Here is a 57,671-nt window from a genome sequence, read left to right as displayed (position 1 = left end):
CATAACATCCACCAAAATATCATCAAGTTTGAATCTGCAAATTACCCCTAAATCAGCCGATTGTTTGAATCCTTTAGCAACCAATTTCTCTCTGATTTCCTCTAAATGTGTTATTGATACAATTTTAATACTGATATCAATATCTTTTGTAGGTCTAACATCATCAGCGGCAGGGTCATTGATATACAAGCTTACTGTTGCTCCCCCCACATAAATCACCTCATTGTTTAGATCTCCCAATGCTTTGGCAACTCGCTGGATGATTATTCTATTTATAATTGTATTTTTCAATTGAAATGTTTTTCAAGTTCTACTTTCGCTATTTTTTGCTCTCTTACATTTCCTAAACGTATTGCATCAACTAAAGCCAATAATTCATGCAAAATAGGATCTTTTAATGCCGCTTTTGGAACATTTGGGTGTAAAGGCTCAATAGAAAACCCTCTCTGGTTTCCTTCAGCATATGGCCAAACATATAATTCATCACTTTGTATGATTTCAGAAAGTGGTGGCGCGCTATGTGCGGTTGCAATACCCCTTACTAGTCCACTTGGCTTTTGTGGATATACATATTTTAGCCCTGAAGTTATAAACTCCACCAAAGCCTGGTTCATAACTCGCTTTTTATCACTAGCAATAAGACCTGCAAGGACACTACGATTTAAAGATTCACTTACTTCACTATTACTAATAAATAATTCGTTTGCAATATCTTTCATCAACCAATCTTGATCACCCTTTGCTACTATTTTTAATAAAATAACAATATCGTGAGGTCGCATTCCATTATGCTTTTTCATATGCTTAGTTTTTGTTTCGCGATTCGCAAAACACGAAATTAGAATTTTTTAAATTAATATTCAAAAATAACAGACTATAATTATAATGGTAAAATGAAATTATCTAGGAAATTTAATAGCCTAGTCTATAATCGGCCTAAAACTGCATTAATTTTTTATTATAATCATCTAATACTTCACTAGGTAATGATTTAAGATAAATTTGAGTGGTTGTTAAGCGGTTATGTCCTAGCATGGCAGAAATGGCCAGTAAAGGAACATCTTGAAGCATTGCTTGAGTTGCAAAACTATGGCGAGACACATAAGATGTTACGCGTTGTTCAATATTACATTTTTCTGCAATTTGCTTTAGCCCCTTGTTATAAACTTTACGAGCCCATAATACATCTTTGTATTGAAGTTCGTAGGTGTCTCTTTTTATAATTGGAAAGATAAAATCGGATTTTTCTTTGTCTTTTGTGTAAAAATCAAGTATCTCTTTTAATGGAGCGGTGATTTTAATATCATACGGTTTAGATGTTTTGCTTCTAAAAAATTTTATACGATTATCTATAATGTTTTCAAGTTTTAAAAATGCCATATCAATAAAAGAAACCCCATAAAGCATGTAGGATGCTAAAAAGTAATTTCGAAAATGAAAAAGATGGTCCGATTCATCTAATTGCAATAGCATGATTGCTTTTATACTTTTAATATCAAGAGCTCTTTTTTCGGTAGGCGTTGTTTTTATCTTATAATTTACAAACGGATAAGCTTCTTTTGCAACAATTCCAGCTTTGATGGCTTTATTAAATATAGCTCTTATGGTCTTCATGTAAACAGCTAATCCGTTCGTGGAATTTCCTCTAGAATAATGAAATTGCTCAAACCTTTTAAGAAACTCGTAATTAACTTCGTTAAATTTTAAATCATTATCATTATTGAATTTTTTTAAAATTTTAGTAATTGCGTAGTAGGAATTGGCATTTCCATACCGCTCAACCTTATTAAGGTCTTCTATGATGCTGTTACTATATTCAAAAAATGAATTGACGGTAACCTTTTTTGTGATTTTGTTTTTTATTTGAGAAATGGATAAATAATTGAGTTCTTCCTTTTCATTTAAATGGTCAATAATATTAATTGCACGCACTTTTGCTTTTAATAGGTTATTGTTTAATTTTTTTACGGTTACAGAATTACCATAAGATTTTTTTATTTTTTCGCTTCTTTCATCCCAAAAAATTAATGGCACAGATGCTCCTAACCGTATTGACGTGGTTTTTCGAAAATGACTAAGCCTTAAAATTATTGGAAAAGAGTTGTCATTTTTCTTTCTGCGGGTGTCTAAAGAAAGTTTTATATTAGTATTCATGATACCCAAAGATAAAAAAAATTTGCACGCAATTTGCACGCAGATAGATGATATCAAATGATATCATTTGATATCAAAATTAATTAAACAACTGAAAACCAGTATTATATGTTTGTGTTTGGTGGTGTTTGATGTGCTTATTCCAACTCTGGCAGTCAAGAGGTCGTGGGTTCGAATCCCATCTTCTCCACTAGTATTGATAAGGGTTTACAGAGATGTAAGCCTTTTTTTAATTGTTGTTTTCAGAAAATTTATAAATTAAATTTAGTCTATCTTATTCATAACATCCCGATTGTGATTTTAAGACTAGAGCCTAATATGTTTTTGTCGTTTTCCTCTTCATTTACAATTCTATTTATCTTAATAAGAATGGTTGTTTCAATTTTGTATCGTGAATTGGTGAAATGAAAAATGAAGGGATAATGATATTTTTAATATACCACTGCCTGTTCAATAATTGACTTTTGGAAATACGGAGCGTATGTTGATGTTATAGATAGAGGAACTCGTAGAATCATTTACTTTTTATTAGGTTCCTGAAGTTCTTGCTGTTCTAAAGGTAATGATGCTAGAAAATCTTTAGAGGACATGAGGTAGCTCGTGGATAATAATGGATTTATTAATGATTCCCCCTTCGATATTGAGTCCGATAACAACACGTCCTTCCGCATCTGTGCTAATTTTTCCTCTAAAATTTGTTTCTCCGTCATAGAATGAAAGTTTACTTTTATATGCTAATTTAGTATGTTTTTTTAAATTATGCGTCCAACAAAAACTTTGTTTTATATTAAAATAGTGTTATTAACATGACGGTTTTATTTTTAGTTGGTAAGTGGGCAGGGGCTTTTATTAAGATGTTGTGGGGTGTTTCAAAAAGGCACGAACTTTTTGAGCAACCTCATCTAAGTGTTGTGGAAGGTCTTCTTCTCTCCAAGGATGATATGCTCCAAACACATGGTTGGCGGCATCAATAATGTGTAATTCACTTTTCGGATTCCATGCGTGAAGTTGTTCAGCTTCAGCTATAAAAACGCTGGTATCATTATTCCCGTGAATTATAAGGTGCGGGATGTTTATGCTGGAAACAGCACGTTTAATGGTTAGACGCTCTTCATTAGTTATAAAATCTTCATAAAACTGATAAAAATGCGGCATTTGCTGTTTTGTTCTACCATTTAAAACATATTTTACACCATCCGTTTTCCACGATTCTAAATCGCCAATGGTTGCGGTTCTGCTTGCGAAATCGCATACTCCGGCCAAACTGATAAGGTTTTTTATTCTACGGTCTTCTTCTGCTTTAATAGCCACGATGCCTCCGCCTCGGCTATGGCCAATTAAAGTAATCTGGTCGGTATTTGCAATTTTTTGTATGTCTGGGTTATTGAAAACCCAATCGATAACAGTTTCTAAATCGTCTAACTCTTTTGTGTAGTTGTTATTTCCAAAGGCCTCTAAATCTGGGAAATCTATAGGTTGTTCAACAGTGCCGCCGTTATGTGAAAAGTTGAATTTTACAAAGCAAAATCTCGTGTTAGCAAATTGTTTCGCCATGATGTTCCAAGCGCCCCAATCTTTAAAGCCCTTGTAACCGTGACAGAATATAATAACAGGTAGATTGGTTTTGTTTTCTGCAAAAGTCACATCCATTACGATGGGCCTTTGGTGTTTTCCGTTTATAACAATATGTTGTTGTGCTAGCATTTAAACTTCTTTTTCAGTGAATGGGATGTTAGGGTTGCAAATTTCTAAAATAAGCTGTTTTAATTCAGACTTAAAACTGTCAATAGTATCGTTTGTAATCAAAAAATCTTTTTTTGCTCCATTACCAGATTTATCTTTTTTAGCAAATTTTAAAAAACCGGCACTTAAATTTTTAAAGGAAATGATACCTGCTTCCACGGGGAGATTAATCGTGCCCATTTGTTGCATCATATAAGCATATGCAAGTATTTGAAAAGACTTGCTATATTTTTTATAGTCGGTTGTAAGCTCGTCCCAATTAATAACTTCAACTTGGTTTTGCTCTACCCGACCCGTTTTATAATCGATAATTCTGGTGATGCCATTATATTCATCAACTCTGTCTACTTTTCCAACTAATTTCACAGGGAAATCCAGTTCAGGAATATCGACTATAACCTGGTTATCTGCTTCAATCGCTATTATTTTAATTTGATTTCCAGCTTTTAAATCTTGAATTTCTAAATCTAAAAAATTGGATACATAGCGTTTTGCTATTTCAAAAACAATTAAGTTTTTTCCCTTGGTAATATCACCTTCCTTATACTCGTTTTTAAAGTGATAAGTAACTTGTTCTTCAATTTTAGATTTTAAACTTTTAATAATATCTACTGTTATAAAAGTGCCAGTTAAAGGTTTGTAAAAATCTTCAAGGGTATTGTGTACAACAGTTCCTAGCGTGTTGGCAGCCACGGTTTCTTCAACATCATCATGCTCTTTTATTTTTAATAATTTCTGATGATAAAAATCGATGGGATTTCGAATATAAGAGGTTAAAGAAGAAGGTGAAAAACCTTTTGCTGATAAATTTATAATATCATTTACAAGACTTTCATTTTTATCAATAGTTTGTAATGAAGCTTCAATTACAGGAACCTGAGGTGCAACAATTTGATGGTTAATATTGTGTATGCCCTCTAATTCTAGTTGGGTGATAAAACGGCTTCTTTCGCCACCAGTTAACACATCGGCTTCAGTGTTGTAAAGTATATAAATATTTTTGGCACGTTGTAAAAGTCTGTAAAAGTGATAGGTGTAAACGGCATCCTTTTCTTTGTAAGTAGGCAGTTTATTTTCAAGTTTTACATCGAAAGGAATAAAGGAATTATTGCTTTTTCCGGAAGGAAGCACGCCTTCATTTACAGATGAAATTATAACGGTGTCAAAATCTAAAACACGCGATTCTAACATTCCCATAATTTGCAGTCCTTGTAAAGGTTCTCCCTGGAAATCTAAAGTTTCAGAACTTAATAATTCTTTATAGATGCTAAATAGCGTTGAAACATCTTTTATGTGTTGGTATTTGGCATTTAAACGTGAAAGCTCATTAAACAATTCATTAAACCTAAATAAATACTCCAATGAGAGTAAATTAGCGGCCTTGTTAGCGTCTAAATATGTTTTTATACTCAGTATAAGCTGAAAGCAATTTTGAAGCGCTAAATCGATCGTTTTGCCCCAGTTTGAGAATAGAAGATCGATAACAGTTCCCGAATGAGGTGCGATGGCTTTTAGTCGGTCTGCCGTTAAGTAAATAATATTGTTAGCATCTATGGTCTCAATTATTTTTGAAGCATAGTCTACTTGGTCTACATTAAAAAGAGGTCTAATAAATTGATGCGACATCACATTAATAACATCTTTATGGTAAAAACTATTAGATGGTGTTTTGTGAATGTAAAACAAGGTTTCAAATAACCAAGCCAATGGAATGGACTTTAACGGAAAACCCATTGTTATATTTAAGGCGTCGATATTTTCAGGCAACGCATTAAGCACAGGAATTAGTAAATTCTCATCGCCTAAAACAACAGCTGTGTTTTGCAAACTTGAGTTTTCATGTTGCAGGCTTTTTAATAAGGAGCCAATATGTTTTGCTTGTCCTATGTTTTTGGGGATTCCGAACGTTGAAATGTTTTTTTTGTTGGAATAATTAGTCGTAATCCAGTTAAAAGGCTCGGTTTTAAAATGAGGCCACTTTTGGTGATGTTGTCTTGTAAATAAAGCAGCATCGTGGTTTGGACTGTTAAAAAAAACGGTATCAATATCCCAATAAATTTTTGCTAAATGATTTTGAAGCAATTTTTGAATAATTGTTTCTTCACAGGTATTAAGCGCGTTGAAGCCTAAAAAAACATGTTGTTTGTTTGGGTGGTCTTGAATGTACGCTTCCAAATTTGCGACAGCTTCTCTGTAAATTAAGCCTTGGTACCCAATTTTTTTATTGAGAAGTTGCTTGCTGAAATGCGTGTAATAACTGTGTAATTTATTCCAAAAGGATAAGTAGTTTTTTATAAACTCCGTTTGGTTTTCTTCTAAAGACCAATGGTGGTTTTCAATTTCTTTTATAGCTGTTAGATAATTGAAAATCTTTTCTTGAGGAATAAGATAACGGTCAATCTCGTTAAAATCTTGAAGTAAAATTTGTGCCCATTTTGAGAATATTTCAAAGCTATCCGTTTCCTCCTTTTTCGTTACTTGGGTATACGCGGTATAAAACTCGAAAAGTAATTCGGTATTTGAGATGGTTTGAAGTTGTGATAAATCTTCAACAAATTCTTCAATACTAATAATGGTGGGTGAAAAAATAGTTTGATTGCTAACCTTATAAAGTTGGTGTTTTAAAAAGAGACCAGCTCTTTTACTAGGTAGAATAAACGTAAGCTCGGAAAGATTTGAGTTGTTGTTTTGTAAATCTTTTAGAACATCAAAAATGAAAGTTGTCATTGTATAAAAATAAAAAACGCTTCGGATATCCGAAGCGTTTTAAACTTATTTATTTTTACTTTAAAAGTAATTATTTAGCTAAGTTAATTTCAACACGTCTGTTGTTAGCTCTACCTTTAGAAGTAGTGTTTTTGTCGATTGGTTTAGCTTCTCCGTAACCTTTAGAAGAAAGTCTAAATTCATCAATACCATTTTTAGTTAAGTATTCTTTAACTGATAATGCTCTAGCTTCAGATAAAACTTGGTTTAGTTTATCACTTCCAATAGAATCAGTATGACCCTCAACTGTAAATTTAGAGTTCGGGTATTCTTTAAGAATTTTGATGATGTCAGCTAATACAGCCGCAGATTGCTCTTTAATTGAAGACTTTCCAGTATCAAATAAAATAGTTTTAGCGTATGCATTTAAAGTTTTTTGAACTTCTTCTGAAACTTCAGGACAACCATTGTTTGCAACAGTTCCTTTTACAGAAGGACATTTATCATCTTTGTCTAATACACCGTCACCGTCAGTATCAGGCCAAGGACATCCTTGGTTTGCAGCAGGACCAGCAACAGAAGGACATTTATCGTCAGCATCAGTTACACCGTCACCGTCAGCATCAGGACAACCAGCTAAAGCTTTTAATCCAGCAACAGAAGGACATTTGTCATCTTTGTCAGCAACACCGTCACCGTCAGCATCAGGACATCCGTTAAGTTCAGCAGGACCAGCTTCGTTAGGACAAGAATCTTTGCTATCTTCAATTCCGTCACCATCAGTGTCAGGACATCCGTTAAATGCAGCAATACCTGCAACATCTGGACAAGCGTCATCTTTGTCATATATTCCATCACCATCAGTATCAGTTCCACCAAATTTGATAGAGATACCAGCAGTATGTTGGAAGTGAGTGCTTAAGTAATCTTCAAACGCATGTTTGTAAGAAGTTTGTACAGTTAAACCAACGTTATCGTTAAACCAAATGTTTAAACCTAAAGTTCCGTTTAAAGTACCAGCACCAACTTCGTCAACCCAAGTGTAACCACCACCAAGACCTAAGTAAGGATCGATAGTTGTACCGTCTAAAAAGTTGTATTTAATTGTACCGTCAACACCATAGTAAGATAAATCAGATTGATTTACACCATCCCAGTGCTCTATTTTATTTAAAGATCCAGCTCCTCCAAAAGAAAAACCATCTCCTAAATATTTAGATACTGAAATAGATGATAAAGAAGGTAAGATATTCCAGTTATCTCCTACATTGAAGAAGTCTGAAAATGTACCACCTACATCTTCTGTTGGGTAATTATCAACGGCATTTGCGCCAATTGTAATTTGCCATGGATTGTTTTTGTCTTGCGCATTAGCGTTGCTAAATACAAGTACAAGCAACATAGCGAACAATAATCTGCTAAGATTTTTCATATTCAAAAGTTTAATTTTTAAGTGTTAATTGTAAACAAAAGTAAGTTGTTAAATTTTATTAACAAAGACAAATATATAAAAAAAACGAAGTTTTAGGTTATTGAACGATTGTTCAGAATAGTTTTAAATTATATTTAAGGTTTTTCCAACAAGCGTGAAGGCGTGTATCGCTTTGTCTAGCTGCTCTTTGGTGTGCGCTGCGGATAGTTGCACACGTATTCGTGCTTTTTCTTTTGGTACTACCGGGAAGAAGAAACCAATTACATAAATGCCTTCCTTTAATAACATATTGGCCATGGTTTGTGCCAATTTAGCATCGTATAACATGACGGGAACTATCGCAGAATCTCCGTCTACAATATCCAATCCAGCCTTTTTTATGCCTTTTTTGAAATAATTCGTGTTCCATTCTAGAGTGTCCCGCAATTTGGTGTCGTTTGCCAGCATATCAAAAACCTTAATGGAGGCGCCAACAATAGCAGGAGCTAGTGAGTTTGAGAACAAATAGGGTCTAGAGCGTTGGCGTAGCATTTCTATAATTTCCTTTTTACCAGTAGTATAGCCGCCCATTGCGCCACCCAAGGCTTTACCCAAGGTTCCTGTTATGATATCTATTCTGTCTAAAACACCCTTTTCCTCTAGGGTGCCACGGCCTGTTTTTCCAATAAATCCAGCGGCATGACATTCATCAATCATCACTAAGGCGTCATACTTATCTGCTAAATCACAAATTTTATCAAGCGGGGCTACTAAGCCATCCATAGAGAAAACACCGTCTGTTACTATTATTTTAAAACGTGCGCCATTTTTATTGGCTGCAATAAGTTGATTTTCTAAATCTTCCATATTGCTGTTTTCGTAGCGGTAGCGGGCTGCTTTACATAAACGAACACCATCTATAATAGAAGCGTGGTTTAAGGAGTCTGAAATAATGGCGTCATCAGCACCCAATAAAGGTTCAAAAACACCACCATTGGCATCAAAAGCTGCAGCGTATAAAATGGTGTCTTCGGTTTGATAGAAATCGGAAATTTTCTGTTCTAATTCTTTGTGAATATCTTGTGTTCCGCATATAAACCGAACGGAACTCATTCCAAATCCATGAGTATCCATAGCATCTTTAGCAGCTTGGATTACATCGGGATGGGATGATAATCCTAAATAGTTATTAGCACAAAAATTTAAAACTTTTTGGCCTGTATTTAAAGTTATTTCGGCACCTTGTGCAGAGGTAATAATACGTTCTTCTTTAAAAAGTCCGTTATCTTTTATGTCTTGAAGCTCTAATTGTAAATGATTCTTTAGTTTTCCGTACATAATTTAATGTTTTATAGCTTTGAAGTGTTTTTAGTTTTAAACCGGCTGTAATTATTGTATTGTTAAATAATCGGCTTTAAATTTAATTTAATTCAAAATTACACTTCTTTTACTAAAATATCATCATTTATATATATAAGAATCTTCTTTTTTACAATTATTTTCATGTCTTGCAACACATCTTGATAGGATTGTAATTGTTGTATGTGTTTTTTGTCTTCAGCTCCTGTTTTATAATCGATAATAACGGCTTCATGTTCTGTAGTTAAAACCACTCTGTCTGGTCTTAAAATAACACCTTCTTGGGTAATAATATCACGTTCATTATAAATTGTATTACTTGCACTATAGTAGGTTTCCAGTTTTGGATGGCTTACAATTTTAGTAACTAAATTTTTTAATTTATCGGCCTGTACTGTATTAATGGTGGCACTGTTAATGTAATTGGTTAGTACAGCATCAATATCTTCCTTCGTTTTTATATGGGACATGATGTTGTGAACAAGGTTTCCTTTTTCGATGGCTTCTTCTTGATTGGTGTCCCAGAGCATTCCCGATTTTGTAACTACGCGAATATGGTGAGTTTCTTTTGAGGTTGAAATGAATTCCGTTTGAAAGGTCGTATTTAACGAAGACACTTTGGGTTTAGAGGTTTTTTCACTGCTTCCAAAAGTGTACGTGGTGTCCAAATCGTTCCAAACACCTAATTGTTGGAGGTAATTAATGAATAACCCTGAATATTTTTTACTATTGATTTCTCCTTTTGCTGAAATATCTTTGGTTGAAATGATATAGAGTTGCTCCACAGCACGGGTAAGGGCTACATATAAAAGGTTGATGTTATCCAGCTCTTGTTCCGATTTATGGTTGTTGAAAATTTCCAAGCCTACATCACCAAAATTTTCAAAGTCTTTATTGAAATTCAATAAGGTATTCGAGAAACCGCTGTAAACGTCTTTGTTTATAGGGAACCATTCTTTTGGTTCTAATTCTCGGTAAATATCTAAATCGGCATACGGGAAAATAACCACAGGAAACTCCAGACCTTTCGATTTATGAATAGTCATAATTTGTACAGCATCTTGTCCTTTGGGCGATACGATACTTAAATTTTCTTTTTTCTTGTCGAAATAGTTTAAAAATGCAGCAATATCCGAACCTTTTTTCTGAGAAAAATCTAAAACAACATCTAAATAAAATTGAATATAAGCATTTGAAATTTTAACTAAACCGAAGCTTCTAACAATGGTTTCAGCTAAATCGTAAAGCGGAAGTTGTAATAAATCTTGGTTGTTTACAAATACATGGTGCGCTTCAAAGCTCTTGAAAAGTTGTGATGGTGTGAGTGCTAAATGCGAACTAAAAAAGTCGTGTTTGTTTTCAATATTAAATAAAGTGGCTAAAAAATCTAAAACAGCAATTTTTAGTTCGTTGTTTTTGGGCTGATTTAAAAGCCCCATCAGGTTGTTTATAAAAGCAACTTCAGGTGCATTGTTTATGAGAAGGGTTTCAGAAGATACTATAGGAATGTGGTGCTGACTTAAGTAATTGGCAATAGCGACACCTTCTTTTTTCTTTCTAACTAAAACACAAATATCTTCAAGTTTAAAACCGTTTTTTTGACTGTCTTCAATGATTTTTAAAACACGCTCTGTAAAAATTTCATCTCTGTCGTCTTCCTTTTCTAGGCCTAAAAAAGATAGTTCTACATAGCCATCGTTGGTTTTGCTAATATTTTGATGGGCATTTTCATAAAGGTTTTTATAAGCCTCATTACTAAAAATTTGGGATGCTATAAAGTTGAAAAAACCATTGTTAAAGGTAACAACCTCTTTAAAACTCCTGAAATTGGTTGGTAAGTTTTTTAATTCTTTTTCTATTTGGAATGGGTTGTCGTTATGAAATAGCCCAATAAATTGTTCTGCTTTCCCGCCACGCCAACGGTAAATAGCTTGTTTGGCATCGCCTACTAACATGGTGCTTCCATTATCTGTAGCCAGTGAGTTGTCTAGTAACGGAATTAAATTTTGCCATTGCATGGTTGATGTGTCTTGAAACTCATCAATAAAATAATGCTTAAATTTTTCGCCAATACGTTCGTAAATAAAGGGAGTGGGTTGGTTACTTATTTCTTTACTAATTATGGTATTAAATTCTGAAATAAGCATTTTGTTTTGGTCGGCCTTTAAAAGCTTTAGCTCATTATTAATGGCATTTAAAACGGATAAAGGTGTTATGTTTCTATAAAAAGCGTTTAAAAATTTAATGTGAAAAACAGCCTGTTTGGTTAGGTTAAAAACAGAAGCAATTTCAGGTTGTAATTGTTCAATTATGGAGGCAACTTCTGGTGTTACACGTTTTGGGTACAGCGTGTTGTTTTCTATGCCTTCTTGCCATTTTGTGCCGAAAGAAACCTCAAAATTTTTATCAGCTAATTTTTGAAAGTGTTTGGGTAAATAACTGGATGAAAAATCATTAAATTCTAAACCTGCTTCTTCTATTAATGTTAAAATACTTTGCGCTGCTTCAATAATGCCGATTTCTGTTGTGCTTACTTCTTTCTTTAGTTGTTTTTTTAAGGCTATAAAATCGTCTAAACTTTTGTTTTTTAAAGTGTCAATAAACGGAATGTCGTTTTCATTAACCAGCAGTTTTGCTATTTTATTAAAGTCGAAAGAAACATCCCAACTTTTGTCACCATCAGCTTTTTCAATTGCAAAATCTACCAACACGTTTGTAAGTAGCTTGTCTGTACCTGCTTTGGCAATTAGGCTATCAACAGCTTCATTTAGCAAGGCTTCTTGGTCTAATTCTACTTCAAAATTCAGCGGCAGCTTTAAATCAAAAGCAAAGGTTCGTATTAATCTATGCGTAAAACCATCAATAGTTGAAATATCAAAAGCCGCGTAATTATGAATGATGGTGTTTAATAATTTTTTGGATTTCAAATGAAGTTCATTGGGGTCCATTTGCAATTCGTCACAAATAACCTCAAACATGCCTTCTGGGTTTTCTATAATTTCAATGTTTGAGAATGATTTGAGTACTTCAATAATACGTTCCTTCATTTCAGCCACAGCCTTATTAGTAAACGTAATGGCTAAAATGCGTTTGTATTGATCTGGATTACTTGATTGAAATAAAATTTTTAAATACTCTTTAACCAAAGTAAAGGTTTTGCCACTACCTGCAGAGGCGTTGTAAATTGTAAACGGGTGATTTTGTGGCATGAATTTTAAAATTTGCATACAAGATAAAGACTATCGATGATTTGATAACAATTAATTATTTTTAATTGAAGCGTTTTATGCGTAAATTTGGAAAGAAAATAAATACTAATTATAAAAACAAAAAATTATGGCTTTCGAATTACCAGAATTAGGATACGCTTATGATGCTTTAGAGCCTCATATTGATGCTCGTACTATGGAGATACACCACTCAAAACATCACCAAGGATATACAACGAACTTAAATAACGCTATTTCAGGAACAGATTTAGAAGGAAAATCTATTGAAGATATTCTTGAAAACCTCGATATGAACAATGGTGCAGTAAGAAATAATGGTGGCGGTTTCTTTAATCACTCTTTATTTTGGAGTGTTATGAATCCAGAAGGAAAAGGTTATTTATCTGGTGAATTAAAAGATGCTATTGAAGCAGCTTATGGTTCTGTAGATGCATTTAAAGATGCTTTTGCAAAAGCAGCAGCAACTCGTTTTGGTTCAGGATGGGCTTGGTTATGTGTTCAAAAAGGTGGTAAGGTAGAAGTTTGTTCTTCTCCAAACCAAGATAACCCATTAATGCCAGGAGTTGGATGTGGTGGCACACCAATTTTAGGAATTGATGTTTGGGAACACGCTTATTACTTAAACTACCAAAACCGTCGTCCAGATTATATTAATGCATTTTTTAGCGTTATTAACTGGAACGAAGTTGAAAAACGTTACGCAGAAGCGAAATAAAACATAGTTACATAGTATAAATTAAAGCAAACTCTTCATTGGGTTTGCTTTTTTTTATGGCGTTACCCAAGGGTCGGGCTTTTCGCTAAATCTTTTTAAAACGTTATTTCTCAAGGAGTGTGATAAAGCAATCTACCAGTTTTAAGTTCTATTGAAGGGTATTGTTAGTTACTAGTTTTAAAAAGGATACCGCTTCAATCCCTAACGCAAAATAAGAAGACTAAAAGAATTAGAAATTATAATAAGACAGTATTAAAAAGGGTGGCTATTTTTTACGAAAGTTTATAAAATGAAAAAGGTGAACGAGTGTTCACCTTTTTGCCCCAAATCTACCATAAACTTAACCTACTTATGTTATGGTGATACAAATGTATAGCTGCTTGAGCGTTGAGAAAAATATTTTGGTCAAACTACTTATATATTGGCTTAAGCGGTTTGTGGTGATTTTTAATAATATTTGAAAAAGGAAAGTTTATTCCATAAAAAAAGGCGAACAGATGTTCACCTTTTTTTGCCCCAAATCTACCATGAACTTAACCTACTTATGTTATGGTGATACTAATTTATGTGTATTTTCGAAATTTCAGTCATTTATTAGGTAAACGACATATTTTTCGGATTAACTGTATTTTAAAAGTTTTAACCTAGTAAAATTGAATGCATTACATTAGTATGCACGTTCATTGTTCCCTTCATAAAAATTGATAAAGGCACGATTTACAACACGGTTACCACCAACTGTTGGGTAGTCTCCTGTAAAATACCAATCGCCTAAATGCTCAGGGCAGGCTTTATGTAAATTTTCAACCGATTGGAATATAATCTTAACTTCGGCTTTTATCGTGTCATCACTTAATAATTCTGCTATTTTATCAGATAATTGCTCGTCTGTGAAAGGATCGTAAATTTCTTTTACAAAATTTTGTACATGCTTATCATCTAAATCCGTTTGTTCAATACATTTCAAGTAAACGTCTTTAACAATATGGAATTTGTCTGTTTCTTTTAACAGTGCTAAAGCAGCTCTAAAAGCGACTAAGCTTTCAAGATTTGCCATATCAATACCGTAACAGTCTGGATAACGAATTTGCGGTGCTGAAGACACAACAACAATTTTCTTAGGGTTTAAACGGTCAAGCATTTTTAAAATACTCATCTTTAAGGTAGTCCCTCTTACTATACTGTCATCAATAATTACTAAGTTATCTGTTGGTTTAATTACACCGTAGGTAACGTCGTAAACGTGTGCCACTAAATCATCTCTACTACTGTCTTCAGTAATAAAGGTTCTTAGTTTTACATCTTTAATAGCTATTTTTTCTATACGAATGCGTTCAGAAAGCACATCGGTAACTTTTTCTGCAGATAGTGAACGTTGTCCATTTAATATGGCAGCCGTTTTCTTTTTGTTTAATGCCGCTTCAGCTGTTTCTACCATTCCAAAAAAGGAGGTTTCAGCGGTATTCGGAATAAAAGAGAATACGGTATTTTTAGTGTCGTTATCAATAGCTTCTAATACCTTTGGCATTAATAATTTACCAAGCATTTTACGTTCTTGATATATTTCAGCATCACTTCCTCTAGAAAAGTAAACACGTTCAAATGAACAGGCTTTACGCTCTAATGGTTCTAATATTTTCTTAATAACTACTTTACCAGATTTTTTAGTAATAATTGCATGGCCAGGTTCTAATTCTTTTACGTCTTCAAATTTCACGTTGAATACGGTTTGAATTACTGGACGCTCTGATGCTATTACAACAATTTCATCATCTTTATAATAATATGTTGGTCTAATTCCTGCTGGATCTCTTAACACGAACGCATCACCATGACCAATTAATCCTGCCATAGCATAGCCACCATCCCAATCTTTAGCTGCTTTTTTTAATATTTTAGCAACATTTAAACGTTCGGCAATTAATGGAGAAGCATCCATTTTGCTATAGCCTTCTTTTTTAACGTCTTTATAAATTTTGCTTACAGCATCATCTAAAAAGTGACCAATTTTTTCCATGATGGTAATGGTATCGGTGTACTCTTTAGGGTGTTGCCCAAGTCTGATAAGGTTTGCAAATAACTCTTTAACATTGGTCATGTTAAAGTTTCCAGCCATAATTAAATTACGGTGCATCCAGTTATTTTGTCTTAAAAAAGGGTGTACACTTTCAACACTGTTTTTACCAAAAGTACCATAACGTACGTGGCCTAAAAACACTTCACCAATATAAGGAATGTGCTTTTTTTGTAAAGCAACATCGTCTGTATATTCTGGGTGCGCCTCAAACTCTTTGTTTACGCGGTCGTTTATTTGAGCAAAGATGTCTTGAATAGGCTGTTGTGCAATAGATCGCACACGGCTAATGTAGCGTTCACCTGGTTTAGTATCTAGCTTAATACTTGCAAACCCAGCACCGTCTTGACCACGGTTGTGTTGCTTTTCCATCATAAGGTACATTTTGTTTACCCCGTAAAAGGCTGTACCATATTTTTCTTTATAAAATTCTAAGGGCTTTAAAAGTCTTAAAACGGCTATACCACATTCGTGTTTTATTGAATCACTCATCTTTAAAGATTTTCGCTTTACTCTATTAGTTTTATTTCAAATCGTTGAATTCGTGAATCATTAGATTTCGCCGAAATGAAAATTATTATTTAAATTAAAAACGCGCTCTATTAAAGAGCGCGCTTGTTTATGATAAATTTATATCAAATTGTGTCAATTGTTTAAATTGTAACAATCGATTATGTACGTCTTCACTTTTTAAACTTTCCATACGTTCGGTACCAAATTTTTCAACAGAAAACGAAGCCAATGTCGAACCGTAAATCACAGCTTTTTTCATGTTTTCAAAAGATGTATCACCTGTTTTGGCAATATAACCAGCAAAACCACCAGCAAAAGTATCACCTGCTCCAGTTGGATCAAATACTTCTTCTAAAGGCAATGCAGGTGCATAAAACATAGCGTCATTGTGAAATAATAAAGCGCCATGCTCTCCTTTCTTAATAACAACATATTTAGGACCCATAGTCTGAATTTTTCTAGCAGCCACAACTAAAGAGTATTCTCCGGTAAGTTGTCTCGCTTCTTCATCGTTTATGGTAATAACATCTACGCGTTTCATAACGTTATGTAAATCATTTAATGCAATATCCATCCAAAAGTTCATCGTATCTAAGATAACCAATTTTGGTTTAGTAACCATTTGGTCTAATACACTAGATTGGACGATAGGATGTAGATTTCCTAACATAACTATTTCAGCATCACGATAATTTTCTGGAACAACGGGATTGAAATTTTCAAGCGTATTTAGTTCGGTAACTAAGGTGTCTCTAGAATTCATGTCGTTGTGGTAGCGTCCACTCCAAAAGAAAGTTTTGCCATCTTTAACGATTTCAATACCTGAAATATCAATATTTCTATTAGATAAAAGATCTAAGTATTTTTGAGGAAAATCACCACCTACAACAGAAACGGCAGCAGCATCAATATTAAAATGTGAAGCAGCCAAACCAATGTACGTTGCAGCGCCACCAAGAATTTTATCGGTTTTACCGAAAGGCGTTTCAATAGCATCAAAAGCCACCGTGCCAACAATTACTAATTTACTCATAAAAGCGTGTGATAATTTTGTGCAAATATAAGGCTTTTAAATACTAAGGCAAGAATATTTTTGTGAATAGTATCGTTTTAAAGCGGAACGTAAAGGGGTGTTATTTTCTTCCAAAATCGGCAGGAATTTCTCCCCAAGCCTTGGTTTCCCATTTTACAATAACGGTATTGTATGTGGTTGTTTTTAGCCAATTTACAGCTCTATCAACCAATTCAAAAAGAGCTTTGTTCTTTTCGTTGCGTTCTAATTTGGTGTTGCAACCTTTCTTTCTAACCCAACTCATGGCTGTTCTACTATCCGTATATAGGATTCGGTCGCTGTTATTCTTTTTAAGAATTGCCAACCCATGAACTAAGGCTAAAAATTCACCAATGTTATTGGTGCCTTCGGGGAAAGGCCCTTGAATAAATAATTGCTTTTTGGTTTTTGTATCGACACCACGGTATTCCATAATACCAGGGTTTCCGCTTGAAGCGGCATCAACAGAAATGGAATTGTAATTTGGAAGCCCAATTTTTTTTAGTTGAATGGAAGATAGCTCACTTTTAAAGCTCGTTTTTTTACCTATGTAATTAAAGTAATTACCGGTAAGCGCTTCTTTCGCGGCATCTAAAGTTTCAAACGATTTGTATTGAGCGCCTTCAAAATTGGATATTTGTGCTTTACAAGCTTTCCATGTTTCAAAAACACCGGTTTTGTGTCCTTTCCAAACCGTATAGTATTTTTTTTTCTTTTTGCTCATATTGTCATTCCCTAGCAGGAGAGAATCTTATGAATTTAGTGTTTTTTTTATGAATAGCGGCTTCGATTGCGTTTAACGCAACGAACTATTTTAATAATTTAGCCACCACTTTTGGAAAATGTTCCATTTCCAACTCGTGAATTTTTGCCGCCACATCTTGAGCAGAATCTGAGGGTGTTACTTCACATGTCGCTTGAAAAATAATAGCGCCTTCATCATAATGTTCATTAACATAGTGGATGGTGATTCCTGTTTCAGTTTCTTTATTAGCAACAACAGCCTCATGTACATGCATGCCATACATGCCTTTACCACCGTAATTTGGTAATAAGGCAGGGTGTACATTAATTACTTTATTGGGGAATTCATTCAGGATAAATTCTGGAAATTTCCACAAAAAGCCAGCTAAAATAATTAAGTCTGGTTTGGATGCTTTTAATATGTTTAGAACATCATTGCTTTTTGAAAGTGCTATTTTATTGAAAGACAGCGCGCTAACTTCAAGAGTTTTGCAGCGGTCTAAAACTTTGGCATGAGGGTTGTTAGTTAGTACTTGAACAACAGACGCATTATCGCTGTTTTTAAAAAACTTGATTAAATTTTCAGCATTACTTCCACTTCCGGACGCAAAAATCACAATACGTTTCATCTATTACTATATGTTTTTTAATTTTTTTAGGTGCAATAAGCAGATTAAAATAAGAATGTTAAGTAATTTTTACAAATTTACGTTAAATTTCAAATGATAATATTAACTTGTTCGAGCAAAAAAAAGAATAAATATTAACAAATTGAGGCTTAAAATAAAATACTTGAAACTTATTTAGTAAATTACAATCACATTTTTTTATTAAAGATGTGATTTAAAAATAAAGTTTTTTATTTTTGCCACTTAATTAAAACTTAAAATTAAAAGATTATGTCAGACATTGCATCAAGAGTAAAAGCGATTATCGTAGACAAGTTAGGAGTTGATGAGAACGAAGTTGTAACTGAAGCAAGCTTCACGAACGATTTAGGAGCAGACTCTTTAGACACTGTGGAATTAATTATGGAATTCGAAAAAGAATTCGATATCCAAATTCCAGATGATCAAGCTGAAAATATAGCAACAGTTGGTCAAGCTATCTCTTATATAGAAGCTGCAAAATAAGCAAAAAACATTTATGGAATTAAAGCGAGTTGTAGTCACGGGTTTAGGGGCTTTAACACCTATAGGCAATACCAAAGACGAATATTGGGAAGGCTTAATAAGTGGTAAAAGTGGTGCTGCGCCTATAACATATTACGATACAGAAAAGTTTAAAACGAAGTTCGCTTGCGAATTGAAAAACTTTACTGCTACCGATTTTATTGACAGAAAGCTGGCCAGTAGAATGGATAAATTTACACAATATGCTATGGTAGCTGCCGATGAGGCCATTGCCGATGCTAAGTTAGATTTAGATGCCGTTAATAAATTGCGCGTAGGTGTTATTTGGGGTGCAGGTATTGGAGGTTTAGAAACCTTTCAGGAAGAAGTTTTAAACTTTGCTAAAGGCGACGGAACACCAAGATTTAATCCGTTCTTTATTCCTAAAATGATTGCAGACATTGCACCAGGAAACATATCCATTAAATATGGGTTTATGGGACCAAATTACACAACAGTTTCTGCTTGCGCGTCTTCTGCAAACGCGATGTTTGATGCTCTAAACTCAATACGTTTAGGACATTGCGACATTGTAGTTACAGGAGGAAGTGAAGCTGCAGTTACTATTGCAGGAATGGGTGGTTTTAATGCCATGCATGCGCTTTCTACTAGAAACGAAAGTCCAGAAACAGCGTCAAGACCTTTTGATGCTACCAGAGATGGTTTTGTGCTTGGTGAAGGTGCAGGTGCACTTGTTTTAGAAGAATATGAGTACGCAAAGGCAAGAGGAGCAAAAATTTATGCTGAATTTGTTGGTGGAGGTTTATCGTCTGATGCCTACCACATGACAGCACCACATCCGGAAGGAAGAGGCGTTGTTGCCGTTATGAAAAATTGTTTAGAAAATGCAGGCCTAAAACCAGAAGATGTAGACCATATCAATACACATGGAACTTCTACACCATTAGGAGATGTTGCAGAATTGAAAGCAATTTCAGAAATATTTGGCGACCATGCGAAGCATATCAATATTAATTCAACAAAATCAATGACTGGCCACTTATTGGGTGCGGCAGGTGCTATTGAAGCTATATCGGCTATTTTGGCAATGGAACATGGTATTATACCACCAACCATTAACCACACAACAGCTGATGAAAACATTGATCCAGAATTAAATTTGACTTTGAACAAAGCCCAAAAGCGTGATGTTAAAGTAGTAATGAGTAATACATTTGGATTTGGCGGACATAACGCTTGTGTATTATTTAAAAAATTAGACTGAATCCCGAATGAAGAACATTCGTAACATATTAAATTCCCGTTTTAGACGCAACGGGAATTTTTTTATGGAATTAATTAAGATTCTCGGTTTTAAGCCTAAAAACATCAAATTCTATAAGAAAGCATTTACACATCGATCTATGAATATAAAAGATAGCAAAGGAAATGCTATCAATTATGAACGGTTGGAGTTTTTAGGTGATGCTATGCTTAGCGCTGTAATTGCATCTCATTTGTATCTTGAAGTGCCAGCGGGTGATGAAGGTTATTTAACTAAAATGCGTTCTAAGGTAGTTAGTAGAGAGCATTTAAATGAACTAGGTCGCGAGTTAAACCTTATTAGTCTAGTAGAAAGTAAAATACCTGCAGGCCAGTTTGGTGACAATATACACGGTAATTTATTTGAAGCTTTAGTAGGCGCTATCTTTCTGGATAAAGGCTATAAATATTGCGAAAAGTTTATTTATAAGCGTGTTATTACACCTTATGTAGACATTGAAACCTTAGAAGGTAAAGTAATAAGCTATAAAAGTTTATTAATAGAATGGTGTCAAAAAGAAAAAAGAACATTTGGTTATAATGTGTATGAAGATACTGGTAATGATGATGTTAGGCATTTTTCAGTAAAACTATCCATAGACAGTAAAGTTGTTGCTAAAGCAAGAGCTACTTCTAAGAAGAAGGCAGAAGAAAAAGCTTCTAAGCGCGCCTTTTTTGTATTCCAAAATAAGATGTCTAAAATGCTTTAAGACGTTTTATTTACAACATTTAACTATAACGTTTTAGTTGTTTTACTTGTTAAGATTCGCATAACTTTCACTGTTGAATGTTTTTAAATACTATATTTACATTGTTTAACATAGGTTATGGCAGTACACAAACTTATTCTTGATGATGTTTTTGAAGAGGTAGATTGCACATTAATTGCAATTCATTGTACCATTGAAGATTATCGTTTAGCATATCTTCTAAATAAAAACTTGAGTACCAATCTCAATCGAAAATCATCAAATTTAGATTTCTGTGTTGATAATGCCACCTATTCAGTTTTTGAATGGGAAGACTCTAAGTATTTAACAACATGGTGTTTAGTGTCTAATATTTATAAGACCGAAGTTTATAAACAAGATAATTTTAATTCTTTGTTTAACACCGAAGAAAAAGTAATAGAAACAATTTATTTAGTACCAGAATATAAGGCTGTTAACTATTTTTTGAAAATAGATAACGAATTCAATTTAAGTGAAGAAAAACGTATTCTAGATAAAATTTTAGATATACCACAAGTAGCAACAGCCTTTAGTATTGATATTAATCAATTAAAATCAAAAGACAATTTAATTTTTAGCTAATGCCATTAAGAAAAAAAACCAAGATAGTAGCGACCTTAGGTCCAGCTACAAGCACTAAAGAAGTATTAAAAGGAATGCTTGATGAGGGTGCTAACGTATTTAGAATTAACTTTTCACACGCTGACTATAAAGATGTAGCAGAACGTATACAAATGATACGTGAACTGAATGAAGAATTTGGTTATAACGCTGCTATTTTAGCCGATTTACAAGGGCCTAAACTTCGTGTTGGGGTTATGAAAGAGGAAGTGGTTGTAAACCCAGGTGATGAAATTATTTTCGCAACTGGAAAACGATTTGAAGGGACAAAAGAACGTGTTTACATGACTTACGACAGGTTTCCACAAGATGCTAAACCAGGAGAGCGTATTCTTTTAGATGATGGTAAACTAATGTTTGAAGTCGTTTCTACAGACGGGAAATCTGAAGTGAAAGCGAGAGTAATTCAAGGCGGACCTTTGAAATCTAAAAAAGGAGTAAACTTACCGAACACGAATATATCGCAACCTGCTTTAACTGAAAAAGACATCGAAGATGCTATTTTCGCAATAAGTCAAGATGTAGATTGGATGGCTTTATCATTTGTGCGTCATGCAGAAGATTTGATTCAATTACGTGATTTAATAGAGAAACACAGTGATCACAAAATTCCTATTATAGCAAAAATCGAAAAACCAGAAGCTGTAGCAAATATTGATGCGATTATCGCGCATTGTGATGGCTTGATGGTAGCTCGTGGTGATCTAGGTGTGGAAGTTCCTGCTGAAGAAGTACCGCTTATTCAAAAGCAATTAGTTTTAAGAGCTAAGAAAGCTAGAATCCCAGTAATTATAGCAACCCAAATGATGGAAACTATGATTACTAGTTTAACGCCAACACGTGCAGAGGTAAATGATGTAGCTAACTCGGTTATGGATGGTGCCGATGCTGTAATGCTTTCAGGTGAAACATCTGTAGGTAGCTACCCAGTTCAGGTGATTAGACAAATGGCCAATATTTTAAAGAATGTTGAAGATTCACCATTAATTAAAGTACCACAATTGCCTCCTCATATCCGTACTAACCGTTATATTACAAAATCAATTTGTTATCATGCGGCTATTATGGCAAATGAAATTGATGCAAAAGCTATTTCTACTTTAACAAATAGTGGTTATACAGCATTTCAAATTTCGGCTTGGAGACCTTCATGTCATATTTTAGTGTTTACATCTAATAAACGTATTTTAACACAATTGAGTTTACTTTGGGGTGTTAAAGCATTCTTTTACGATAAATTTGTATCGACTGATGAAACTGTTGGAGATATTAACAGAATGGCTAAAGCACAAAATTACGTGCAAAAAGGCGATATGGTAATTAGTTTAGCATCGATGCCTATAGCAGAAAAAGGTATGGTAAACACATTGAGAGTAAGAGAGATTTCTCAATAAAACATCATTTTATAGAATTATAAAAGGGCAGATTTCTTTATTAAGAAATCTGCCCTTTTTCATTTTGTAGAGGGGTGTTGCATATAAAATGGGGTGCCACTAAAACCCAAATTTTAACTGGACGCTTACACTTTTTTGTTCCGGTGTTTTTTTTGTTTCGGTGTTAAGGTTAGACATGGAAATGCCAAGTAACCGCACCGAGTTATTTAATTTTTCTTGATATAATAGGTCTTTGGCGGTATCTAGAATTAAAGCCTTGTCGCTAATAAAATAGTGCAAAGTTTTACTTCTAGTTTGCAATGTGAAATCGCTATATTTAATTTTTAAAGTCACGGTTTTGCCAGAAACTTTACTTTTCACTAACCTTCGGGAGACTTCGGCTGCGATGTGCTCTAATTTTTCAAGCATAAATACTTCACTCGATAAATTTTCACTAAACGTACGTTCAGCAGCTAAACTTTTTCTAATTCGGTTGGGTTTAACGTCACTGGTATGGATTCCTCTTACCACATCGTAGTAATACTTTCCAGATTTTCCAAAATGTTCATCTAAAAACTCAATAGATTTTCGTTTTAAATCTTCTCCCGTAAAAATGCCCAATTGATACATTTTTTCAGCAGTGACCTTGCCTACGCCATAAAATTTCCGAATATCAAGAACTTCTAAAAATGGCACAACTTCTTCGGGGTTTACAGTTTTTTGACCGTTAGGTTTATTATAATCACTGGCAATTTTGGCAACAAACTTGTTTATAGAGATGCCTGCAGAGGCTGTTAAGCCCACTTCATTAAAAATACGCGCTCTTATCTCTTCAGCGATTAATGAAGCGCTAGGGTTTCCTTTTTTATTATCGGTAACATCTAAATAGGCTTCATCTAAAGAAAGAGGTTCAACCAAATCGGTGTAATCGAGAAATATTTTTCTAATTTTTTTTGAAATTTCGGTATAACGTTCAAAATTAGGTTTCACGAAAATAAGTTCTGGACACAATTTAATAGCTAAATTTCCTGCCATAGCACTTTTTACGCCAAATTTTCTGGCCTCATAACTCGCAGCACTTATTACGCCTCGTTTTCCGTTTCCTCCAACAGCGACCGGTTTCCCTATAAGATCTGGGTTATCCAATTGTTCAACAGAGGCATAAAATGCATCCATATCTACATGAATTATTTTTCGTATTGGTAAATCGGTCAACATACTGTAAATTTATGAATTCCTGAGACGGCAGGAATCTCAATTTATTAGATTTGTATAAAATTAATGAGATATCCACCTTAGTGGGCATTATTATGATAGAAATAGAACGTAAATTTTTAGTAAATTCAAATAGATATAAAACGGAAGCTTTTAAAAGCACTAGAATTATCCAAGGGTTCTTAAATACGCATAAAGAGCGAACGGTACGCGTTCGGTTGAAAGGAGATATGGGGTTTATTACTGTAAAAGGTGCGTCGACTCATGATGGTTTGTCGCGATTTGAATGGGAAAAATCGTTGTTGAAAGAAGAAGTAGAAGCGCTTTTAAAACTTTGTGAGCCAGGTATTATAGATAAAACGCGTTATGAAGTTAATGTTGGTAATCATATTTTTGAAGTGGATGAGTTTTATGGTGAAAATGACGGATTAGTTGTTGCAGAAGTAGAATTAAACTCGGAAAATGAAACTTTTTTAAAGCCCGATTGGTTGGGTGAAGAGGTTACAGGAGCTATAAAATATTATAATTCACAACTTAGTAAAAAACCATTTAAAACTTGGTAACGTAAATTATTAAAAGAAAACCCATGAAAAAATATATAGGAGTATGTGTTGCGGTATTAGTGCTTGTGTCGTGTAAAAAAATAGAAAAGGAAAACCCAGTGGTTAGCGAACCTGTTCAAGACACCATAATTACAGAGATTATAGAAGAACCTATAATAAAAACGGTTAAAGAAATTAAAGAAGAACTGACTTCTAAAGGGTTTAAAACCTACGAGTATGTTGATGAAAAGACGAAAGACACCATTTTAATGCAGCAGTATTTTATGGCTTTTTTAAAGAATGGACCCATTCGTTCGCAAAACGAAGAAGAAGCAGAGATTTTACAGCAAGAACATTTAGCGCATTTAGCTAAAATGTATGAGTTAGGTTATGCTGATATTTCTGGTCCTTTTGGAGATACAGGTAGTATACGAGGTGTTACTATCTACAACGTGCCAACTCAAAAAATGGCGGATAGTTTAGCGAATGCCGACCCTATGGTGAAAGCAGGCCGTTTGGTTATAGAAATGCACCCTTGGTGGGCAGGAAAAGGCTCTCCGCTTAGGTAATGATAAAATTTTTCAGGATTCTTTATTGGCTGCTAAATGTTGTATTAATTACGGCACTTTTGGTAGTACATTTTGTATTGAAGGAGCGTAGTTACACGAGTTCATTATATTATTATGTATTTACGTTACCAGCAATTATAACTGTCATATTAATGTTATCGGTATTTCTTAAGAAAAGAAAGTATCATGTTATTGTAGCTAGTGTTTTATTAGTAATTTGGCTGGGACGAAGCTTTAAAATTCACATTCCAGAATCTGTAAAAGATTCAGATCTAGAGGTGGTATTTTGGAATGCGTCACGCGATAATGGTTTTGAGGAAGCTTTTAATGAAAGTAGCAGCATTCCAGATGTATTGGTTTTAGTGGAATCTGAAAAGGTTCGTGTAAAGTTGCTTCAGCTAAAATATCCAAACTATTATTTTTATAAATTGAGAAATGGAATCACTATTTTTTCAAAAACAGCCATTCAAATTGAAAACGAAATAACTTCCAATTATAAGTCTACAGTTATAAATTTTAAAACCCAGGGCATAAATTTTTATGCGGTGGATGTTACAGGAAGTCCTGATGTGCCACGAACATGGGAACTCGATTTTGTAAATAAAATAATTAAGAAACAAGAAAAAACCATCCTTTTAGGAGATTTTAATGTGCCTTTTGAATCTAAAACTTTAAAAGAAATTAAAGCTAATTTTAATCATGCTTTTAATGAAAAAGGAAATGGTTTTAGAGAAACTTGGTTTTGGAATATACCCTTACTGTCTCTCGACCATATTTGGGTTTCTAAAGATTTGAACATTCTTAAAACCCAAAAAATAAGTACATTTAAAAGTGACCACAGTATGTTAAAAACATATATTAAACAGTAGTTTCTGGGGCATTGAAATTGTAGGCACGTTCAACTTTACAAATTTTCACATCATACCAATCGTACCAAGTACTCTTTCCTTTTTTCTGAGCTATAAAATGGTCGCTTTGTTGCTTCCAATTCGTAATGTCATCCAAACGTTCCCAATAACTTACAGTAATGCCAATATGGTCTCGGGCGCTAGTGATGCCTAAGAAACCCTTTTGTTGTTTTGCTAAAGTTTCCATTTGTTGCGTCATCTCGTTATAGCCATCTGTTACATTAGAATGTTTAGATGTGAAAATAACCGCATAATAAGGGGGTGTTTTTGTCATTTTCCAGAATTATTTTTTATTTAAAATAGACTTTAAATATAATTTATTTTAGTGAGTATCTTCAAAAAGTATTGAGTTTTTATTAGTATATTTACCTGTAAATAATATAATTCGTAAATATTCAATATATATGAGTGCAATTTCTGCAAATTTCGGAATAAAGGAAGCCTTAGAGCAATTAGGTGTTAAAGCAATAAATGAAGGAACTTCTACAGGTTCAGTGAATTTTTCTAATGGAGACGTTTTGGAATCTTACTCGCCCGTAGACGGACAATTAATAGGGAAGGTCGCTACCACTTCAAAAGAAGATTTTGATAAAGTCATGGAGGCTGCTACCCAAGCTTTTAAAACTTGGAAGATGATGCCTGCACCGCAACGAGGAGATATTGTTAGGCAATTTGGAGATAAATTACGAGAAAAAAAAGAGGCTTTAGGGAAACTAGTGTCTTATGAAATGGGTAAATCATACCAAGAAGGTTTGGGTGAAGTACAAGAAATGATTGATATCTGCGATTTTGCAGTGGGTTTATCGCGCCAGCTTCATGGGTTAACTATGCATTCGGAACGTCCTGGACACCGTATGTATGAGCAATACCATTCACTAGGCGTTGTTGGTATTATTTCTGCATTTAACTTTCCTGTAGCTGTTTGGGCTTGGAATACCGCGCTTGCTTGGATTTGTGGTGATGTATGTGTGTGGAAACCGAGTGAAAAAACACCGCTTTGTGGTATTGCATGTCAAAATATGGCGGCCGAAGTTTTTAAAGCAAATAATTTACCCGAAGGTATTTCCTGTTTAATTAACGGCGATTATCAAGTAGGTGAATTTATGACCAAGGATACGCGTATTCCGTTAATTTCGGCAACAGGTTCTACCAGAATGGGTAAAATTGTAGCCAAAGAAGTGGCGGGTCGTTTAGGGAAATCTTTATTAGAATTGGGTGGAAATAACGCTATTATTGTAACGCCAGATGCTGATATAAAAATGACAGTTATTGGAGCTGTTTTTGGTGCCGTGGGTACTTGCGGACAGCGTTGTACTTCAACACGTCGATTAATTATTCATGAGTCTGTTTACGATACGGTAAAAACCGCGGTTACCGATGCTTATAAACAACTTCGTGTTGGGAATCCGTTAGATGAAAATAACCATGTAGGACCGTTAATAGATACAGATGCTGTTAAAATGTATCAAAATGCTCTAACCAAAGTTGTTGAAGAAGGTGGAAACATTGTTGTTGAAGGTGGCGTTTTTAAAGGTGAAGGTTATGAAAGTGGTTGTTATGTAAAACCAGCAATCGCTGAAGGGAAACCTGAATATAAAATTGTACAACACGAAACTTTTGCTCCTGTTTTATATTTACTTAAATACTCAGGCAGTATAGAAAATGCTATTGATATTCAAAATAATGTGGCACAAGGCTTATCTTCTGCAATTATGACTAACAATTTACGAGAAGCTGAACATTTCTTATCTGTTGCTGGGTCTGATTGTGGTATTGCTAACGTGAATATTGGAACTTCTGGTGCCGAGATTGGTGGTGCTTTTGGTGGTGAAAAAGACACAGGTGGTGGTCGTGAATCGGGTAGTGATGCTTGGAAAGTATATATGCGACGCCAAACCAATACCATTAATTATACAACCGAGTTACCACTAGCGCAAGGCATTAAGTTTGATTTATAATTAAGCGCTATATTTATGCTTTAAGCTGCCTCCATTAAACTATTTTAAATAATTAGGGTCTAAGAGGTTATATAACTTATTTGTTTACAGATGAAAGCAAAGCATATTCAGCATTTATATTGGCGAGCCGGCTTTGGTATTTTACCAAATCAGGTAGAAGTTTTATCGAAATTAAAGAAGGAAGATGTTATTCGGAATCTTTTTGAGAGTTCGAAGAATGTCACGGCTTTAAAAGTAGATACTGCTGAAATTGATGCTGTTTTAAACGGTGAAACCAAAAGGTCTTCAGAAGATTTAAAAAAACTTCAAAAGTTAAGTCGAGAAAAAACCATAGAATTAAATGTGGCTTGGGTAGATCGATTGGTAAATTCATCGGAACTTTTAAGAGAGAAAATGACACTCTTTTGGGCTAATGTGTTTGTTTGTGAAGATAATAATGTAGTGTATATTCAGCAGTTTAATAATATGCTGCGCCAACATGCACTAGGAAATTTTAAAGATTTTGTGAATGCAGTTGCTAAAGAAGCTGCCATGACCAAGTATTTAAATACTAAACAAAATAAGAAACAAAAACCCAACGAGAATTTCGCGCGTGAACTCATGGAATTGTTCACCTTAGGCGAAGGACATTATACCGAAAATGATATAAAAGAAAGTGCTAAAGCTTTTACAGGCTATGGCCATAATTTAAATGGCGAATTTGTTTTTAGACGTTTTGCTCATGATACTACCGATAAAACGTTCTTCGGAAAAACAGGAAGTTTTAAAGGGGAAGATATCATCGATATTATTTTAGAGCAAAAGCAATGTGCAAAATTTATATGTGAAAAAATATACCGCTATTTTGTAAATGGTGTTTTAGATGAGGCGCATATAAACCAAATGGCCGATGTGTTTTATAAAGACTACCATATTGAAAGCCTTATGCGCTTTGTATTTAGTCAAGAGTGGTTTTATAATGAAGAAAATATCGGTACAAAAATAAAATCGCCCATCGAACTTTTGGTTGGTATGAATGTACTAGTACCCATAAAATTTAACAACCCAAAGCAATTACTTTATATTCAAAAACAACTGGGGCAAACCTTGTTAGACCCGCCAAACGTGGCAGGTTGGAAAGGTGGTAAAAACTGGATAGACAGTAATACCATTGTGTTGCGATTAAAGCTTCCTTCTATTTTATTAAACGATGCCTACATTTCTAAAATGGAACTAGGTGAATCGGATGGTATGATGGCTACTAAAAAGTCAGCATTTAAAAACACTTACGGGAAGAAATTTAAAATAGAGCATAATTGGGAGGCCTTCAATAAAAATTTTAAAGACGTAGATGTAAAAGACTTGCAAGATTATATTTTGTTAAGCGATTTAAATCTAGAAGCGCGGCATTATTTAAAGTCATTAAATAAAGTGTCGAAGCATGAATATTGCATTCAACTTATGTCATTACCAGAATACCAAATGTGTTAGTTATGGATAGAAGAAAATTTTTAAAACAGTCCTCTTTAGCAAGCAGTTTATTTTTTGTACCAAGTTTTGTGAAAGCTTTTGAGCAGGTTGCGAGTAGTGAATTGGGATATAAACGTTTGGTTATTATTCAATTATCTGGCGGAAACGATGGTTTAAATACGGTGATTCCTTTTAGAAATGATTTGTATTATAAGGAACGTCCCACTTTAAGCATTCCGAAAAATGAAGTTATAAAACTTAATGATGAGCTGGGGTTACATAGTAGCCTAACACCATTAAAAAGATTATACGATAATGGGTATTTGTCTATTATTAATAATGTAGGGTATCCCAATCCGGTTCGTTCGCATTTTAGGTCGATGGATATTTGGCAAACAGCAACCGATTCGAATAAGTTTTCGCAAACAGGTTGGCTAGGGCGCTATTTAGATGCCTACGGGGAACAACCGTATTCGGCAATAGAGGTTGATGATAATTTGTCGCTGGCTTTAAAAGGCTCGAACATGAATGGTATTGCAACTCAAGATCCAAAAACCTTGTTTAATTTATCGAGAGACCCTTATTTTAAAAACTTAGGCAAACATCAAAATGATGCACATTTAAGTGAGCATAATTTAGGGTATTTGTATAAGACTATGATTGATGCGCAATCATCAGCCAAGTATATTTATGAAACCAGCAAAACGGTATCTTCTGTAAAAGAATATCCAAACAATAAGTTTGGGAAACAGCTTAAAACAACGGCGCAGTTTATTAATTCTGGGTTACAAACCAAAGTGTTTTATACGTCTTTAGGCGGGTTTGATACTCATGTAAACCAACAAAATACTCAAAAGAAATTATTAAAAACCTATGCGGAAGGTATTGAAACTTTTGTTGAAGATTTAAAAGCCAATAATACTTTTAAAGACACTTTAATACTTACTTTTTCTGAATTTGGACGTCGTGTTAAACAAAACGCCAGTGTAGGTACAGATCATGGAACGGCAAATAACGTGTTCATTATTGGTGACCAGTTGAAAAAACAAGGTGTTTACAATAACATGGCGAGTTTAAGTGATTTGGATGATAATGGCGATTTAAAGTTCGAAATAGATTTTAGAACTATTTATGCTACGGTACTAAATAAATGGTTGGAAGTTGATGATCATAAAATTCTAAACAAGTCTTTTAACCAGTTGGATTTTATATAAAAAAAAACCTTGCTACAATGCCGAAGTTTTTCTCGGGAGCAGCAAGGTTATATCTTGATAAAGATTAATAGCAAGGCAAATATATGTATTATTTCGTCAGAAAAAAAGCACCCATGTTAATTTTAAGTAAAATTTAGTAAAAAAGAATATCAACTGTATTTTACCTTTCTTAAAACACGCATAGATTCTTTAAATAGCAGGTATAATTCCTCGCTATGTGCTCTTAAATAGGGCTTCGCTTCATGTAGTTTATCAATAGCTTCATGAAATAAATTAAGGTAACAAATTAAATAAGTAACAGGTAAATTTTTCAAATCGGCTTCTTCATTTTTTGTGAAAGGCAGTCCGTTTTTAAGTTTTTCAAAAAGAGCGTTTGTAGTATTGTAAATGTGGTGAAGTACTTTTTTATCATATTGCGGTGGTTCAAATAAAAGTTTAGTTTCGATGGTGTAATTAGCATTGTTTTCAAAACTAATACGTGTTTCTTCCAACTGGTAGTATTTATTTGAATTTTGAAACCCTAGATTTACATATTCAATAATTTTGAATGAATCGTCACTTATATCGATAGTGACGTCATCTAAAGCGGAGAAAAACAAGCGGACTTGTTCATTTATCAATTCAATGTCAACTCTAGAATAAAAAATTTCATCTTTAACGACCTTCTTTTGTCCTGCCCAACATACCACAAAATACTCTTTAAACACTTTGTATTGGGCGTTGTAATCTTTTCGTTTCTTAAGAAAATCGAAAACGCCGTTTAGAGTGTGCTCTATATTATTTTGCGAATTGTTTTCAATAGCCTCTACAATTTTAGAGTTATTATCTTTTATTTCAATATCAAACACTTTAGGCATACTCATGCTGCCATCTCTAAAAAACACCGAGCCGCCGTAATATTTCCAGATATTTTTGCGTAGGGATGTTATTTTTCCCGTGGGGCGAATGGTTACTAAGCCAACTACTTTGTGGTCGGGTAAATGTGGAAACGGTATATTTTCATACTGAACAATAGGTGGGTGGGATAAATAGGCATTGATAAGGTTTTGAATTTTGCTGTCATCAAAAAAATCGACACCAACAATATCGTTGTCATCATCTTCAACACCAATCACAATAAAGGAGTTGTTTTTAGGGTTGCTGTTCGATAGGGCGCAAACGTGCTTCAGAAATTTAGCTTTTCCTTCCTTGAAACTAATATCAATTTTACGCTTTTTATCGTAAAAACTATTTTCATCGTTATGCGATAACAGATGTTTTATAAGTAGGCGTTTGTTGATCATCTTTGATATTATCTATTGTTTATTTTTATTATTTATTCGAGACTAATCAAATTTAGACCCCTTGCGTTCAGAGTTTTTTAGATAATTAATGAATTTTGATAATTGATTTATTAAATTTTAAGCATTAGCATTCAATTTATTAAAAGTGATTTCATCGATGTGGTTTCGTTTATAGCATCACAAAACACAGTTGCTTCTTTATAAATGTCCAGACTTTCAAATGAATTGTGGTGCGCCATATTACTTGAATAAATAATGTTCAACTCTGGTCAGGAAATCTGTAAAGATTTATTTACAATAGTTGAACTCGCCTGCGCCGTACAAAACAATAATACATCAGCAATATTCACATGGGCGGGACGTGACACCACAAAATAAATAGTTTCTGCAACATCTTCCGCTTGCAACGCTTTGAAACCTTTGTAAACGGAATCGGCTATTTTATCACCCTTAAAACGGACTTGCGAAAACTCGGTTTCAACCAAACCGGGGTTTATAGCGCCTACTTTTATGCCAAACGGATTCAAATCGATACGCATGCCTTCAGTTATGGCTAAAACGGCATGTTTACTTCCGCAGTACACATTTCCTTTAGGGTACACTTCTTTACCTGCGGATGAACCAATATTTATGATGTGTCCAGATTTGCGCTCGGTCATTTGTGGAATAATTGCTTTACTTACATATAAAAGTCCTTTTACATTTATGTCCATCATAGCATCCCAATCGTCCATATTCCCTTCGTGTATGGGATCTAAACCATGCGCATTGCCGGCATTGTTTATTAAAATATCTATCTGTTTAAAGTTTTCGGGTAGCGACTCAATGGCTTTAAATGTTGCGGTTTTATCACGGACATCAAAATTTAAAATATGAACTTGGGTTAGGCTACTTAAATAGTTCTGTATGGTTTGTAAACGCTCTAAACGTCTTCCACATAAAATTAAACGAATACCATGTTTTGCGAATTCGCGGGCAGTTGCCTGTCCAATACCACTTGTTGCACCCGTTATTAAGGCTGTTTTTGTCATATGTTTTTAATTAAACAGTTTAATTGATTTATAAAAATACTTAAAACTTAGTTTACTATTTTGCTTTTACTTTTTAAATGTGTTTAATAATTTATTTTTAGTGTATTGAGGTTTATTGCACTTGGTTGTAACCTTTTTAAATAAGGGAGGAAAACTTCAGAAAAATGGTTGGAAGCGTCCAAAACCGTAAAAGGCTGCGTATATAAAACTTTAGTTTAAGTTTAAAAACAGCATATTTATGAAAAGTTTAAAATATTTATTTTATTTAATGGTCTTAGCATTTGTGTCTTCTTGTACAGATTCAGACTCAAATAGTTTAGATAAATCGACTCCAACCATATCGGTAAGACTTGTGGATGCTCCGGGTGATTATAAAGCCGTTAACATCGAAATTGTAGATGTGATGGTTAAGATGAATGATGATTCAACCGATGATAATGGGTGGGTGTCTTTAAACGCAGAAAGCGGAACCGTTAATTTATTAGATTTCACAGGTGGCTTTAGTAAGGTTTTAGTAGATCGTTTTCTAATTCCAGCAGGTACATTAAGCCAAATGCGTTTGGTGTTAGGTGATGGAAATACTATTGTTATTGAAGGAGAAACAAGCGATAATGAATATGAACTTAAAACACCTAGTGCACAACAATCTGGTTTGAAAGTGAAAATTAACGCTGTTTTAGAAGAAGGATTTACGTATGATTTTGTTTTAGATTTTGATGTTGAAAAATCCATCGTAATGGCTGGGAATTCAGGAAATATTATATTAAAACCAGTACTTTATGCAAGTGCAGAAGTGAGTTCTGGTATTATTCAAGGAACAGTAAACCCAACAGATGTCCCTTCTGTAGCGTCTGTTTTAGTAGATGATAAAGGAACTCCAGAAATTGAAGATGATTTTATTATTTCAGCAAATACAGATTCAAACGGTGCTTTTGCATTGTGGGGTGTGCCTGCAGGAACTTATGAAGTCGTGGTGACGCCTTTAGATGAAACCTCTAGTTATAGCTCAGGAAGTGCGATGGTTACTGTTGCAAACGGTGAAGTAACAGTTATTTCAAACCCTATTGAGTTATTATTAAAACCAGGATCTATAAGTGGAGATGTAACAAATAACATTATTGTGAACGTTATTGTGAAATTAAAAGATAGTGTTGAGGTTGTAACAACAATCAATTCGAATGCAAATGGTGAATTTCTTGTAGAAAATATTCCGGCTGGAACATATACCGTAACAGTTGGTGCTGCGGGTTATGTATCGCAAGATGTAGAAGCTATCGTAGTGTCAAATACACTAACGGCATTGGCAGATATAACGTTAGTAGCCCAATAAAAGTAATTAGAACCTTTATAATTAAAGAGCAGTTTCGTAAGAAACTGCTCTTTTTTATTTTAACCTATTATTAACGGTGTGCCTAAATTATTTTAACCATTATTTAACAGCGTTCAAAGAAAAATTTTAACAATTTGCAATGCTCAAATAAGCTTACTATATTCGGGCTTTTAAAAACAAAAAAATGATGGAAGAAACTGGTACAATTGATATTAAGACAATTAACGAGAAAATTGAAAGAGAAAGTGCTTTTGTTGATTTATTGATGCTAGAGATGAATAAAGTCATCGTAGGGCAAAAGCATATGGTAGAACGTTTGCTTATTGGTTTACTTGGGCAAGGGCATATATTGCTAGAAGGTGTTCCTGGATTAGCAAAAACATTGGCCATTAATACTTTAGCGCAAGCGGTTGATGGTAGTTTTAGTAGAATACAGTTTACCCCCGATTTATTACCTGCCGATGTTACAGGAACCTTAATATACAACATGAAGTTGAATGACTTCTCCATCAAAAAAGGTCCTATTTTCGCGAATTTCGTGTTGGCAGATGAGATTAACCGTGCCCCTGCAAAAGTGCAATCGGCGCTACTTGAAGCCATGCAGGAAAAGCAAGTAACCATTGGTGATGAGACTTTTAAGCTAGATAGACCATTTTTAGTAATGGCAACCATGAATCCTGTTGAACAAGAAGGAACTTATGTATTGCCAGAAGCACAGGTTGACCGTTTTATGCTGAAAACGGTTATAGATTACCCGAAAATTGCTGAGGAGCAGTTGATCATGAGAGCGAATTTAAAAGGTGCTTGGGATAAAGTGAACGCAGTCGTATCTGTAGAACAAATTCTAAAAGCGCAATCTGCTGTTCGTGAAGTTTACATGGACGAGAAAATTGAAAAATACATTCTTGATATTATTTTCGCAACGCGTTATCCAGAAAAATATAAACTTGCCGATTTAAAACCTTTAATTTCTTTTGGAGCATCGCCTCGTGGAAGTATCAATTTAGCCACTGCTGCTAAATGTTATGCTTTTATAAAACGTCGTGGTTATGTAATTCCAGAAGATGTTCGTGCTGTAGTATACGATGTGTTAAGACACAGAATAGGTATCACTTATGAAGCGGAGGCTGAAAATGTAACTTCAGTAGACATCATCAATAAAATAGTAAACGAAATAGAAGTGCCATAAAAAGAGTTTACAGTGTTCAGTTCCAGTTTGTAGTTGCAGACTAAAAACTGAATACTCATAACAAAATTAACGGTTTGCTGATAATTGAATACTGCGACTGAAAACTGTTTACTAAAAAAAATGGATACTAAAGAATTACTAAAAAAAGTACGAAAAATAGAGATTAAGACACGCCGATTGTCTGATCATATTTTTGGAGGGGAATACCATTCCACCTTCAAAGGTCGTGGTATGACTTTTAGCGAAGTGCGCCAGTATCAATTTGGTGATGATGTTCGAAATATAGATTGGAACGTGACGGCGCGTTACAGCGAACCTTATGTAAAGGTTTTTGAAGAAGAACGTGAACTTACCATGATGCTTATGGTAGATGTTTCAGGATCTGAAATGTTTGGAACCGAATCACAATTTAAAAACGAGATTATTACAGAAATAGCGGCTACTTTAGCCTTTTCCGCCACTCAAAATAATGATAAAATTGGGCTTATTTTATTTTCAGATAAAGTAGAGCTTTATATTCCACCAAAAAAAGGACGTTCGCATGTACTTCGTATCATTCGTGAATTAATTGAGTTTAAGCCAGAAAGCAAAAAAACCAATTTGGCAGAAGCTTTAAAATTCATGCGAAATGTCATGAAGAAGAAAACCATTGTTTTTGTATTATCTGATTTTATTGCAGATGATTACCGCCAAACCATGAAAATTGTTTCAGGTAAACACGATGTTACAGGTATTCGGGTGTACGATAAACGTGAAGAAGAGATTCCGAATTTAGGAGTCGTGCAAATGCAAGATGAAGAAACGGGCGAATATATGTTGGTAAATACATCTTCAAAAAAAGTACGTTTAAATTACGCTAAGTTTTACCAAGAAAAAGTAGATTATTACAAAGACAGTTTTGCAAAATCGGGAGCTGGTACCATCGATTGTCGTGTGGATGAAAGCTATGTGAAGAAAATGTTGGGGTATTTTAAAAGAAGAGGATAATGCGAATGATGAATTACAAATTACGAATTACAAATCTTGAAAACAGACAACTAAGAAATTATGCCTTGTCTTTGGTATTGGTTCTTCTATCTTTTGTGTCATTTTCACAAGTAAAATCTTCTATCGATTCTACAAAAATCAAGATAGGGCAGCAAATCACCTTTAAAATTGAAGTAGAAACCAAACCTAACGGCTTGGTGGTATTCCCCGAAGGGCAAACTTTTTCACCTTTGGAAATGATTGAATCGTATGCGATTGATACCATTAAAAATACAGATAAATACAGCCTTATAAAAAAGTACGGTTTAACCCAATTCGATTCTGGGAAATATACCATTCCAAGGCAAAAAATTATTATTGGCGATAAAACCTTTTATACCGATTCTTTAAAAGTTGAGGTGAATAATGTGGTGGTAGACACTACAAAACAAGGGCTTTATGATATAAAACCTATTATTGAAGTAAAAGAAAAAGGCAGTGATTGGTGGAAATACCTTTTGCTAACACTTTTAATAATTGGCGCTGTAGGCTTTTTAATGTATTGGTTTATTTGGCGTAAAAAACCATTAACGGAAGCAGAACAAATAGCTTTATTACCACCTTACGATCGTGCGAAACTAGCACTTAGAAAGTTGGATGAAAGTCATTATTTAGAAACCGAATCTATAAAGGAATATTACTCAGATCTTACTTTCATTATTAGAAAATATCTGGATGAAAAAGTATACGATCGCGCTTTAGAGAGCACCACGGATGAGTTGATTAACAGACTTAAATTATTAAAGGAAGGAAATCAAATTGAGTTAAGTGTTGAAGATATTAAAAATTTAGAAAGCATCTTAAAACGTGCCGATTTGGTGAAGTTTGCTAAATCTGCAGTAGATGTTGAACTTGCTAAATTAGATAGAAAGACCATCGATATTGAGATCGATCACGTAAAAGAAGCGCTTCCAGAACCTACTGAAGAAGAAAAACTTCTAGATGAGCAATATAGAGAACAATTAGAACGTAAAAAGAAACGCAAAAAAATAATCATTACGGTGGTAATTGGTGTGTTCCTTTTAATGGCAACCTTTGTTGGCTTTGGTTTAAAATATGGGTTCAGTTATGTAAAAGACACCATTATTGGTCATGATAGTGTAGAGCTTCTAGAAGGCGATTGGGTAACGAGTGCGTACGGTGTGCCTCCTGTTACTATTTCTACGCCCAAAGTGTTATCGCGCATCGAGCTACCACTTCCAGAGGAAATGAAAGCCCAAGTAACTCAAACAACCTTTATTTACGGTACTTTGTTGGATGTGTTTAGTGTGATGGTAAATACCAACTCATATAAAAATATGGGTGAAAATAAAATTGATGTCGAAAAAGCATCAGAGCAAAGCTTGAAAGGAATTGAAGCGCAAGGAGCTCAAGATATTGTGGTGTTGCGTGATAAATTTATAACACCAAATGGTGCAGAAGGATTAAAAACCTACGGAACATTAAAAATTAAAAACCCAATAAGTCAAAAAATACTAGAAGGAAACTATGTGTTATTGCAATTTGCATCAGAAAATGTGTTACAACAAATTATGATGACTTATCCTGTAAATGATGAGTATGCAGATCAAATAATAGCACGTATTTTAAATTCAGTTGAACTTAAAAAAGCAGAAGAATAATGTTTGAAGGCATCGATTTTTTAAATAAACAATGGTTTTGGGCATTTTTGGTATTGCCTTTGGCGATAGTTTGGTACATTTTCAAACATAAAAAACAAACAGCCGAACTTAAAATATCAAGTTTACAAGGGTTTAAATTAACCAGTTCTTGGTTGCCAAAACTAAAACACGGCTTATTTATATTGCGTTTATTGGCCTTGGCTTTATTAATTACGGCATTGGCAAGACCGCAAACAGTTGATGTGTCTTCTAAAACAAAAACCACTAGAGGTATTGATATTGTAATGGCTATAGATGTTTCGGCAAGTATGTTAGCGAAAGATTTATCTCCAAACAGATTAGAAGCTTTAAAAAATGTAGCGGCAGAGTTTATTAAAGGCAGGCCAAACGATCGCATAGGGTTGGTTGAATATGCCGGAGAAAGTTATACCAGAACACCGGTTACCAGCGATAAATCTATTGTATTACGTTCCTTGAATGATATTAAATACAATACCATTATTGAAGGAGGTACGGCTATAGGTATGGGTTTAGCTACAGCTGTAAATCGTTTAAAAGATAGTAAAGCCAAAAGTAAAGTGATTATTTTATTAACCGATGGGGTTAATAATTCTGGTTTTATAGACCCAAAAATAGCAAGTGAATTAGCTATGGAATATGGCATTAAAACCTATACTATTGGTTTAGGAACTAATGGAATGGCACTCTCACCTGTGGCTTTAGACCCAAGAACAGGCGGTTTTCAATACGCGCGTGTACAGGTAGAAATAGACGAAGTACTATTAAAAGAAATAGCTGCAGTTACAGGTGGAAAGTATTTTAGAGCGACCAATAACAAAAAGTTAGAGGAAATATATGGTGAAATAAACAAACTTGAGAAAACGGATGTAGAAGAGTTTAAATACTATAATTACGAAGAAAAATACCGCCCGTTGGTATTATTGGCGGGCCTATTTATATTAATAGAATTTTTACTTAGAAATACGATTTTTAGGAGTTTTGTATAAAAATGAATGATTTAATCAAGAATAGAAGTTGGTTTCATAGAAGTTGGAAATGGTTCATACCATTAATAATGGTTTTTCTATTTGGGGTATATGCTCTATCAACTACTAAAATTGGTGAAGGTATTGTGACTACAACAGTTGCTTATAGTGAGGGAAAGCTATATGATGGTGCATTGGAAATAGCAAAAAAGAGTATAGAATTACAGGAACTGTTAGGTGATATAGAACCCTTAGATAATTTGGCTATTCTGGAAGGAACCACGATATTTTCAAATAATAACAATACGGTTAAGACGAGTGTAAGGATAAAAGGGAGTAAGTCTAACGGAAAGCTAGATATTTCAGCTGAGAGAAATGGAGCCGTTTGGAATTACAAAGAAATTAATGTAAGAATTAAAGAACCTAAACAAACTATACTAGTTTTGAAGGATGAAGTTGATTAATTCGTGGCAAAATATATAAATAAATCCACGAGAAACAAATAAACAGTTAATGTATCAATTAGATGAAAAAATATGGTTTTGGGCTTTAGGAATTATTCCAGTAATAATCCTATTCTTTTTGCTGCTTCAATTTTGGAAACACCGCACCCAACGCAAATTTGCCGATAAAGCATTATTGAAAAAATTAAGTCCGAATGCCTCAATATTCAAATCGGTTTTAAAAGTGGTGGTGTTAAGTTTAGCTTTTGCGTGTTTAGCAATAGCCTTGGTAAACCCAAAAATAGGTACGAAGCTAGAAACTATAAAACGCGAAGGAGTTGATATTGTATTTGCAGTCGATGTATCTAAAAGTATGCTTGCCGAAGATATTGCACCCAACCGATTGGAAAAAGCAAAGCAATTAGTTACCCAAATTATCAACAATTTAGCGAGCGACCGCGTGGGTATTATTGCTTACGCAGGAAAAGCATTTCCGCAATTGCCTATTACAACCGATTATGGTTCGGCAAAAATGTTTCTTCAAAGCATGAATACCGACATGCTTTCATCGCAAGGAACAGCTATTGATGAAGCCATTAAATTAGCAACAACCTACTTTGATGATGAAGAACAAACCAACCGTATTCTTATTATTATTTCAGATGGGGAAGACCATAGTGAAGGTGCCACAACGATAGCTGAAGAAGCAAACGAAGCAGGTATTAGAATTTTCACTATTGGTGTTGGAGATGTAAAGGGTGGTCCCATTCCAGAAAAACGAAACGGTATTGTTTTAAATTATAAGAAGGATAGTAAGGGAGAAACCGTTATTACGCGGTTAGATGAGGAAACGCTTAAAAATATTGCATCTGAAGCCAATGGTGTGTATTTAAATGGAAAAAACACAAACGATGTCGTTAAAGAAATAGGCGGTATTTTAAACGGTATGGACAAGAAAGAGTTTGAAACCAAGGAGTATGCCGATTTTAAAGACCAGTTTCAATGGTTTTTGGCTTTTGCTGTATTCTTTTTGTTAATAGATATTTTCTTGTTGGAACGCAAAACAGCTTGGTTGAAAAAGTTGAACTTATTCAACGAAAACCTATAATTTCCGCGAAAGCGTTATTTAAATATTTTATAAAACCTTTAACTATAAGCCGTTGTTTGGTTTTATATATTTATCAGTCGATTAAAGAACCATAAAAATGAAGTATATATTTTTTATCATAATAGCACTAACCACGACGTTTTCTTTCGCTCAAGAGCAAGAGAAGGCAGCCCTTTTAGCAGCCAAAAAGGCTAATAATTATGTGTATGAAGGAAATAATTTAATAGGTGAAGATGATTTTGTTTCAGCTGAAAAGGAATATAGAAAAGCCATTTCAGAACAAGGAACAACTGTTTCAGGTATCTATAATTTAGGAAGCTCTTATATTAAAAAAGGAAGTTTTGATGAGGCTTTGTATCGTTTAGATGAAGCGGCAAAAATATCGACATCAAAAGTTGAAAAGCATAAAGCATATCACAACATAGGGAATGTGCTTATGAAGAATAAAAAGTGTAAAGAAGCGGTTGAAGCCTATAAAAATGCCTTAAGAAACGACCCTTCCGATGAGGAAACCCGTTATAATTTGGGCTTAGCTAAAATATGTGCAGAGCAACAAAAAGATAAGGAAGACGATAAAAAGGACGATAAGGACAAGGATAAAAAAGACGACAAAAAGGATCAAGATAAGAAAGACGATAAGGGCGATAATAAAGACGATAAGAAAAATCAAGATCAAAAAGACCAAGACAAAAAAGAGGGCGACGATAAGAAGGATGATAAAGGAAAGCCTAAAGATGAAAAAGACGATAAAGGGAAAGGTGACGAGAAGGAAAAGCAACAGCCGCCACAACCTCGCCCAGGACAAATGTCTCCACAACAGGTTAAGAGTTTATTAGAAGCCATGAACAATCAAGAACAAAAGGTTCAAGAAAAAGTAAATGCTGAAAAGCAAAAAGGCAGCAAAGTAAAAACAGAAAAAGATTGGTAAAACGAATTATGAATTTTGATTTTTACAGGTTCGAGAGCGACATTGTGAATGCAAAATTGTTAATCGTTGTTCGTTAATTATTATGAAATTTATAAAACACACATACATACTATTATTCATACTTGTAACAAGTATGGCTTCTGCACAAGTTAAGTTTGATGCTAAAGTGAGCAAACAAAAACTTGGGGTTAATGAGCGTTTGCGCATCGATTTTGAAATGAATCAAGATGGCGATAATTTCAATCCACCAGATTTTGCTAATTTCACCGTAGTTGGTGGCCCGAATCAATCGGTTAAAAGAGTGTATGCAAATGGGGTTGGAAGCTTCAGCAAAACATATAGCTATTTTTTAGCGCCTAAAGGCCGAGGTAATTTTACTATTGGTCAAGCTACTATTAATATTGGCGGCGAAACGTTCAAGACGGTACCTATTGCAGTTGAGGTTACTGCTGCGGTAGACATCCCTAAAGACCCTAATAATCCAGAGTATATTGCTTCAGAAAATATTCATTTGGTTGCTGAAATTTCAAAAACCAGTCCGTATTTAAATGAAGCTATCACCGTTGTATATAAGCTTTATGTGTCTCCAACCATCGCTGTAGATAACTGGAATGAAATTGATAGCCCACGTTACAACGACTTTTGGAGTCAGAACATAAACACACAAGGACAGAAAGTACAAAACGGTACTTACAAAGGGGAAGATTACCGATTTTTAGTGTTAAAGAAAGTGGTGTTATATCCTCAAAAAACAGGTAAACTTGATATTGAACCTTTAAGTTTAGATATTTCTTTGCGTGTACCAACCAACAGACGCGATATTTTTGGAAGCCTTTTAATGACGCGCACCAACAAAGTAGTTTCTGCTGGGAATAGCACGATTACGGTTAAAGCATTGCCTGAAGAAGGAAAACCTTTAGATTTTTCTGGAGCTGTTGGTAACTTTAGTTTTGAGGTTGTGCCATCAAAAACAAGTTTAGACGCATCCGAATCTTTACAATTAAAAGTAGCAGTTAGTGGAAACGGAAATTTAAAGCTTTTTAAGCTACCTAAAGTGTCGTTGCCAAGTTCACTAGAGGTTTATGAACCGGAATACAAGGAGGAAGTTAATACAACCCTTTCTGGTATGCAGGGAACTATTTCCGATAGTTATACCATCGTACCACAATACAAAGGGAAGTATCCCATACCAAGTATTTCCTTTTCGTACTTCGATTTAAAAACAGAAAGTTATAAGCGTTTAACATCTAACGAAATTGTTTTAGATGTTTTAGGTGGCCCCGTAAATAGTGTCAATGCCAATAATGCAGCCATGGCAAGTAACGGAAAGCAAGCTGTTATTCTTAATAAAGATCAATTTGCATTTATTAAAACCAGCACCAATTTTGTGAGTGTTAGCAGTTCAAAATTCTTTAAAACAACAGGGTTTTGGAGTTTGTTATTACTGCCATTTTTAGCCATTCCTTTAGCGATTATGATTAGAAATAAGAAAGCAACACGCGATGCTGATGTGTATGGTAATAAAATTAGAAAAGCTGATAAGTTGGCTAGAAAATATTTAAGTCATGCTAAAAAATCGCTTGGTAAAAAAGAAGCGTTTTACATTGCTTTAGAGAAAGCGTTACACAATTATTTAAAAGGAAAGTTACACATTGAAACCAGCGATTTAAGTAAGGATAAAATTAATGAATTGTTAGCGGTTAAGCAGGTTGACAACGAGGTGATCGTCGATTTTAATAAAATTTTAGAAAGTTGCGAATTGGCACGTTACACACCTATAGATATTGTAACCATGCAAGAAGATTATGATAAAGCAGCGAAAACTATTTCTTTAATTGATAAACAAGCACGTTAAGATGAAACAGTTATTATACATACTATCGTTTTTGTTCAGTGTTGGTTTGATGGCACAAAATACAGCTGTTTTCGAGCAGGCTAATGCATTATATAACGCCGGAAAATATGGCGATGCTATCGATAAGTATAAAACCATTTTAGATACTAAAAATCATTCAGCTGAACTGTATTTTAATTTAGGGAATGCCCACTATAAATTAAACAATATAGCACCAAGTATTTATTACTATGAAAAGGCATTGCAGTTAGCGCCTAATGATCAAGATATAAAAAACAACTTGGCTTTTGCACAAAACATGACTATTGATGCCATTGAAGTGGTTCCTGAAGCTGGATTATCAAAAATAGTAAATAACGCCACCAACAGAATGGAGTTTGATGGGTGGGCGAAAGTTTCAATTGGCTTTGTGTTTTGTTTTGTAATTTTATTCTTGATATACTATTTTGCTTATTCGTCACTTAGAAAACGTTTAACTTTTTTAGGTAGTTTGGTATCCTTAATATTGATGTGTGTGAGTTTGTTGTTTGCATTTCATAAGTTCAATTTAGATAAAAAGGATAAACCAGCGATTGTGTTTGCTAAAGAAATTTTGGTAAAGAATGCCCCAAATAACAGAAGCGACGAGTCGTTTAGGTTGCATGAAGGCACGAAGGTTCAAGTGTTAGATACGGTTTCAAATTGGAGGAAAATTAAGCTTCAAGACGGTAAAACGGGTTGGGTATCTTCCGAAGATATAAAAGCGCTGTAACTTCCTTTACAGTATCTTTAACCTTATTAATTATTATATATGAACTTAGATAAAGTCTTTCAGAATAATAAACAATGGATTAAGGAGAAGCTAGATACCGATGCACATTATTTTGAAAATTTAGGCGAAGGTCAAAGTCCCGAATTATTATTTATTGGTTGTTCTGATAGTCGCGTTACGGCAGAGGAATTAATGGGTTTGGGACCTGGAGACGTCTTTGTACATCGTAACATTGCTAATATGGTTTCAGGAACCGATTTAAACGTGATGTCGGTTGTTGAATATGCAGTGGTGCATCTTAAAGTCAATCATGTGGTAGTTTGTGGTCATTATGCCTGTGGCGGAGTCAAAGCAGCGATGCAGTCGGCAGATTTAGGTGTCTTAAACCCATGGTTGCGCAACATTCGCGATGTGTACCGAATTCATAAAAGTGAGTTGAACGCTATAAGCGATCAAGAAACTAAATATGATAGACTTGTAGAACTTAATGTGCAAGAACAATGTGTAAACCTCATTAAAACGGCTGCCATTCAAAAAGCAGCTCGCGAACGCGGATTAATAGTGCACGGTTGGGTGTTCGATGTGCATACGGGTGAACTAATAGATTTAAAAATAGACTTCGAAAGTATTCTTGAAAACATTAGAGAGATTTATCATTTAGATTAGATAAAACGTTTATTTAACTATTATTAAGGCTTCGTTTTCTAACGGTTCCTTCTCTAAGTCATCTCCAATTGGTTTGCCATTCACTATTAAATTTGGAAAAATTAAGGGCACAATAGATCTTATAGGCGTGTAAAGTACCGAGGCTTCTTTATCTTCTTCCGCAGTAAACGGAATAGTTGTGTTTATTTTTTCAAAAATAATTAGGATAGCACTTAAAATTACGGCCATTTTTAATCCGCCAAAAAGCGCACCTAATGCTTTGTTAACCAAGCCAAGTGCTGCGAAATCTGCTATTTTTGTTAAGGCTTTTCCTGCCAAAGCAACCGCTAAAACAATAAGAATTAATGTGCCTACAAAGGCCACAATGTTTATAGTATTTTCATTCCAATCTACTTTCTCTTTTAAAAATTTAGAGGCAAAATCACTAAAGTGGAAAGCGCCGTAAACCCCAGCGATTAAAGCAACTAAGGAAGCTACTTCAACAAAAAGTCCGCGCCAAAAACCACGTACCAACCCAAGAATTAAAAAGGCTAATAAAACAATATCTAAAGCATTCATTAAAACAGTTTTTGTAAATATATAATTTTTTAAACAGAGAAGCAGTCTAGACCCATAGAGGTTTACTAACTTTGCAACTTTCAAACATTAAATTTTCCACTCGAGAAATGTCTAGAGACGAACAATTAAAAGAACGCTGGGAATTGGTAGTAAATAAACTATCCAATCAATTTGCCGATGGTGATACACTAGACCTCGATGCTATTATTTATTTAATAGGTGTGCAAGAATTAGGGCAATTAGATAAAACCTTTAAAAAAGACCAAAAATTAGATTTAATGCACATAGCCATTTGTAAGTTGCTCGCGCCTTACGGTTATTATGAACTTGAGTATGTAGATGATGAAGGTTGGCCACATTACAAAACTATAGGTGAATTGCCTCATTTAAAAGCAGGTGAGCAAAGTGTTTTAATGAAAGAAGCGGTTGTAAATTACTTTTTAGAAACCGAATACATAAATTAGTTTTTTTGAGTTATTGCTTAGCGAATTTTTCATTTGCTGAAGCTATCTGTGTCTTTTTTACAGATTACTTCGTGGTTTCCACCTAGTAATGACTAGAAATTAATTAAATTTGCCATCATTTTAAGGAAGTTATGATAGACAAGATAAAAGAACTTATTGCCGAAGCGGATGCCTTTAAAGCACAGACTAAGGAAGAAGTAGAGGTTTTTAGAATAAAATATTTAGGAAAAAAAGGGTTGCTTAACGACTTTTTTGCCGAGTTTAAAAACGTTGCCAACGACCAGAAAAAGGAATTTGGACAAACTATAAACACCCTTAAAAAAGTAGCGGAAGCGAAAGTAAATACTTTAAAAGAAGAGCTAGAAAGTAAGGAAGAAGTAAAAGGTATTTATGGCGATTTATCGCGCCCAGGAAGTCCTATTCAAATAGGTGCGCGTCATCCTATTTCTATTGTTAAAAATCAAATTACCGATATCTTTTCGAACATTGGTTTTAATGTAAGTGAAGGTCCGGAGATAGAAGATGATTGGCATAATTTTACAGCTTTAAACCTGCCGGAATACCATCCAGCACGTGATATGCAGGATACGTTTTTTGTGCAAACAGATCCAGATATTTTATTACGCACACACACCAGTTCGGTACAGGTGCGTTATATGGAAGAAAACCAACCGCCTATACGTACTATTTCTCCGGGACGTGTATACCGTAACGAAGCTATTTCAGCGCGTTCTCATTGTTTTTTCCATCAGGTAGAAGGTTTGTATATTGATAAAGATGTGAGTTTTGCCGATTTAAAGCAAACGCTACAATATTTTACTACTCAAATGTTTGGAAAATCGAAGATACGCTTACGTCCATCTTATTTCCCGTTTACAGAGCCAAGCGCAGAAATTGATGTGTACTGGGGATTGGAAACTGAATCTGATTACCGCATTACTAAAGGTACAGGTTGGTTAGAAATTGGTGGCTGTGGTATGGTAGATCCAAACGTTTTAGAAAACTGCAAAATAGATTCTAAAGAATATTCTGGTTTTGCTTTTGGTGTAGGTATCGATCGTATTGCGATGTTACTTCACCAAATAAATGATATACGTTTATTAAGTGAAAATGATGTTAGGTTTTTAGAGCAGTTTAAGTCTGCATTATAAGCTATAAATTCATTTTAATATTATTTCTTAAGCCGATGATTTCATCGGCTTTTTTATTTAACAATTTTTTAACTTCGTTTAGTTCGGTTTGTTCCGAACTAGTTTTATTTTTGCAGAAATATTTACTGTGCATGAATACATTGAGTTCGCTATTCAGTAATAAAATAATCAAAAATGAAAGATAACGTTTGCAAAGAAAAAATGGCTCTGGTTGAAAAACTAGGTGTGCATTTGGAAAACAGAGAGCAGTTAGCTCCTGTTGCGGCCCGTATACTATCTTATATTATACTTACAGGTAAAGCAGGAACTACTTTTGAAGATATGGTAAGCATTCTTTGTGCTAGTAAAAGTACCATTTCAACGCATTTAAATCATCTGCAAGATTTAAATAAAATTCAGTATTTCACAAAAACTGGAGATCGTAAAAAGTATTTTATAATTAATAAAGACATCATAATCCAACACATTGATAAAATGGTAAATCATTGGGATGAAGAGCGAAAAATACATTTAGAGATTAAAGATTATAAGGAAGTAATAAACAACTTTAAGATCGAGAAAGAAGAAGAGAAATTTGATTTAGAATTCCATACAGATTACATTAAATATATAGACGAAGCCAGCGCTTCCATAACCGCTTTAAAAACAAAAATAACAGACAATACAATTAGTATTTAAACTCAGATAAAATGAAAAAAAATAATATATACACCGTATTAACACTAAGCTTCGTGTTACTTTTTTTAAGTTGTGGCAGTAAAGGAGATGCAAAAGCGGCAGCAGCATCTGCGGCTCCCTTACCTTTCCCTGTAGCCCAATTAGAGCCAAAAACAGTAACGGGTTTTCAGGAATACCCAACAAATTTAGAAGGTATTATAAACAGTGCAGTTCGTGCAAAAACATCTGGTTATATCCAAAAAGTGATGGTCGATGAAGGTGAGAAAGTACGTAAAGGTCAAGTGTTATTCAAATTAGAAACACAGTCTTTAAGTCAAGATGCAGGTGCAGCCAAAGCACGTGTTAATGTGGCACAAGTAGAGGTGAATAAATTAATTCCTTTAGTTGAAAAAAATATTATTAGTGCTGTGCAACTTGAAACGGCTAAGGCTAATTTAGCACAGGCAAAAGCGAATTACAGCAGTGTCTCTGCAAATATTGGTTATGCTACGATTAAAAGTCCTGTAGACGGTTTTATTGGTGCTATTAATTTTAGAGAAGGTACATTGGTAAGCCCAAACGATGGGGCACCATTAACAACCGTGAGTGATATTAGTAAAGTTTATGCGTTTTTCAGCTTGAATGAAACGCAGTATTTAAACTTTTTGCAAAATGCAGAAGGTGCTAGTTTAAAAGAAAAGCTAGATAATTATAGTGCTGTAAATTTAATTTTAGCTAACGGAAGTACATATTCTGAAAAAGGGAAAATTGAAACTAGTACAGGGCAAGTCAATAAAAGCACAGGAACCGTAAGTTTAAGAGCGGTTTTTAATAACCCAACACAGTTATTAACTAACGGAAATAGTGGTAAAATTCAAATACCTACCGTTTATGAAAACGTGACGGTGGTACCTCAAGAAGCTACTTACGAACAACAGGGCAATGTTATGATTTACAAATTGGGTGACGATAACAAAGTGGTTACTACGCTTATAAAAGTGAAAGCAACAATTGGTAATCTATATGTTATAGAATCTGGAGTAGATGCTAAAGATAAAATTGTTACCACAGGAGTTGGTAAATTAAGAAATGGTGTTGAAATAGTACCCATGGAGGTTTCTTTTGAAGAGGCTACGAAACCAATAGCTACATTATTTAAAAACTAGAAATCTACAAATACATTAGTCATGTTAAAAACATTTATTGAAAGACCCGTACTTTCAACGGTAATTTCTATTATCATAGTTGTGCTAGGTTTAATAAGTATTACAAGCCTGCCAATAGAAGAGTATCCAGATATTGCACCACCAACAATTAAAGTAGTTGCTTCGTATCCAGGAGCTAATGCCGAAACGGTTTTGGAAAGTGTTATTGTTCCTATAGAGGAGCAAATTAATGGTGTAGAAGGGATGACCTATATTACTTCTACAGCATCTAATACAGGTTCAGCTGAAATTACCGTTTATTTTGATCAGAAAATGGATGCAGATATTGCTGCCGTTAACGTTCAAAATCGTGTATCTAGAGCAACACCCTTATTGCCTCAAGAAGTTATACAAACGGGTGTAACAACACAAAAGCAAGAAACCAGTGCGTTGATGTTTATTTCTATGTATTCTGAAAGTGAAGACTATGATGCTACATTTATTCAGAATTACTTAAAAATAAACGTAATTCCTGCCATGCAACGTATTAGTGGTGTTGGAGATGTTAGTGTATTCTCGCAACAAGATTACGCCATGCGTGTTTGGTTAAAACCTGCAAAATTAGCAGCATATAATTTAATTCCATCAGATATATCTGCAGCTTTAAAAGAACAAAATTTAGAAGCAGCAGCAGGATCTTTAGGTCAAAATAACGGGGAAGCATTCTCTTATACATTAACCTATAGTGGACGATTCAAAGAAGCAAAACAATATGGAGATATTGTTATAAAGGCATTAGGCAACGGCGAGTTTCTTCGTTTAAATGATGTAGCAACTATCGAGTTAGATGCACAATCATACGCAGCCAATGCAACAAGTAAGGGGAATCCAGCCGTTTTCATGGGGATTTTCCAAACCAAGGGTTCTAATGCTCGTGAGATTATTGAAAACATAAAAGTGACCTTGGAATCGGTTAAAAAAGACCTTCCAGAAGGATTGGATGTTTTTATTCCGTATGATACTAGTTTGTTTTTAAATGCGTCTATTGAAAAAGTAATTAGCACCTTACTAGAGGCTTTTATACTTGTGTTTTTGGTAGTATTTCTTTTCTTGCAAGATTTTAGATCTACCTTGATTCCAGCCATTGCAGTGCCGGTTTCTATTATTGGTACCTTCTTTTTCTTGAGTGTTTTTGGCTATTCCATTAACCTCTTAACGCTATTCGCATTAGTCCTCGCCATTGGTATTGTGGTGGATGATGCTATTGTTGTTGTAGAGGCGGTTCATACTAAAATGGATGAAGGTGAAAAGAATCCTAAAAAGGCAACGCTTACAGCGATGAACGAAATATCTGGAGCCATCATTTCTATTACTTTGGTAATGGCAGCGGTATTTATTCCGGTAACGTTTGTAACAGGACCAACTGGGGTATTTTATGAACAATTTGGGGTTACATTAATTATTGCCATTCTTATTTCGGCAGTAAATGCTTTAACATTAAGTCCTGCGTTATGTGCTTTATTATTAAAAACACATAAGGATGATGAAGAGTTAAAAGGTAAAAGTCCTTTAAAACGTTTTTACACCGTTTTTAACCGTGGGTTTAATGCCACTGTAGAACGATATGGTAGATCACTCCAATTTTTATACAAAAGAAAATGGGTGCCTGTTTTATTATTGCTTTTAGCTGTAGTTGGTATTTTCTGGGCTTCTAAAACAACTCCAACAGGATTTGTACCTAATGAAGATAGAGGAATTATTTTTGCAAATATAGAATTACCAGCAGGGTCTTCTTTAGATAGAACAGACGAGGTTACAAAAGATTTATACGACAGAATAAATGGTTTAGACGGTATTGTAGCGGTTAACTTTATTAAAGGTAGAAGTTTAATTAGTGGAGCTGGTAGTAATTACGGTTTTGGTATTATAAAACTTAAAGATTGGAGTGAGCGTGGAACCGAAGCATTATCGGCAACAGCCATTACAGGTAAACTATTTGGAATTGTCGCATCTATTCCAGAGGCAAAGATTATTTTCTTTTCACCACCAAGTATTCGTGGTTTTGGTAACTCATCTGGTTTTGAGGTTAATTTATTAGATAAGTTTGGTGGCGAGTTCACCGATTTAGACACGGCAAATAAGGAATTTGCCATGGCTTTAATGTCGCATCCAGAAATTAAATACGCACAATCCTCTTTTAATACAGAATATCCACAATATGAAATGGAAGTTAACGTGCCTTTAGCTAAAGAAAAAGGGGTGCCAATTAACAGTATATTTTCAACCTTACAAGGGTATATAGGGGGTATTTATGCCTCTGATTTTTCTAAATTCGGAAAACAATTTAGAGTTTATATTCAAGCCTTACCAGATGATAGAGCAGGTGTAGACGATTTAAACAGTATGTATGTAAGAACAGATTCTGGAGAGATGACACCTATTACACAGTTTGTAAACTTAAAACGAGTGTATGGTCCGCAATCGGTAACGCGTTTTAACTTATTTAACTCGACGTCTATTACAGGTGCTACAAATGAAGGATTTAGTACAGGAGATGCTATTCGAATTATTGAAGAAGAAGTTGCCAAATTACCAAGTAATTACACCGTGGCGTATTCTGGTTTAACTAGGGAGGAAGTTAGTGCAGGGAACCAAACCACATTTATTTTCGCATTAAGTATTTTATTTGTGTACTTCTTATTAAGTGCTCAATACGAAAGTTATTTACTGCCATTTGCGGTGATACTTTCACTACCGTTTGGTGTATTTGGAGCCTATATAAGTACCAAGTTTTTAGGATTGGAAAACAATATTTATTTCCAAATTGCTTTAATCATGCTTATTGGTTTGCTGGCTAAAAACGCCATTCTTATTGTAGAATTTGCACTCGCCAGGCGTAAAAATGGCGAAAGCATTGTGAATGCTGCTATTAACGGTGCAAAAACACGTTTACGACCTATTTTAATGACCTCTTTCGCTTTTATTTTAGGCTTAATGCCATTAGTGTTAGCAAAAGGTGTTGGTGCCGAAGGAAACAACTCTATTGGTACAGGTGCCGCAGGCGGAATGCTTATTGGTACTATTTTAGGTGTATTTGTTATTCCTGTATTATTTATATTATTTCAGTGGTTACAAGAAAAAGTTTCGAGTAAACCAGCAATACAAACTATTGAAGATTAAGAAGAATGAAATCAATTATAAAACATAGAAATTTTAGTAAAATCATGCTTTTAGGGCTGGTTTTAATCACCCTAGAAAGTTGTTTTGTGGCTAAAGACTACGAACGTCCACTAGTAGAAACAGAAGCGCTTTACCGTACAGATAATTTACCAACCGATAGTGTGTCGATGGCTAATGTGTCTTGGAAAACCTTATTTAACGATGCGCTATTAAATCAATATATAGAAGAAGGACTCCAAAATAATATGGATGTTCGTATCGCGATGCAACAAATGGCTGCAGCCGAAGCTTATGCGAAACAAGGAAAAGCGGGTTATTTTCCAACCTTAAGTATAAGCGGAAATTTAACCCACCAAGAGTTGTCAAAAAATAGTCAGTTTGGTTCGTTTTTAACAAACACATCAACCGATCAGTATGATATAACTGGAAATTTATCATGGGAAGCTGATATTTGGGGAAAAATTAGAAGCAATAAACGAGCAACACAAGCGGGTTATTTGCAAAGTGTTGCAGGGCATCAAGCAGTGAAAACACAGCTTATTTCTAGTATTGCCAACACCTATTATAATTTATTAGCTTTAGACGCACAGTTAGTTGTTACCAAACAAACCATTGCAACTAGAGAAAGCGGTGTAGAAACCATTAAAGCTTTAAAGGAAGCTGGAAATGTAACGCAAGTTGCTGTAGATCAAAATATAGCACAATATAATAGCGCCAAGGCATTACAGGTAGATTTGGAATTTGCCATTTTTAAAGCTGAAAACACACTAAGTATTTTATTGGGTAAATCACCACAACGTTTTGAGCGTGGTAGTTTAGCCAATCAAAAAATTGATGAAGATATCACACTTGGGGTGCCAACAAGTTTACTTGTTAATCGCCCAGATGTGATGGCGGCAGAGTATGGGTTAATTCAAAATTTTGAATTAACAAATGCAGCAAGAAGCAGTTTTTATCCGTCTTTAAAATTAACAGCCTCAGGCGGTTTACAGAGTTTAGATTTAGACCAATTATTCAATGCAAATTCGTTATTTGCTACGATTATTGGCGGATTAACACAACCTATTTTTAATAAACGTAGTTTAAAAACTCAGCAAGAAGTTGCCTTAGCAAACCAAGAACAAGCTTTGTTAACTTTTAAGAAAACCTTATTGATTGCTGGAAACGAGGTTTCTAACGCGCTATATAGTTTTAATGCGGAAACCAAAAAATTTCAGTTTAGAACTTTGGAGGTCGAGGCGTTACGACAAGCGGAAAGCAACTCGGAAGAATTACTTAAAAACGGGTATGCGAATTATTTAGATTTATTAACAGCCAGACAAAGCGCTTTAAGTGCCGAATTGAATGTGATTGATAGCCAGTTGAAACAATTAACTTCTATAGTCGATTTATATGAAGCGCTAGGTGGTGGCTGGAAGTAGTATAAAAATATAGAAATAGTTTACTTATTTTTGCCGGATGAAGAAAGATATTGAAATCCCAAAAGTGGAAGGTGTTTACGTGGCGATTGTAAATGAGTACAACGATATTTATAAAACCCAAGATTGGAACGCTTATATAATTAACGATAAAGAAGTTGATTTAGAGATGGTTTTAATTGTAACAACAGGTTATTCTGAAGAGAAAATAACATCGACCTTTAGAAAGAAATTGGATGTGTTACCTAAAAAAAGTTATGCCAAAATTGAGTTGATGCAAGAGGATTTGTTTGCATTAAATAATACGTTTAAGGTGTCTTTTTTTGAAGGGAATGCGATGTTCGATAAAACCTATTTGTTTAGAAAAAACACGGTAAATTTAAAGGCATTACAAGCTATTCCTTTAATGGAAGTTAAAGGGGTTTTGGTGAAATAACAGATTCCTGCGAAAGCAGGAACCTGTTTAAATTAAATGTTGTATTCTTTTAAAATTCTGAAATTGCGTTAGGGATAGCAGCGGAAAGCCCACAGCGAGGCACGAGCGAGGACTTGTAGAGAATAGCCCGACCTTTAGGTAACGCCCAAATAAACGGATTGCTTCGTGGTTTTTTTAAATTGAAAATTAATCCAATCTATCAGTCAGTTTTTTAAAGGTTTTTTTTGGGTCTTTACCTTCGTACAATATATCATAAACCGCATTGATTATTGGTAAGCGTGTTTTTTTGCTGTTTTTTTCGTTTAGTAAATGGGCACTTTTAGTGGCATAAAAACCTTCTGCTACCATGCTCATTTCCATTTGTGCACTTTTTACGGTGTAACCCTTTCCAATCATGTTTCCAAACATACGGTTTCTAGAAAATACCGAATAGCCCGTAACTAATAAATCGCCTAAATAAGCAGAATTATTAATGTTACGTTTCATTTTATGCATTTTTTTAATAAAGCGTTTCATTTCACGAATGGAGTTGCTCATTAACACACTCTGGAAGTTGTCTCCATAGCCCAAACCATGTGCTATGCCTGCTGCAATGGCGTAAATATTTTTAAGCATTACGGCATATTCTATACCTATAATGTCGTCGCTAATTTTGGTTTTTATATAATCGCTTGATAAAGTATCGGCAATAGTTTGTGCCTTTTTAGCATCGGAACATGAAATGGTTAAGTATGATAAACGCTCTAAAGCAACCTCTTCGGCATGGCAAGGTCCCGCAATAATGGCAATGTTATTATAGGGGATTTTATAAGATTCATGAAAATGTTCGCCCAATAATAAACCAGATTCTGGTAAAATACCTTTTACAGCAGAAACTACTATTTTATTAGAGATATCAACCGTTAATTTTTCTAATTCGCTATGAATAAAAGCAGAAGGAATTACAAAAATTAATACATCAGCATAATCTGCAATCTCGTTAATATCATTACTAAGTTTTAATTGGTCTATATGAAACTCAACCGAACTTAGATAATTAGGGTTGTGGTATTCTCTTAACAAATGCTCTTTGGTGTAAACACTTCGCATGTACCAGCCCACTTCATCTAAATTTTCACAAAGCATTTTCACAATAGCTGTTGCCCAACTTCCTGCGCCAAAAACTGCGTATTTTAAAGGTTTATTCATATAAAGTTTCGTTGTTTATATTTCAAAAATACGTAAAATATTTTTCGGTATTGGGAACAAAGTACTATAAATAAATACAAAAAGTGGTATATGGAATGTACAGCCATTGCAATTGAAAACTAAGCATAAAAATTTTTTGGCACGTGTTTTGAAAACTATTAAACTATAAACACTAAAAACGATTGATTATGAAGACTATAAAATTACTTTTCACATTTGCATTATCAGCGACCTTATTCACTTCGTGTTATACCGAGGTTCTTATAGATGATTACGATAATACGCCACAAGTATCATTAAACCAATTATTAGGTTCGTATGAGTTGTGGTATGTAGATATTAATGCCACCAAAGGGTATGGTGAAACTCCATTTTTACAAAAGGCCTTTACCATGTCGTTTAGAAACGGTGGTGTGTATGCTAATAATAATATTGTTGGTTTAGGAGATACCGGTAATGGTTATGGAATTAAAGTTGGAAATTATGATGCTTATGATATGATTTTAGATGTATCGCATGTTATTGATGGTTTCTCGACATTCGATATTTATCAAGTTGATAACAATACCATAGAACTTTACAACCCTAATAACGATACCTCATACTTTTTAGATGGTTACCAACGTAGCAATTTCGATTATGATTTTGTGTTTTATGATAACATTCATTATTTCTTGCAAGAGTATAATGCCTGGGAAAAGGTTTACACCAGTGATTATGGCGCTATTAATGAGTTTGATAACGAAAACTTTTTACAGTTTTTAGCTGGCGGAAACGATTCGACTTTTAAAAGCTCGCAAGATGGTAATGGTACTAGTTCTAATAACCTGTACTGGGATTATACGGGTATCTATGGTGTTGGAAATGTTACAGGTAATAACAAGCTTAAAACTTTAACATTAGATTATGACTACTTCGACAATGAATATTTTGAATTGAGCGTTATTAATGACGGTAAGATAGAATTGTATCACGCAGATTCTGGAACGGCCTACGAGTTTGTTGGTAGAGGTTATATACAGTTTATGAAAACCACAGACACCAAAGGGAAAACAGCAACAACAGAAAAAATGCGTAAGTATAGAAAAGATAAAGTAGATAACCCAAGAACAAATACAAGGGGTTAATAAAAATTTGGTTGGTTATTTGGTTAAAAACCGTTTAAAGATATATTCTTTGGGCGGTTTTTTTTGTGGTATTTTATCGTAATCTTTATTCTATTTTGAGGGAATGGCGAATCTTAATAATCCTATTCAAAAAGAAAAAGGCTTTCCCTAAGAAAAGCCTTTTTTAATTCTACTGTAATAAGGTTTATTGCTCTTTTTTGTTACGTAATTTTTTAATTCCAAAAGCAGCAGCACCTGCTAACAGGATGGCTAGCCCGCCGTCTAGAGGAATAGAATCTGGGTTGTCTTGAACGTTGTTATCGCTTTGTCCACCAAGATTAGGAGGGCCTGCAATACCTTGAGCTTGTATGTTGGTTGTGCATATAAAAGCAATTATTACAACCATTACTTTTAAAGTTTTAATTAAGGTGTTTTTTGAATTTTTCATAATTTATAAATTTATTAGTTAGTTAATCATTAATTTTTTAGTTATTGATTTGCCTTCAGAAGTTAACTTTACAAAGTATAAACCACTATTAATAACGTTAGTGTTTATAGCCTCTTCGATACCTGCTTTTAAGTTTGTTTTATGCAATATTTTGGCCCCTAAAGCATTGTAGATAGTCATTTCCAAATCTTTCATATTTTGTGGAATGTTTAAATAAAACCTGCCTGTATTAGTTGGATTTGGGTAAAGTAAAATTTCATTTAGATTCTTGTACTCCACAGATAGTCTTTTAGCATTATAGATAATTTTAAATCTGTTTCCAGCCTTAGAATCTGGCACATCATTTTCTACGTTAAAAGGATAATTTACAGTTCCGTTAAGTGGGATTTCTGTTAACACATTTTTATAAGAATCTAGTAAATAAGGAACTTCTCCTTGCAAACTAATACCTTCAGCTACTATAGTATAATTACTAAATCGGTAGGTGTTAATTTCTAAAGGAATTTCATCTAAATTATTAGGTGTTGCTCTACTTTCAATACCTAGTAAGGTGCCCTTGTTTGAAGTTGCAAAATTTTCATCCAAATTGGTGAATTTTACAGCATCTTCACTATCAATGTCATTATTGCCAGCATCATCGAATAGTATTAATAAACCATCTGCAGCTGTTTGGTTGTTTGCTAATGCATTGTTTTCAAATAATAATAGGCGTAAACGGCCAGTACTAGCAGCTTTCTTATCTATAGATTTAAATACCTGTGTTTGAGGATTAGATACGTTTTTACTTGATTGGGTAAAAGTTAAATGTGTGGGTCCTGTTAGGGTAGTTTGAACAAATCCCGCCTGTCCTGCTTGTAAATATTGATTTGCTTGACCTGCAGATGGAATTCCAAACCTGACATTTATAGACACATAAGCACCTCTAGTTCCTAAAGTAGGGTCCCAAGCCCAATAGTAATTTGGATTCACATTTGTAGAATTTGTTGT

Annotated in this window: 52 protein-coding genes (1 of these 52 running past the window's edge); 31 read left to right on the top strand and 21 right to left on the bottom strand. The window is 34.3% G+C overall.

Translation table 11 applies throughout. The features are described 5' to 3' along the window. From Q5N74_RS07555 to Q5N74_RS07515, 9 genes are all read right to left on the bottom strand, one after another. Positions 1–291: the start of a nucleotidyl transferase AbiEii/AbiGii toxin family protein gene (locus Q5N74_RS07555; RefSeq protein ID WP_304388156.1), read on the bottom strand. Its footprint begins 396 nt before the window's first position; 291 of the gene's 687 nt are visible here — the first part of the coding sequence; its start codon is at positions 289–291; its stop codon lies beyond the left edge, outside the window. After that, positions 288–800: a hypothetical protein gene (locus Q5N74_RS07550; protein WP_304388155.1), complete on the bottom strand. Its 513-nt coding sequence runs from the start codon at positions 798–800 to the stop codon at positions 288–290. Before Q5N74_RS07550 ends, Q5N74_RS07555 begins: the two co-directional genes overlap by 4 nt. A gap of 136 nt (positions 801–936) precedes the next feature. Continuing rightward, positions 937–2,154 carry a site-specific integrase gene (locus Q5N74_RS07545; protein ID WP_304388154.1) on the bottom strand — a complete coding sequence of 406 codons (1,218 nt, stop codon included), beginning with the start codon at positions 2,152–2,154 and terminating at the stop codon, positions 937–939. Positions 2,155–2,672: 518 nt separating this feature from the next. After that, complete coding sequence (locus Q5N74_RS07540) at positions 2,673–2,864, bottom strand: hypothetical protein (protein WP_304388153.1); 192 nt, start codon at positions 2,862–2,864, stop codon at positions 2,673–2,675. Positions 2,865–3,003: 139 nt separating this feature from the next. Then, a complete protein-coding gene (locus Q5N74_RS07535; protein ID WP_304388152.1) occupies positions 3,004–3,858 on the bottom strand; it encodes a S9 family peptidase in 855 nt (284 codons plus the stop codon). Further along, on the bottom strand, positions 3,859–6,624 hold the full coding sequence (locus Q5N74_RS07530; RefSeq protein ID WP_304388151.1) for a PD-(D/E)XK nuclease family protein: 2,766 nt from the start codon (positions 6,622–6,624) through the stop codon (positions 3,859–3,861). It abuts the gene before it with no gap. A 70-nt stretch (positions 6,625–6,694) separates the two neighbouring features. Then, a complete protein-coding gene (locus Q5N74_RS07525) occupies positions 6,695–8,035 on the bottom strand; it encodes an OmpA family protein (protein WP_304388150.1) in 1,341 nt (446 codons plus the stop codon). 123 nt (positions 8,036–8,158) lie between these two features. After that, positions 8,159–9,352, bottom strand: coding sequence for a glycine C-acetyltransferase (kbl, locus tag Q5N74_RS07520; protein ID WP_304388149.1), 1,194 nt, complete (start codon positions 9,350–9,352; stop codon positions 8,159–8,161). A gap of 98 nt (positions 9,353–9,450) precedes the next feature. Further along, positions 9,451–12,582, bottom strand: coding sequence for an exodeoxyribonuclease V subunit beta (locus tag Q5N74_RS07515; RefSeq protein ID WP_304388148.1), 3,132 nt, complete (start codon positions 12,580–12,582; stop codon positions 9,451–9,453). A 127-nt stretch (positions 12,583–12,709) separates the two neighbouring features. Between Q5N74_RS07515 and Q5N74_RS07510 the strand changes: the two genes are divergently transcribed. Continuing rightward, on the top strand, positions 12,710–13,318 hold the full coding sequence (locus Q5N74_RS07510) for a superoxide dismutase (RefSeq protein WP_304388147.1): 609 nt from the start codon (positions 12,710–12,712) through the stop codon (positions 13,316–13,318). 667 nt (positions 13,319–13,985) lie between these two features. On the opposite strand, the gene Q5N74_RS07505 is transcribed toward Q5N74_RS07510, so the two are convergent. The 4 genes from Q5N74_RS07505 to Q5N74_RS07490 form a co-directional block, all read right to left on the bottom strand. Further along, positions 13,986–15,884, bottom strand: a complete 1,899-nt coding sequence (locus Q5N74_RS07505; RefSeq protein ID WP_304388146.1) for an amidophosphoribosyltransferase — start codon at positions 15,882–15,884, stop codon at positions 13,986–13,988. 127 nt (positions 15,885–16,011) lie between these two features. Further along, entirely contained in the window at positions 16,012–16,938 is a 927-nt protein-coding gene (locus Q5N74_RS07500) for a PfkB family carbohydrate kinase (protein ID WP_304388145.1), read from the bottom strand. Positions 16,939–17,038: 100 nt separating this feature from the next. Then, a complete protein-coding gene (locus Q5N74_RS07495) occupies positions 17,039–17,680 on the bottom strand; it encodes a ribonuclease H family protein (RefSeq protein ID WP_304388144.1) in 642 nt (213 codons plus the stop codon). Between the two features lie 85 nt (positions 17,681–17,765). Then, positions 17,766–18,329 carry a phosphoribosylglycinamide formyltransferase gene (locus Q5N74_RS07490; RefSeq protein WP_304388143.1) on the bottom strand — a complete coding sequence of 188 codons (564 nt, stop codon included), beginning with the start codon at positions 18,327–18,329 and terminating at the stop codon, positions 17,766–17,768. Between the two features lie 270 nt (positions 18,330–18,599). Between Q5N74_RS07490 and Q5N74_RS07485 the strand changes: the two genes are divergently transcribed. From Q5N74_RS07485 to pyk, 5 genes are all read left to right on the top strand, one after another. Next, a complete protein-coding gene (locus tag Q5N74_RS07485; protein ID WP_007647141.1) occupies positions 18,600–18,833 on the top strand; it encodes an acyl carrier protein in 234 nt (77 codons plus the stop codon). A 13-nt stretch (positions 18,834–18,846) separates the two neighbouring features. Next, on the top strand, positions 18,847–20,097 hold the full coding sequence (gene fabF / locus Q5N74_RS07480; protein ID WP_304388127.1) for a beta-ketoacyl-ACP synthase II: 1,251 nt from the start codon (positions 18,847–18,849) through the stop codon (positions 20,095–20,097). Between the two features lie 7 nt (positions 20,098–20,104). After that, a complete protein-coding gene (rnc, locus tag Q5N74_RS07475; protein WP_304388126.1) occupies positions 20,105–20,845 on the top strand; it encodes a ribonuclease III in 741 nt (246 codons plus the stop codon). 117 nt (positions 20,846–20,962) lie between these two features. Beyond that, entirely contained in the window at positions 20,963–21,448 is a 486-nt protein-coding gene (locus Q5N74_RS07470) for an IPExxxVDY family protein (RefSeq protein ID WP_304388125.1), read from the top strand. Further along, positions 21,448–22,881, top strand: a complete 1,434-nt coding sequence (pyk, locus tag Q5N74_RS07465) for a pyruvate kinase (RefSeq protein ID WP_304388124.1) — start codon at positions 21,448–21,450, stop codon at positions 22,879–22,881. Before Q5N74_RS07470 ends, pyk begins: the two co-directional genes overlap by 1 nt. Positions 22,882–22,980: 99 nt before the next feature. On the opposite strand, the gene dinB is transcribed toward pyk, so the two are convergent. Beyond that, positions 22,981–24,078, bottom strand: a complete 1,098-nt coding sequence (dinB, locus tag Q5N74_RS07460; protein WP_304388123.1) for a DNA polymerase IV — start codon at positions 24,076–24,078, stop codon at positions 22,981–22,983. Positions 24,079–24,170: 92 nt separating this feature from the next. Between dinB and Q5N74_RS07455 the strand changes: the two genes are divergently transcribed. From Q5N74_RS07455 to Q5N74_RS07445, 3 genes are all read left to right on the top strand, one after another. After that, on the top strand, positions 24,171–24,638 hold the full coding sequence (locus Q5N74_RS07455; RefSeq protein ID WP_304388121.1) for a CYTH domain-containing protein: 468 nt from the start codon (positions 24,171–24,173) through the stop codon (positions 24,636–24,638). A 23-nt stretch (positions 24,639–24,661) separates the two neighbouring features. After that, a complete protein-coding gene (locus Q5N74_RS07450) occupies positions 24,662–25,186 on the top strand; it encodes a YciI family protein (protein WP_304388120.1) in 525 nt (174 codons plus the stop codon). Positions 25,187–25,338: 152 nt separating this feature from the next. Next, positions 25,339–26,055, top strand: coding sequence for an endonuclease/exonuclease/phosphatase family protein (locus tag Q5N74_RS07445; protein ID WP_304388119.1), 717 nt, complete (start codon positions 25,339–25,341; stop codon positions 26,053–26,055). Here the strand turns inward: Q5N74_RS07445 and Q5N74_RS07440 are convergent. Then, positions 26,045–26,368, bottom strand: a complete 324-nt coding sequence (locus Q5N74_RS07440) for an antibiotic biosynthesis monooxygenase (protein ID WP_304388118.1) — start codon at positions 26,366–26,368, stop codon at positions 26,045–26,047. The two genes, Q5N74_RS07445 and Q5N74_RS07440, sit on opposite strands and share 11 nt — an antisense overlap. A 130-nt stretch (positions 26,369–26,498) precedes the next feature. Between Q5N74_RS07440 and Q5N74_RS07435 the strand changes: the two genes are divergently transcribed. From Q5N74_RS07435 to Q5N74_RS07425, 3 genes are all read left to right on the top strand, one after another. After that, the gene (locus Q5N74_RS07435; RefSeq protein ID WP_304388117.1) at positions 26,499–28,052 is read left to right on the top strand and encodes an aldehyde dehydrogenase family protein; all 1,554 of its coding nucleotides are present in this window, start codon (positions 26,499–26,501) and stop codon (positions 28,050–28,052) included. Between the two features lie 90 nt (positions 28,053–28,142). Next, positions 28,143–29,522 carry a DUF1800 family protein gene (locus Q5N74_RS07430; protein WP_304388116.1) on the top strand — a complete coding sequence of 460 codons (1,380 nt, stop codon included), beginning with the start codon at positions 28,143–28,145 and terminating at the stop codon, positions 29,520–29,522. A 2-nt stretch (positions 29,523–29,524) separates the two neighbouring features. Next, positions 29,525–30,715 (top strand): DUF1501 domain-containing protein, encoded by a 1,191-nt coding sequence (locus Q5N74_RS07425; RefSeq protein ID WP_304388115.1) that lies wholly within the window; start codon positions 29,525–29,527, stop codon positions 30,713–30,715. A 149-nt stretch (positions 30,716–30,864) separates the two neighbouring features. Here Q5N74_RS07425 and Q5N74_RS07420 read toward each other — a convergent pair whose 3' ends face one another. Further along, positions 30,865–31,998, bottom strand: coding sequence for an ATP-binding protein (locus Q5N74_RS07420; RefSeq protein ID WP_304388114.1), 1,134 nt, complete (start codon positions 31,996–31,998; stop codon positions 30,865–30,867). Between the two features lie 269 nt (positions 31,999–32,267). Next, complete coding sequence (locus Q5N74_RS07415; RefSeq protein WP_304388113.1) at positions 32,268–33,029, bottom strand: SDR family NAD(P)-dependent oxidoreductase; 762 nt, start codon at positions 33,027–33,029, stop codon at positions 32,268–32,270. 238 nt (positions 33,030–33,267) lie between these two features. Here Q5N74_RS07415 and Q5N74_RS07410 point away from each other — a divergent pair, with 238 nt between their 5' ends. The 11 genes from Q5N74_RS07410 to Q5N74_RS07360 all read left to right on the top strand — a co-directional run bounded on the left by Q5N74_RS07410 (position 33,268) and on the right by Q5N74_RS07360 (position 44,933). Beyond that, positions 33,268–34,359 carry a DUF4382 domain-containing protein gene (locus tag Q5N74_RS07410; protein WP_304388112.1) on the top strand — a complete coding sequence of 364 codons (1,092 nt, stop codon included), beginning with the start codon at positions 33,268–33,270 and terminating at the stop codon, positions 34,357–34,359. A 184-nt stretch (positions 34,360–34,543) separates the two neighbouring features. Further along, positions 34,544–35,548: a MoxR family ATPase gene (locus Q5N74_RS07405; RefSeq protein ID WP_304388111.1), complete on the top strand. Its 1,005-nt coding sequence runs from the start codon at positions 34,544–34,546 to the stop codon at positions 35,546–35,548. 120 nt (positions 35,549–35,668) lie between these two features. Beyond that, positions 35,669–36,535, top strand: coding sequence for a DUF58 domain-containing protein (locus tag Q5N74_RS07400; RefSeq protein WP_304388110.1), 867 nt, complete (start codon positions 35,669–35,671; stop codon positions 36,533–36,535). A gap of 5 nt (positions 36,536–36,540) precedes the next feature. Further along, on the top strand, positions 36,541–38,196 hold the full coding sequence (locus Q5N74_RS07395; protein ID WP_304388109.1) for a BatD family protein: 1,656 nt from the start codon (positions 36,541–36,543) through the stop codon (positions 38,194–38,196). Further along, positions 38,196–39,203 (top strand): VWA domain-containing protein, encoded by a 1,008-nt coding sequence (locus tag Q5N74_RS07390; protein ID WP_304388108.1) that lies wholly within the window; start codon positions 38,196–38,198, stop codon positions 39,201–39,203. The genes Q5N74_RS07395 and Q5N74_RS07390 overlap by 1 nt, the downstream gene beginning before the upstream one ends. Positions 39,204–39,205: 2 nt before the next feature. After that, positions 39,206–39,646 (top strand): cytochrome c oxidase assembly factor Coa1 family protein, encoded by a 441-nt coding sequence (locus Q5N74_RS07385; protein ID WP_304388107.1) that lies wholly within the window; start codon positions 39,206–39,208, stop codon positions 39,644–39,646. Between the two features lie 49 nt (positions 39,647–39,695). Next, positions 39,696–40,733: a VWA domain-containing protein gene (locus Q5N74_RS07380; RefSeq protein WP_304388106.1), complete on the top strand. Its 1,038-nt coding sequence runs from the start codon at positions 39,696–39,698 to the stop codon at positions 40,731–40,733. Between the two features lie 97 nt (positions 40,734–40,830). Then, on the top strand, positions 40,831–41,661 hold the full coding sequence (locus Q5N74_RS07375) for a tetratricopeptide repeat protein (RefSeq protein WP_304388105.1): 831 nt from the start codon (positions 40,831–40,833) through the stop codon (positions 41,659–41,661). Positions 41,662–41,743: 82 nt separating this feature from the next. Continuing rightward, entirely contained in the window at positions 41,744–43,516 is a 1,773-nt protein-coding gene (locus Q5N74_RS07370) for a BatD family protein (protein ID WP_304388104.1), read from the top strand. Between the two features lies 1 nt (position 43,517). Then, a complete protein-coding gene (locus Q5N74_RS07365) occupies positions 43,518–44,267 on the top strand; it encodes an SH3 domain-containing protein (RefSeq protein WP_304388103.1) in 750 nt (249 codons plus the stop codon). A 39-nt stretch (positions 44,268–44,306) separates the two neighbouring features. Continuing rightward, positions 44,307–44,933 carry a carbonic anhydrase gene (locus tag Q5N74_RS07360; RefSeq protein WP_304388102.1) on the top strand — a complete coding sequence of 209 codons (627 nt, stop codon included), beginning with the start codon at positions 44,307–44,309 and terminating at the stop codon, positions 44,931–44,933. A gap of 9 nt (positions 44,934–44,942) precedes the next feature. Here the strand turns inward: Q5N74_RS07360 and Q5N74_RS07355 are convergent, their stop codons facing one another. Next, positions 44,943–45,491 (bottom strand): CvpA family protein, encoded by a 549-nt coding sequence (locus Q5N74_RS07355; RefSeq protein WP_304388101.1) that lies wholly within the window; start codon positions 45,489–45,491, stop codon positions 44,943–44,945. 107 nt (positions 45,492–45,598) lie between these two features. On the opposite strand from Q5N74_RS07355, the gene Q5N74_RS07350 reads away from it, so the two are divergent. The 7 genes from Q5N74_RS07350 to Q5N74_RS07320 all read left to right on the top strand — a co-directional run bounded on the left by Q5N74_RS07350 (position 45,599) and on the right by Q5N74_RS07320 (position 53,942). Then, positions 45,599–45,955, top strand: coding sequence for a hypothetical protein (locus tag Q5N74_RS07350; RefSeq protein ID WP_304388100.1), 357 nt, complete (start codon positions 45,599–45,601; stop codon positions 45,953–45,955). 131 nt (positions 45,956–46,086) lie between these two features. Beyond that, positions 46,087–47,106 carry a phenylalanine--tRNA ligase subunit alpha gene (pheS, locus tag Q5N74_RS07345; RefSeq protein ID WP_304388099.1) on the top strand — a complete coding sequence of 340 codons (1,020 nt, stop codon included), beginning with the start codon at positions 46,087–46,089 and terminating at the stop codon, positions 47,104–47,106. 174 nt (positions 47,107–47,280) lie between these two features. Next, a complete protein-coding gene (locus Q5N74_RS07340; protein ID WP_304388098.1) occupies positions 47,281–47,784 on the top strand; it encodes a GbsR/MarR family transcriptional regulator in 504 nt (167 codons plus the stop codon). 11 nt (positions 47,785–47,795) lie between these two features. Next, on the top strand, positions 47,796–48,929 hold the full coding sequence (locus Q5N74_RS07335; protein WP_304388096.1) for an efflux RND transporter periplasmic adaptor subunit: 1,134 nt from the start codon (positions 47,796–47,798) through the stop codon (positions 48,927–48,929). A gap of 21 nt (positions 48,930–48,950) precedes the next feature. Next, positions 48,951–52,088 (top strand): efflux RND transporter permease subunit, encoded by a 3,138-nt coding sequence (locus tag Q5N74_RS07330; RefSeq protein ID WP_304388095.1) that lies wholly within the window; start codon positions 48,951–48,953, stop codon positions 52,086–52,088. Between the two features lie 5 nt (positions 52,089–52,093). Further along, positions 52,094–53,509: an efflux transporter outer membrane subunit gene (locus Q5N74_RS07325; RefSeq protein WP_304388094.1), complete on the top strand. Its 1,416-nt coding sequence runs from the start codon at positions 52,094–52,096 to the stop codon at positions 53,507–53,509. A 37-nt stretch (positions 53,510–53,546) separates the two neighbouring features. Further along, a complete protein-coding gene (locus tag Q5N74_RS07320) occupies positions 53,547–53,942 on the top strand; it encodes a hypothetical protein (RefSeq protein ID WP_304388093.1) in 396 nt (131 codons plus the stop codon). Positions 53,943–54,128: 186 nt separating this feature from the next. Here the strand turns inward: Q5N74_RS07320 and Q5N74_RS07315 are convergent, their stop codons facing one another. After that, positions 54,129–55,130, bottom strand: a complete 1,002-nt coding sequence (locus tag Q5N74_RS07315) for an NAD(P)H-dependent glycerol-3-phosphate dehydrogenase (RefSeq protein WP_304388092.1) — start codon at positions 55,128–55,130, stop codon at positions 54,129–54,131. A 188-nt stretch (positions 55,131–55,318) separates the two neighbouring features. Here Q5N74_RS07315 and Q5N74_RS07310 point away from each other — a divergent pair, with 188 nt between their 5' ends. Further along, positions 55,319–56,257: a nicotinic acid mononucleotide adenyltransferase gene (locus Q5N74_RS07310; protein ID WP_304388091.1), complete on the top strand. Its 939-nt coding sequence runs from the start codon at positions 55,319–55,321 to the stop codon at positions 56,255–56,257. Positions 56,258–56,441: 184 nt separating this feature from the next. Here the strand turns inward: Q5N74_RS07310 and Q5N74_RS07305 are convergent, their stop codons facing one another. After that, positions 56,442–56,684, bottom strand: a complete 243-nt coding sequence (locus tag Q5N74_RS07305; protein WP_304388090.1) for a PID-CTERM protein-sorting domain-containing protein — start codon at positions 56,682–56,684, stop codon at positions 56,442–56,444. Between the two features lie 18 nt (positions 56,685–56,702). Next, positions 56,703–57,671: T9SS type A sorting domain-containing protein (locus tag Q5N74_RS07300; RefSeq protein WP_304388089.1), on the bottom strand; the 969-nt coding region annotated here is incomplete at its 5' end.

Source organism: Mariniflexile sp. AS56 (assembly GCF_030552475.1).
In the GTDB taxonomy this organism is placed as follows: Bacteria; Bacteroidota; Bacteroidia; order Flavobacteriales; family Flavobacteriaceae; genus Mariniflexile.
Note: the sequence above shows the minus strand (reverse complement) of the source record. Positions and strands in the feature narration are given on the sequence as shown.

Bases quoted from the DNA above. Each gene is read 5' to 3' on its own strand.
- Q5N74_RS07535 (WP_304388152.1), bottom strand. From the start codon at position 3,858: ATGCTAGCACAACAACATATTGTTATAAACGGAAAACACCAAAGGCCC.
- Q5N74_RS07530 (WP_304388151.1), bottom strand. From the start codon at position 6,624: ATGACAACTTTCATTTTTGATGTTCTAAAAGATTTACAAAACAACAAC.
- Q5N74_RS07505 (WP_304388146.1), bottom strand. From the start codon at position 15,884: ATGAGTGATTCAATAAAACACGAATGTGGTATAGCCGTTTTAAGACTT.
- Q5N74_RS07410 (WP_304388112.1), top strand. From the start codon at position 33,268: ATGAAAAGTTTAAAATATTTATTTTATTTAATGGTCTTAGCATTTGTG.
- Q5N74_RS07310 (WP_304388091.1), top strand. From the start codon at position 55,319: ATGAAGACTATAAAATTACTTTTCACATTTGCATTATCAGCGACCTTA.
- Q5N74_RS07355 (WP_304388101.1), bottom strand. From the start codon at position 45,491: ATGAATGCTTTAGATATTGTTTTATTAGCCTTTTTAATTCTTGGGTTG.
- Q5N74_RS07510 (WP_304388147.1), top strand. From the start codon at position 12,710: ATGGCTTTCGAATTACCAGAATTAGGATACGCTTATGATGCTTTAGAG.
- Q5N74_RS07455 (WP_304388121.1), top strand. From the start codon at position 24,171: ATGATAGAAATAGAACGTAAATTTTTAGTAAATTCAAATAGATATAAA.
- rnc (WP_304388126.1), top strand. From the start codon at position 20,105: ATGAAGAACATTCGTAACATATTAAATTCCCGTTTTAGACGCAACGGG.
- Q5N74_RS07370 (WP_304388104.1), top strand. From the start codon at position 41,744: ATGAAATTTATAAAACACACATACATACTATTATTCATACTTGTAACA.
- fabF (WP_304388127.1), top strand. From the start codon at position 18,847: ATGGAATTAAAGCGAGTTGTAGTCACGGGTTTAGGGGCTTTAACACCT.
- Q5N74_RS07485 (WP_007647141.1), top strand. From the start codon at position 18,600: ATGTCAGACATTGCATCAAGAGTAAAAGCGATTATCGTAGACAAGTTA.
- Q5N74_RS07350 (WP_304388100.1), top strand. From the start codon at position 45,599: ATGTCTAGAGACGAACAATTAAAAGAACGCTGGGAATTGGTAGTAAAT.
- Q5N74_RS07545 (WP_304388154.1), bottom strand. From the start codon at position 2,154: ATGAATACTAATATAAAACTTTCTTTAGACACCCGCAGAAAGAAAAAT.
- Q5N74_RS07320 (WP_304388093.1), top strand. From the start codon at position 53,547: ATGAAGAAAGATATTGAAATCCCAAAAGTGGAAGGTGTTTACGTGGCG.
- Q5N74_RS07400 (WP_304388110.1), top strand. From the start codon at position 35,669: ATGGATACTAAAGAATTACTAAAAAAAGTACGAAAAATAGAGATTAAG.
- Q5N74_RS07385 (WP_304388107.1), top strand. From the start codon at position 39,206: ATGAATGATTTAATCAAGAATAGAAGTTGGTTTCATAGAAGTTGGAAA.
- Q5N74_RS07365 (WP_304388103.1), top strand. From the start codon at position 43,518: ATGAAACAGTTATTATACATACTATCGTTTTTGTTCAGTGTTGGTTTG.
- kbl (WP_304388149.1), bottom strand. From the start codon at position 9,352: ATGTACGGAAAACTAAAGAATCATTTACAATTAGAGCTTCAAGACATA.
- Q5N74_RS07470 (WP_304388125.1), top strand. From the start codon at position 20,963: ATGGCAGTACACAAACTTATTCTTGATGATGTTTTTGAAGAGGTAGAT.
- Q5N74_RS07425 (WP_304388115.1), top strand. From the start codon at position 29,525: ATGGATAGAAGAAAATTTTTAAAACAGTCCTCTTTAGCAAGCAGTTTA.
- Q5N74_RS07305 (WP_304388090.1), bottom strand. From the start codon at position 56,684: ATGAAAAATTCAAAAAACACCTTAATTAAAACTTTAAAAGTAATGGTT.
- Q5N74_RS07360 (WP_304388102.1), top strand. From the start codon at position 44,307: ATGAACTTAGATAAAGTCTTTCAGAATAATAAACAATGGATTAAGGAG.
- Q5N74_RS07315 (WP_304388092.1), bottom strand. From the start codon at position 55,130: ATGAATAAACCTTTAAAATACGCAGTTTTTGGCGCAGGAAGTTGGGCA.
- pyk (WP_304388124.1), top strand. From the start codon at position 21,448: ATGCCATTAAGAAAAAAAACCAAGATAGTAGCGACCTTAGGTCCAGCT.
- Q5N74_RS07340 (WP_304388098.1), top strand. From the start codon at position 47,281: ATGAAAGATAACGTTTGCAAAGAAAAAATGGCTCTGGTTGAAAAACTA.
- Q5N74_RS07440 (WP_304388118.1), bottom strand. From the start codon at position 26,368: ATGACAAAAACACCCCCTTATTATGCGGTTATTTTCACATCTAAACAT.
- Q5N74_RS07450 (WP_304388120.1), top strand. From the start codon at position 24,662: ATGAAAAAATATATAGGAGTATGTGTTGCGGTATTAGTGCTTGTGTCG.
- Q5N74_RS07430 (WP_304388116.1), top strand. From the start codon at position 28,143: ATGAAAGCAAAGCATATTCAGCATTTATATTGGCGAGCCGGCTTTGGT.
- Q5N74_RS07435 (WP_304388117.1), top strand. From the start codon at position 26,499: ATGAGTGCAATTTCTGCAAATTTCGGAATAAAGGAAGCCTTAGAGCAA.
- Q5N74_RS07515 (WP_304388148.1), bottom strand. From the start codon at position 12,582: ATGCCACAAAATCACCCGTTTACAATTTACAACGCCTCTGCAGGTAGT.
- Q5N74_RS07395 (WP_304388109.1), top strand. From the start codon at position 36,541: ATGATGAATTACAAATTACGAATTACAAATCTTGAAAACAGACAACTA.
- Q5N74_RS07325 (WP_304388094.1), top strand. From the start codon at position 52,094: ATGAAATCAATTATAAAACATAGAAATTTTAGTAAAATCATGCTTTTA.
- Q5N74_RS07390 (WP_304388108.1), top strand. From the start codon at position 38,196: ATGTTTGAAGGCATCGATTTTTTAAATAAACAATGGTTTTGGGCATTT.
- Q5N74_RS07540 (WP_304388153.1), bottom strand. From the start codon at position 2,864: ATGACGGAGAAACAAATTTTAGAGGAAAAATTAGCACAGATGCGGAAG.
- Q5N74_RS07335 (WP_304388096.1), top strand. From the start codon at position 47,796: ATGAAAAAAAATAATATATACACCGTATTAACACTAAGCTTCGTGTTA.
- Q5N74_RS07415 (WP_304388113.1), bottom strand. From the start codon at position 33,029: ATGACAAAAACAGCCTTAATAACGGGTGCAACAAGTGGTATTGGACAG.
- Q5N74_RS07490 (WP_304388143.1), bottom strand. From the start codon at position 18,329: ATGAAACGTATTGTGATTTTTGCGTCCGGAAGTGGAAGTAATGCTGAA.
- Q5N74_RS07525 (WP_304388150.1), bottom strand. From the start codon at position 8,035: ATGAAAAATCTTAGCAGATTATTGTTCGCTATGTTGCTTGTACTTGTA.
- Q5N74_RS07445 (WP_304388119.1), top strand. From the start codon at position 25,339: ATGTTATCGGTATTTCTTAAGAAAAGAAAGTATCATGTTATTGTAGCT.
- Q5N74_RS07375 (WP_304388105.1), top strand. From the start codon at position 40,831: ATGAAGTATATATTTTTTATCATAATAGCACTAACCACGACGTTTTCT.
- Q5N74_RS07495 (WP_304388144.1), bottom strand. From the start codon at position 17,680: ATGAGCAAAAAGAAAAAAAAATACTATACGGTTTGGAAAGGACACAAA.
- pheS (WP_304388099.1), top strand. From the start codon at position 46,087: ATGATAGACAAGATAAAAGAACTTATTGCCGAAGCGGATGCCTTTAAA.
- Q5N74_RS07380 (WP_304388106.1), top strand. From the start codon at position 39,696: ATGTATCAATTAGATGAAAAAATATGGTTTTGGGCTTTAGGAATTATT.
- dinB (WP_304388123.1), bottom strand. From the start codon at position 24,078: ATGTTGACCGATTTACCAATACGAAAAATAATTCATGTAGATATGGAT.
- Q5N74_RS07500 (WP_304388145.1), bottom strand. From the start codon at position 16,938: ATGAGTAAATTAGTAATTGTTGGCACGGTGGCTTTTGATGCTATTGAA.
- Q5N74_RS07330 (WP_304388095.1), top strand. From the start codon at position 48,951: ATGTTAAAAACATTTATTGAAAGACCCGTACTTTCAACGGTAATTTCT.
- Q5N74_RS07420 (WP_304388114.1), bottom strand. From the start codon at position 31,998: ATGATCAACAAACGCCTACTTATAAAACATCTGTTATCGCATAACGAT.
- Q5N74_RS07550 (WP_304388155.1), bottom strand. From the start codon at position 800: ATGAAAAAGCATAATGGAATGCGACCTCACGATATTGTTATTTTATTA.
- Q5N74_RS07405 (WP_304388111.1), top strand. From the start codon at position 34,544: ATGATGGAAGAAACTGGTACAATTGATATTAAGACAATTAACGAGAAA.